Annotated in this window: 44 protein-coding genes and 2 pseudogenes (2 of these 46 cut by a window edge); 30 read left to right on the top strand and 16 right to left on the bottom strand. The window is 69.3% G+C overall.

What is annotated here, in order from left to right; all coding sequences use genetic code 11:
• The 3 genes and pseudogenes from F9C11_RS41845 to F9C11_RS41835 form a co-directional block, all read left to right on the top strand.
• A protein-coding gene (locus F9C11_RS41845) for a type I polyketide synthase (protein ID WP_409187097.1) crosses the window boundary here: on the top strand, nucleotides 1–11,431 show its 3' portion. It extends 3,941 nt beyond the left edge of the window; the window shows 11,431 of its 15,372 coding nt (coding positions 3,942–15,372); its start codon lies beyond the left edge, outside the window; the stop codon is at nucleotides 11,429–11,431.
• A 1-nt stretch (nucleotide 11,432) separates the two neighbouring features.
• Nucleotides 11,433–16,592 (top strand): annotated as a pseudogene (locus F9C11_RS41840) (type I polyketide synthase); the annotation flags it as partial.
• Nucleotides 16,589–18,046 (top strand): FAD-dependent monooxygenase, encoded by a 1,458-nt coding sequence (locus F9C11_RS41835; RefSeq protein ID WP_409182855.1) that lies wholly within the window; start codon nucleotides 16,589–16,591, stop codon nucleotides 18,044–18,046. The pseudogene F9C11_RS41840 and the gene F9C11_RS41835, both read left to right, overlap by 4 nt.
• A 230-nt stretch (nucleotides 18,047–18,276) precedes the next feature.
• On the opposite strand, the gene F9C11_RS41830 is transcribed toward F9C11_RS41835, so the two are convergent.
• Nucleotides 18,277–18,861, bottom strand: coding sequence for a dihydrofolate reductase family protein (locus F9C11_RS41830; RefSeq protein ID WP_409182854.1), 585 nt, complete (start codon nucleotides 18,859–18,861; stop codon nucleotides 18,277–18,279).
• Nucleotides 18,862–18,931: 70 nt separating this feature from the next.
• Here F9C11_RS41830 and F9C11_RS41825 point away from each other — a divergent pair, with 70 nt between their 5' ends.
• The 12 genes and pseudogenes from F9C11_RS41825 (at nucleotide 18,932) to F9C11_RS41770 (ending at nucleotide 27,731) form a co-directional block, all read left to right on the top strand.
• The gene (locus F9C11_RS41825) at nucleotides 18,932–19,501 is read left to right on the top strand and encodes a TetR/AcrR family transcriptional regulator (RefSeq protein ID WP_409182853.1); all 570 of its coding nucleotides are present in this window, start codon (nucleotides 18,932–18,934) and stop codon (nucleotides 19,499–19,501) included.
• 47 nt (nucleotides 19,502–19,548) lie between these two features.
• A complete protein-coding gene (locus F9C11_RS41820) occupies nucleotides 19,549–19,953 on the top strand; it encodes a MerR family transcriptional regulator (RefSeq protein ID WP_409182852.1) in 405 nt (134 codons plus the stop codon).
• Nucleotides 19,954–20,099: 146 nt separating this feature from the next.
• Entirely contained in the window at nucleotides 20,100–20,621 is a 522-nt protein-coding gene (locus F9C11_RS41815; protein ID WP_409182851.1) for a YlcI/YnfO family protein, read from the top strand.
• Nucleotides 20,622–20,697: 76 nt separating this feature from the next.
• The gene (locus F9C11_RS41810; protein ID WP_409182850.1) at nucleotides 20,698–21,543 is read left to right on the top strand and encodes a DUF4097 family beta strand repeat-containing protein; all 846 of its coding nucleotides are present in this window, start codon (nucleotides 20,698–20,700) and stop codon (nucleotides 21,541–21,543) included.
• 20 nt (nucleotides 21,544–21,563) lie between these two features.
• A complete protein-coding gene (locus tag F9C11_RS41805) occupies nucleotides 21,564–22,523 on the top strand; it encodes an ATP-binding cassette domain-containing protein (protein WP_409182849.1) in 960 nt (319 codons plus the stop codon).
• Nucleotides 22,520–23,335: an ABC transporter permease gene (locus F9C11_RS41800; RefSeq protein WP_409182848.1), complete on the top strand. Its 816-nt coding sequence runs from the start codon at nucleotides 22,520–22,522 to the stop codon at nucleotides 23,333–23,335. The genes F9C11_RS41805 and F9C11_RS41800 overlap by 4 nt, the downstream gene beginning before the upstream one ends.
• 14 nt (nucleotides 23,336–23,349) lie before the next feature.
• Nucleotides 23,350–24,540 carry a cytochrome P450 gene (locus F9C11_RS41795; protein ID WP_409182847.1) on the top strand — a complete coding sequence of 397 codons (1,191 nt, stop codon included), beginning with the start codon at nucleotides 23,350–23,352 and terminating at the stop codon, nucleotides 24,538–24,540.
• A 179-nt stretch (nucleotides 24,541–24,719) separates the two neighbouring features.
• Entirely contained in the window at nucleotides 24,720–25,085 is a 366-nt protein-coding gene (locus tag F9C11_RS41790; RefSeq protein WP_409182846.1) for an AAC(3) family N-acetyltransferase, read from the top strand.
• Nucleotides 25,012–25,359: an AAC(3) family N-acetyltransferase gene (locus F9C11_RS41785; protein WP_409182845.1), complete on the top strand. Its 348-nt coding sequence runs from the start codon at nucleotides 25,012–25,014 to the stop codon at nucleotides 25,357–25,359. Before F9C11_RS41790 ends, F9C11_RS41785 begins: the two co-directional genes overlap by 74 nt.
• Nucleotides 25,360–25,383: 24 nt before the next feature.
• Nucleotides 25,384–26,451, top strand: a pseudogene (locus tag F9C11_RS41780) (type III PLP-dependent enzyme); the annotation flags it as partial.
• A 60-nt stretch (nucleotides 26,452–26,511) separates the two neighbouring features.
• Nucleotides 26,512–26,904, top strand: a complete 393-nt coding sequence (gene speD / locus F9C11_RS41775; RefSeq protein ID WP_409187096.1) for an adenosylmethionine decarboxylase — start codon at nucleotides 26,512–26,514, stop codon at nucleotides 26,902–26,904.
• On the top strand, nucleotides 26,901–27,731 hold the full coding sequence (locus tag F9C11_RS41770; RefSeq protein WP_409182844.1) for a spermidine synthase: 831 nt from the start codon (nucleotides 26,901–26,903) through the stop codon (nucleotides 27,729–27,731). Before speD ends, F9C11_RS41770 begins: the two co-directional genes overlap by 4 nt.
• Nucleotides 27,732–27,748: 17 nt before the next feature.
• Here F9C11_RS41770 and F9C11_RS41765 read toward each other — a convergent pair whose 3' ends face one another.
• The gene (locus tag F9C11_RS41765) at nucleotides 27,749–28,219 is read right to left on the bottom strand and encodes a MarR family winged helix-turn-helix transcriptional regulator (protein WP_409182843.1); all 471 of its coding nucleotides are present in this window, start codon (nucleotides 28,217–28,219) and stop codon (nucleotides 27,749–27,751) included.
• Nucleotides 28,220–28,281: 62 nt separating this feature from the next.
• On the opposite strand from F9C11_RS41765, the gene F9C11_RS41760 reads away from it, so the two are divergent.
• The 3 genes from F9C11_RS41760 (at nucleotide 28,282) to F9C11_RS41750 (ending at nucleotide 29,847) form a co-directional block, all read left to right on the top strand.
• On the top strand, nucleotides 28,282–28,677 hold the full coding sequence (locus F9C11_RS41760; protein ID WP_409182842.1) for a cupin domain-containing protein: 396 nt from the start codon (nucleotides 28,282–28,284) through the stop codon (nucleotides 28,675–28,677).
• A gap of 51 nt (nucleotides 28,678–28,728) precedes the next feature.
• On the top strand, nucleotides 28,729–28,854 hold the full coding sequence (locus F9C11_RS41755) for a hypothetical protein (RefSeq protein ID WP_409182841.1): 126 nt from the start codon (nucleotides 28,729–28,731) through the stop codon (nucleotides 28,852–28,854).
• Between the two features lie 117 nt (nucleotides 28,855–28,971).
• A complete protein-coding gene (locus F9C11_RS41750; protein ID WP_409182840.1) occupies nucleotides 28,972–29,847 on the top strand; it encodes a nuclease in 876 nt (291 codons plus the stop codon).
• On the opposite strand, the gene F9C11_RS41745 is transcribed toward F9C11_RS41750, so the two are convergent.
• Genes F9C11_RS41745 through F9C11_RS41735 form a run of 3 tightly spaced genes read right to left on the bottom strand, consistent with a single transcriptional unit; the run spans nucleotide 29,807 to nucleotide 32,314 of the window.
• Complete coding sequence (locus F9C11_RS41745; RefSeq protein WP_409182839.1) at nucleotides 29,807–30,976, bottom strand: GyrI-like domain-containing protein; 1,170 nt, start codon at nucleotides 30,974–30,976, stop codon at nucleotides 29,807–29,809. The two genes, F9C11_RS41750 and F9C11_RS41745, sit on opposite strands and share 41 nt — an antisense overlap.
• Nucleotides 30,977–30,991: 15 nt before the next feature.
• Entirely contained in the window at nucleotides 30,992–31,759 is a 768-nt protein-coding gene (locus F9C11_RS41740; protein ID WP_409182838.1) for a phosphotransferase family protein, read from the bottom strand.
• An 18-nt stretch (nucleotides 31,760–31,777) separates the two neighbouring features.
• The gene (locus tag F9C11_RS41735; protein WP_409182837.1) at nucleotides 31,778–32,314 is read right to left on the bottom strand and encodes a M15 family metallopeptidase; all 537 of its coding nucleotides are present in this window, start codon (nucleotides 32,312–32,314) and stop codon (nucleotides 31,778–31,780) included.
• A gap of 88 nt (nucleotides 32,315–32,402) precedes the next feature.
• Here F9C11_RS41735 and F9C11_RS41730 point away from each other — a divergent pair, with 88 nt between their 5' ends.
• Nucleotides 32,403–33,077 carry a response regulator transcription factor gene (locus F9C11_RS41730; RefSeq protein ID WP_409182836.1) on the top strand — a complete coding sequence of 225 codons (675 nt, stop codon included), beginning with the start codon at nucleotides 32,403–32,405 and terminating at the stop codon, nucleotides 33,075–33,077.
• The gene (locus tag F9C11_RS41725; protein ID WP_409182835.1) at nucleotides 33,074–34,195 is read left to right on the top strand and encodes a sensor histidine kinase; all 1,122 of its coding nucleotides are present in this window, start codon (nucleotides 33,074–33,076) and stop codon (nucleotides 34,193–34,195) included. Before F9C11_RS41730 ends, F9C11_RS41725 begins: the two co-directional genes overlap by 4 nt.
• On the opposite strand, the gene F9C11_RS41720 is transcribed toward F9C11_RS41725, so the two are convergent.
• The 4 genes from F9C11_RS41720 to F9C11_RS41705 are packed head-to-tail and all read right to left on the bottom strand — an operon-like array spanning nucleotide 34,145 to nucleotide 37,897.
• On the bottom strand, nucleotides 34,145–35,242 hold the full coding sequence (locus F9C11_RS41720; RefSeq protein ID WP_409182834.1) for a UDP-N-acetylglucosamine--N-acetylmuramyl-(pentapeptide) pyrophosphoryl-undecaprenol N-acetylglucosamine transferase: 1,098 nt from the start codon (nucleotides 35,240–35,242) through the stop codon (nucleotides 34,145–34,147). The genes F9C11_RS41725 and F9C11_RS41720 overlap by 51 nt on opposite strands.
• Nucleotides 35,243–35,851 (bottom strand): D-Ala-D-Ala dipeptidase VanX, encoded by a 609-nt coding sequence (gene vanX, locus F9C11_RS41715; protein WP_409182833.1) that lies wholly within the window; start codon nucleotides 35,849–35,851, stop codon nucleotides 35,243–35,245.
• Entirely contained in the window at nucleotides 35,848–36,885 is a 1,038-nt protein-coding gene (gene vanA / locus F9C11_RS41710; protein WP_409182832.1) for a D-alanine--(R)-lactate ligase, read from the bottom strand. The genes vanX and vanA overlap by 4 nt, the downstream gene beginning before the upstream one ends.
• Nucleotides 36,878–37,897: a D-isomer specific 2-hydroxyacid dehydrogenase family protein gene (locus tag F9C11_RS41705; RefSeq protein ID WP_409182831.1), complete on the bottom strand. Its 1,020-nt coding sequence runs from the start codon at nucleotides 37,895–37,897 to the stop codon at nucleotides 36,878–36,880. The genes vanA and F9C11_RS41705 overlap by 8 nt, the downstream gene beginning before the upstream one ends.
• A 343-nt stretch (nucleotides 37,898–38,240) precedes the next feature.
• On the opposite strand from F9C11_RS41705, the gene F9C11_RS41700 reads away from it, so the two are divergent.
• Nucleotides 38,241–42,056, top strand: a complete 3,816-nt coding sequence (locus F9C11_RS41700) for a tetratricopeptide repeat protein (RefSeq protein ID WP_409182830.1) — start codon at nucleotides 38,241–38,243, stop codon at nucleotides 42,054–42,056.
• 187 nt (nucleotides 42,057–42,243) lie between these two features.
• The gene (locus F9C11_RS41695; RefSeq protein ID WP_409182829.1) at nucleotides 42,244–43,026 is read left to right on the top strand and encodes a hypothetical protein; all 783 of its coding nucleotides are present in this window, start codon (nucleotides 42,244–42,246) and stop codon (nucleotides 43,024–43,026) included.
• A gap of 89 nt (nucleotides 43,027–43,115) precedes the next feature.
• On the opposite strand, the gene F9C11_RS41690 is transcribed toward F9C11_RS41695, so the two are convergent.
• The 3 genes from F9C11_RS41690 to F9C11_RS41680 are packed head-to-tail and all read right to left on the bottom strand — an operon-like array spanning nucleotide 43,116 to nucleotide 45,528.
• Nucleotides 43,116–43,772: a response regulator gene (locus F9C11_RS41690; RefSeq protein ID WP_409182828.1), complete on the bottom strand. Its 657-nt coding sequence runs from the start codon at nucleotides 43,770–43,772 to the stop codon at nucleotides 43,116–43,118.
• Complete coding sequence (locus F9C11_RS41685) at nucleotides 43,769–44,920, bottom strand: sensor histidine kinase (RefSeq protein ID WP_409182827.1); 1,152 nt, start codon at nucleotides 44,918–44,920, stop codon at nucleotides 43,769–43,771. The genes F9C11_RS41690 and F9C11_RS41685 overlap by 4 nt, the downstream gene beginning before the upstream one ends.
• Nucleotides 44,917–45,528, bottom strand: coding sequence for a DUF1453 domain-containing protein (locus tag F9C11_RS41680; RefSeq protein WP_409182826.1), 612 nt, complete (start codon nucleotides 45,526–45,528; stop codon nucleotides 44,917–44,919). The genes F9C11_RS41685 and F9C11_RS41680 overlap by 4 nt, the downstream gene beginning before the upstream one ends.
• 223 nt (nucleotides 45,529–45,751) lie before the next feature.
• Between F9C11_RS41680 and F9C11_RS41675 the strand changes: the two genes are divergently transcribed.
• Entirely contained in the window at nucleotides 45,752–46,375 is a 624-nt protein-coding gene (locus F9C11_RS41675; RefSeq protein WP_409182825.1) for a VC0807 family protein, read from the top strand.
• On the opposite strand, the gene F9C11_RS41670 is transcribed toward F9C11_RS41675, so the two are convergent.
• The gene (locus tag F9C11_RS41670; protein ID WP_409182824.1) at nucleotides 46,360–46,815 is read right to left on the bottom strand and encodes a MarR family transcriptional regulator; all 456 of its coding nucleotides are present in this window, start codon (nucleotides 46,813–46,815) and stop codon (nucleotides 46,360–46,362) included. The two genes, F9C11_RS41675 and F9C11_RS41670, sit on opposite strands and share 16 nt — an antisense overlap.
• Before the next feature lie 39 nt (nucleotides 46,816–46,854).
• Here F9C11_RS41670 and F9C11_RS41665 point away from each other — a divergent pair, with 39 nt between their 5' ends.
• Nucleotides 46,855–48,099: an FAD-dependent oxidoreductase gene (locus F9C11_RS41665; RefSeq protein ID WP_409182823.1), complete on the top strand. Its 1,245-nt coding sequence runs from the start codon at nucleotides 46,855–46,857 to the stop codon at nucleotides 48,097–48,099.
• Here the strand turns inward: F9C11_RS41665 and F9C11_RS41660 are convergent.
• Entirely contained in the window at nucleotides 48,066–48,674 is a 609-nt protein-coding gene (locus F9C11_RS41660; RefSeq protein ID WP_409182822.1) for a CPBP family intramembrane glutamic endopeptidase, read from the bottom strand. The genes F9C11_RS41665 and F9C11_RS41660 overlap by 34 nt on opposite strands.
• Nucleotides 48,671–49,567, bottom strand: a complete 897-nt coding sequence (locus F9C11_RS41655) for an NAD(P)H-binding protein (RefSeq protein WP_409182821.1) — start codon at nucleotides 49,565–49,567, stop codon at nucleotides 48,671–48,673. Before F9C11_RS41655 ends, F9C11_RS41660 begins: the two co-directional genes overlap by 4 nt.
• Before the next feature lie 226 nt (nucleotides 49,568–49,793).
• Between F9C11_RS41655 and F9C11_RS41650 the strand changes: the two genes are divergently transcribed.
• The 4 genes from F9C11_RS41650 to F9C11_RS41635 are packed head-to-tail and all read left to right on the top strand — an operon-like array spanning nucleotide 49,794 to nucleotide 53,475.
• Nucleotides 49,794–50,708, top strand: coding sequence for a 3-oxoacyl-[acyl-carrier-protein] synthase III C-terminal domain-containing protein (locus F9C11_RS41650; RefSeq protein WP_409182820.1), 915 nt, complete (start codon nucleotides 49,794–49,796; stop codon nucleotides 50,706–50,708).
• A gap of 12 nt (nucleotides 50,709–50,720) precedes the next feature.
• Nucleotides 50,721–52,007, top strand: a complete 1,287-nt coding sequence (locus F9C11_RS41645) for a type III PLP-dependent enzyme (RefSeq protein WP_409182819.1) — start codon at nucleotides 50,721–50,723, stop codon at nucleotides 52,005–52,007.
• The gene (locus tag F9C11_RS41640; RefSeq protein ID WP_409182818.1) at nucleotides 52,007–52,789 is read left to right on the top strand and encodes a hypothetical protein; all 783 of its coding nucleotides are present in this window, start codon (nucleotides 52,007–52,009) and stop codon (nucleotides 52,787–52,789) included. Before F9C11_RS41645 ends, F9C11_RS41640 begins: the two co-directional genes overlap by 1 nt.
• A gap of 41 nt (nucleotides 52,790–52,830) precedes the next feature.
• Nucleotides 52,831–53,475, top strand: coding sequence for a LuxR C-terminal-related transcriptional regulator (locus F9C11_RS41635; protein ID WP_409182817.1), 645 nt, complete (start codon nucleotides 52,831–52,833; stop codon nucleotides 53,473–53,475).
• A gap of 252 nt (nucleotides 53,476–53,727) precedes the next feature.
• Here the strand turns inward: F9C11_RS41635 and F9C11_RS41630 are convergent, their stop codons facing one another.
• Nucleotides 53,728–54,999 carry a sensor histidine kinase gene (locus tag F9C11_RS41630; RefSeq protein ID WP_409182816.1) on the bottom strand — a complete coding sequence of 424 codons (1,272 nt, stop codon included), beginning with the start codon at nucleotides 54,997–54,999 and terminating at the stop codon, nucleotides 53,728–53,730.
• A gap of 138 nt (nucleotides 55,000–55,137) precedes the next feature.
• On the opposite strand from F9C11_RS41630, the gene F9C11_RS41625 reads away from it, so the two are divergent.
• Together F9C11_RS41625 and F9C11_RS41620 are read left to right on the top strand one after the other, a co-directional pair.
• Nucleotides 55,138–55,935, top strand: a complete 798-nt coding sequence (locus tag F9C11_RS41625) for an ABC transporter ATP-binding protein (RefSeq protein WP_409182815.1) — start codon at nucleotides 55,138–55,140, stop codon at nucleotides 55,933–55,935.
• Nucleotides 55,935–57,671 carry the 5' portion of an ABC transporter permease gene (locus F9C11_RS41620; protein ID WP_409182814.1) on the top strand. Its footprint extends 837 nt past the window's final position, so the window shows 1,737 of its 2,574 coding nt (coding positions 1–1,737); it begins with the start codon at nucleotides 55,935–55,937; its stop codon lies beyond the right edge, outside the window. Before F9C11_RS41625 ends, F9C11_RS41620 begins: the two co-directional genes overlap by 1 nt.

The raw sequence follows: 57,671 nt of genomic DNA, 5'->3' as shown, positions 1-57,671 counted from the left end.
CCGGGGCACGCTCGACAATCTCGCGTTCGTCCCCTGCCCGGAGGCCGGCGAACCACTCGCCGAGGGGCAGGTCCGGATCGCCGTCCGCGCCGCTGGCGTGAACTTCCGCGACGTCCTGCTCGCCCTCGGCATGTACCCGGACGAGGTCGCGCTCGGCGGGGAGGGCGCGGGGGTGATCACCGAGGTCGGGCCGGGGGTGCCGGACCTGGCCGTCGGCGACCGCGTGACCGGGATGTTCGGCGGCTCCTTCGGCCCGGTCGCCATCGCCGACCACCGGCTGGTCGCGGCCATTCCGGACAGTTGGTCCTTCGAGGAAGCGGCCGCCGTCCCGATCGCGTACCTCACCGCGTACCTCGGGCTGGTCAAACTGGGCGGTCTCACCGCCGGCGAATCGGTGCTGATCCACTCCGCGGCCGGTGGCGTCGGCGTCGCGGCCGTGCAGCTGGCCCGGCACCTCGGCGCGGAGGTGTTCGGCACCGCCAGTCCCGGCAAATGGGACACGCTGCGCGAACTCGGCCTCGACGACGAGCGGATTGCCTCGTCCCGCACGCTCGAGTTCGCGGACAAGTTCAGCCAGGTCGACGTCGTCCTCAACTCCCTGACCGGCGAGTTCGCCGACGCCTCGCTGGGCCTGCTGCGCCCGGGCGGACGGTTCCTGGAGATGGGCAAGACCGACCTGCGCGACCCGGCGGCCTATCCCGACCTGAGATATCAACCGTTCGATCTGATGCGCGTCCCGCCGGACGACATCCGGGCACTGCTCGCCGACGTGCTCGCGCTGTTCGAGCAAGGCGCGCTGCGGCTCCCGCCGGTCACCAGCTGGCCGGTCGCCGGCGCGCGCGACGCGTTCCGGTTCCTCAGTCAGGCGAAACACACCGGCAAGGTCGTGCTCACCCTGCCCCGGCGGCTCGACCCGGACGGCACCGTCCTGATCACCGGCGGCACCGGCACGCTCGGCCGCCTGGTCGCGCGGCACCTCGTCGCCGAACACGGTGTCCGGCATCTGCTGCTGGTCAGCCGGCGCGGTACCGCCGACGATCTGTCCGATCTGGACGCGACGGTCACGGTCGCCGCCTGCGACGTCACCGACCCAAGTGCACTGTCCACAGTGCTCAGCGAGATCCCGGCGGCGCACCCGCTCACCGCGGTCTTCCACGCGGCCGGAATCACCGATGACGGAACGGTCGAATCGCTCACTCCGGAACGCATCGACGCGGTGCTGCGGCCGAAGATCGACGCGGCGTGGCAGCTGCACACCGCGACCCAACACCTGGATCTCGCCGCATTTGTCCTGTTCTCTTCGGCTACCGGGGTCCTGGGTGGACCGGGACAGGCGAATTACGCGGCGGCGAATGCCGCCCTGGACGCGCTCGCGCGGCATCGGCGCGCAGCCGGTCTGCCCGCGCAATCCCTGGCCTGGGGATTGTGGGCGCCGAGCAGCACGCTCACCGGCGAATTGACCGACGCCGACTTGGCCCGCATCGCCCGTTCCGGAGTAGGCGCGTTGTCGGCGGAGGAAGGCTTGGCCCTCCTCGACGCCGCGATGGCGGTCGACGAGCCGGTGCTGGTACCGCTGAAACTCCGCCCGGAACGCGCGGAAACGGTGCCGTGGCCGTTGCGCGGCTTGATCAAAGCCCCGATCCGTCGTGCCGCGGCCAAAACCGCGGAGCCGGCACCGCAGCAGGTGGACAACTTCGAGGAACTCGTGTGCGCGGAGGTCGCCGCCGTCCTCGGCTATCCTGGAGCCTCGGCGATCGACCCGCAGCGCGCGTTCACCGACCTTGGGTTCGACTCGCTGTCCGCAGTGGAATTGCGCAACCGGCTCGCTGCCGCGACCGCGACCGCATTGCCCGCGACCCTCGTGTTCGACTACCCGACCCCGGCCGCGCTCGCGGCGCACCTCGGCCGTTCCGCGGAACCGGAACCCGTGGTGCCGGTCCAGCAGGCGGTCGCCGACGACGAGCCGATCGCGATTATCGGCATGGCCTGCCGGTTCCCCGGCGACACGCGTACCCCGGAACAGTTCTGGCAGTTCCTCCTGCGGGACGGCGACGGCGTCACCGAATTCCCCCGCGACCGCGGCTGGAATCTGGACACCCTGTTCGACGACGACCCCGACCGGTCCGGGACCAGTTACGTCACCCAGGGCGGATTCCTGGCCTCAGCTGCGGAATTCGACGCGGACTTTTTCGGAATCAGTCCACGCGAAGCCCGCGCGATGGACCCGCAGCAACGACTGTTGCTGGAAACCTCGTGGGAAGCGCTCGAACGCGCCGGCATCGACCCGGCGGCGGTGCGCGGAAGCCAAACCGGGGTTTTCGTCGGCGCGATGCGCCAGGACTACGGCCCGATGCTGCACCAACCCGTTCCCGGCGGCGAGGGCCACCGGCTGACCGGCAGCGCGGCAAGCGTCGCGTCCGGCCGCATTTCCTACACGTTCGGCTTCGAGGGCCCGGCGATGACCGTCGACACGGCGTGCTCGTCGTCGCTCGTCGCGATGCACCTCGCCGGGCACGCACTTCGCCGCGGCGAATGCGATCTCGCCCTGGCCGGCGGGGCGACCGTGATGGCCACGCCCGGTTTGTTCACCGAGTTCAGCCGCCAGCGCGGGCTGGCTCCGGACGGCCGGTGCAAGGCCTTCGCCGGAGCCGCCGACGGCACGGCCTGGGCCGAGGGCGCGGGAATGTTGCTGCTGGAGCGGCTTTCCGACGCCGAACGCAATGGGCATCGCGTTCTGGCGGTGGTGCGTGGCTCGGCGGTGAACCAGGACGGCGCGTCCAACGGTCTGACCGCGCCGAACGGCCCCTCGCAGGAGCGAGTGATCCGGGCCGCGCTGGCTTCCGCTGGTCTGTCCACAACGGACATCGATGCGGTGGAAGGACACGGCACCGGAACGTCGCTGGGCGATCCGATCGAGGCTGGCGCGCTGCTCGCCACCTACGGCCGGGACCGGGGCCGTCCACTGTGGCTCGGTTCGGTGAAGTCCAACATCGGACATACACAGGCCGCCTCCGGGGTAGCGGGCGTGATCAAGATGGTGCTGGCCATGCGAGACGGCCTGCTGCCGCGCACGTTGCACGTCGATGAACCGTCGCCGCACGTCGACTGGCATTCCGGTGCCGTGCGGCTGCTGACCGATCCGACGGAGTGGCCGGAAACTGATCGGCCACGCCGGTCTGCGGTCTCGTCGTTTGGTGTGAGCGGCACCAACGCGCACATCATCCTTGAACAGGCCCCGGTTGCCGAGGCTCCTTCCGGGAAGCCGCTCGACGCGCCCTTGGTGCTGTCCGCTCGGTCACCGAAAGCACTCGCCGATCAAGCCGCCCGTCTTCTGTCCATGGTGGACGAACCGGACCTCGCACGGGCACTCGCCACGACGCGGACCGCGCACCCTTATCGCGCGGCCGTGCTCAGCGATTTCCGTGCCGGTCTCGCCGCGCTCTCCGAGGGCGTCGACGCGCCCAACGTGGCCAAAGGGCGGGCGGAGGCAGGCAAACTCGCCTTCACCTTTTCCGGGCAAGGATCGCAACGGCTCGGCGCGGGACGGGAACTCAGTGCCGAATTCCCGGTCTTCGCGGCGGCTTTCACCGAGGCTTGCGAGGCGCTCGACCCGCACCTTCCGCGTGGAATTCGCGACATTGTTTTCGCCGACGAAGGCTCTCCCGAAGCCGCATTGCTGGAACGGACCGGCTACACGCAGGCCGCGCTGTTCGCCACCGAAGTCGCGTTGTACCGGCTGCTCGAACACTGGGGTTTGCGTCCGGATTACCTGGCCGGGCATTCGGCCGGTGAGCTGGCGTGCGCGCACGTCTCCGGAGTGCTGACGCTGGCCGACGCCGCCGCAGTGGTCGGCGCGCGGGCTCGGCTGATGGACCGGACTTCCGGCACCGGCGCGATGTTCGCGATCGAGGCCACCGAGGACGAAATGGCCCCGACGCTCGCCGGCCGCGACCACGAGGTTGGCATCGCCGCGGTCAACGGACCCACGTCGCTCGTGCTGTCCGGAGACGATGCCGTTGTCGCCGAGATCGCTGCGCAGTGGCGTGAACGGGGCCGCCGAACGCGTCGGCTCGAAGTAAGCGTTGCGGCGCATTCCCCGCAGATGGACGAAATCCTCGGGGAATTCCGGGAGGCCGTCGCCGCGGTGACGTTCGGCGAACCGACCCTGCCGATCGTGTCGACGGTGACTGGACAGCTCGTCTCCTCGGAAGAAATGCGTACCCCGGACTACTGGGTGCGGCATTTGCGACAGGGCGTCCGATTCTTCCCGGCCGTACGCACTCTGGCGGAGTTGGGGGCATCAGCCTTTGTGGAGGTTGGCCCGGCCAGTGTGCTGACCGCGACCACTGCGGATTGCCTGCCGGAAACGGCGGACGCGTTGCTGGTGCCTTCGCTGCGCAAGGATCGCCCGGAAGTCGCCTCGTTGCTGGAGACGGTGGCTCGGCTCCACGTGCACGGCTTCAGTCCGGAGTGGACTGCGGTGTTCGCCGGGCGCGAGACCGCGGAGGTGGACCTGCCGACGTATGCGTTCCAGCACCGGCACTTCTGGCTCGCCACTCCGGAACGCGACGCCGCCGCAGCTGGACTCGCGGCGATCGAGCACCCGCTGCTCGGCGCGAGCGTCGCGCTGGCGGATGGCGACCGCGCGGTGTTCACCGGCCGGCTTTCCGTTTCCGCGCAGCCTTGGCTGGCCGATCACGTGGTGTCCGGACAGGTCGTGGTGTCCGGGACTTCGTTGCTGGAACTGGCTCTCCGGGCCGGAGCCGAGCTGGGTTGCGGAACCCTCGCCGAGCTGATCATGGACACCCCGTTGGTGCTTCCGGCGGACGGGAGCGCGACTGTCCAGCTTGTCGTGGGGGAACCAGACGAATCCGGCCGCCGTGAACTGGAGTGCTATTCGCGGCCGGACCCGGCGCTGCCGTGGACGCGGCACGCGCGTGGGGTCTTGGCACCGACCGAGCCGGTCGAGGCGGAATGGCCGACGCTGCCGGACGGTGAGTCCGAAGTAGCCGTAGACGAGCTGTACGCGACGATGGCGGATCGTGGCCTCGACTACGGTCCGGTATTCCGCGGCCTGCGCAAGGTATGGCTTCCGGACGGTGGCCTGCTCGCCTTGGTCGCGCTCCCGGACGAGATCGAGCCGGAAGCCTTCGGCCTGCACCCGGCGCTGCTGGACGCGGCCTTGCATGCCTTGGCTGCTATCGACGAAACCGGCACCGCGTCGCTCCCGTTCTCCTGGAGCGGCGTCACGCTGCACGCGACCGGCGCTCGTGCGCTGAAGGTACGGTTGACTCCGGTTCCTGGCGGATACACGGTGACCGCAGCGGATCAGCACGGTCGGCCGGTTCTTTCGGTGGAATCGCTGGCACTGCGGCCGGTTTCGCTGAATCAGCAGGTGGACGACGCGCTGTTCACAGTGGACTGGCAGCCGATCGAGCTTCCCGCCGCGGACGTGCGGTATTCCATGTTGGACGACGAACTCAGCGAGGCAGCGGAGTTCGTGGTGCTGCGCAGTTCCGCAGAGGACGCACTGGCTGAACTGCATCGCGTATTGCCGATCCTCCAGAAGTGGCTGGAAGACGAACGGTTCGCTCAAGCCAAGCTGGTCGTGCTCACCGGCGCGAATCCGGCTGGTGCGGCCGTCCGCGGGTTGGTCCGTTCGGCCCAGGCGGAGAACCCGGGCCGGTTCGTCCTGATAGAAGCCGACACCGACGCCCCGGACCTCAGCGGTGCATTGGCGTCGGGCGAGCCGCAGCTCTCTTTGCGGGACGGCAAAGCGTTTGTCCCGCGCCTGGTCCGCACGCAGTCCACTGTGGATGATGAATGGTCCGGCACCGTGCTGATCACCGGTGGCACCGGCGGTCTCGGCTCATTGCTAGCCCGGCACCTGGTCGCTGAACGCGGTGTGCGAGAACTGGTCCTCGTCAGCCGCCGAGGCCGTGCCGCGACCGGGGCAGCGGACCTCGAACACGAATTGTCGGAACTCGGCGCGACCGTCCGGATTGAGGCCTGCGACGTCGCCGACCGCGCCGCGACGGCAGCCTTGCTCGCCTCGATCGACAATCTCGGCGCCGTCGTGCACGCGGCGGGCGTGCTGGACGACGGTGTCGTGGAATCCCTGACGCCAGAACGTATCGATCAGGTCTTCCACGCCAAGGCAACCGCGGCCTGGAACCTTCACGAGCTGACCCCGGACGTTCCGCGTTTCGTGCTGTTCTCCTCCGCGGCGGGCATCCTGGGCAGTCCCGGCCAGGGCAACTATGCCGCGGCCAACGCCTATCTCGACGCCATTGCCCGCCAGCGGGTGGCCGACGGGCTTTCCGCGGTGTCGCTGGCCTGGGGCCCGTGGGCGTCTGGCATGGCGGGCGCATTGGACGAGGCTTCCCGCCGCCGCATCGAACGCCTTGGCCTCACTCCGCTCACCCCGGAAGAAGGCCTGCGACTGTTCGACGCGGCAGTTGCCGGACCGCCGCTGTCGGTGCCTCTCCGGTTGAATCTTCCCGCGCTCCGCGAACGCGCGAAGACGGGGGAGAATCCAGTACTCCTGCGCGGCCTGATTCGTGTCCCGGCGAAGTCCACTGTGGCCAGTACGTCAAGCTTGGGCGGAGAACTGGCCGCTTTGGACGAAGCAGGCCGCCGGCGCTTGCTGCTGGACACCGTGCGGTCGGCGGTAGCCGCGACTCTCGGGCACGAGGAGCCCGTCGACGAGCACCGCGCGTTCAACGACCTTGGGTTCGATTCGCTGACCTCAGTCGAACTGCGCAACCGACTGTCCACAGTGAGCGGATTGCGCCTGCCGACCACGTTGGTGTTCGACCATCCGACGACCGAGTCCGTGGTGGACTACCTGCTGTCGAGGCTCACCGAGCAGACAACGACCCAACGCGCCGTGGTGACCGCGCCGTCGGACGAGCCGATCGCGATCGTCGGCATGGCCTGCCGGTACCCCGGCGGTGTCGAGACGCCGGAAGACCTGTGGAACCTGGTCCTCGGAGACGGAAGCGGCATTTCGCCGTTCCCCGCCGACCGGGGCTGGGACCTCGACCGGCTCTACCACCCCGACCCCGACCACCCCGGCACCAGCTACGTCACCGAAGGCGGATTCCTCGCCGACGCGGCGGAGTTCGACGCGGAGTTCTTCGGGATCAGCCCCCGCGAGGCCGTCGCGATGGACCCGCAGCAGCGGTTGCTGCTCGAGGTCTCGTGGGAGGCGTTCGAGCGCGCCGGGATCGACCCGACCTCCGTCCGCGGCAGCCGCACCGGGGTGTTCGCCGGGGTCATGCACCACGACTACGCCAGCCGGATGCCGGTCCTGCCGGAGGAAGCCGAGGGCTACCTCGGGGCCGGAACCGCCGGAAGCGTGGCCTCGGGCCGGGTTTCGTACTCGTTCGGTCTCGAAGGCCCAGCGGTCACGGTGGACACTGCGTGCTCGTCCTCGTTGGTGGCAATGCATTTGGCCGCGCAGTCGCTGCGGGCCGGGGAGTGCACCCTCGCGTTGGCCGGTGGTGTGACCGTGCTCGCCACGCCTGGCTTGTTCACCGAGTTCAGCCGCCAGCGCGGTCTCGCGCCGGACGGCCGGTGCAAGGCGTTTTCGGCGAATGCCGACGGCACGGTCTGGGGCGAAGGCGCGGGCATCCTGCTGCTGGAACGGCTGTCGGACGCCAAGCGCAACGGCCGCCGGATCCTGGCTGTCCTGCGCGGCTCGGCCGTAAACCAGGACGGAGCCTCCAACGGCTTGACCGCGCCGAACGGCCCGTCACAGGAACGCGTGATCCGCACTGCCCTGCAGTCGGCGGGTCTGTCCACTCAGGACATCGACGCGGTGGAAGCACACGGCACCGGCACCGCGCTCGGCGACCCGATCGAAGCGCAGGCCTTGCTCGCGACCTACGGGCAGGAGCGGGACCGTCCACTGTGGCTGGGGTCGATCAAGTCGAACATCGGCCACACCCAAGCCGCGGCCGGGGTCGCGGGCGTGATCAAAATGGTGCAGGCCATGCGAGACGGCCTCCTGCCGCGCACGCTGCACGTGGACGCGCCGACGCCGCACGTGGATTGGGAAAGCGGAGCGGTCCAGCTGCTTACCGAGCCGGTGGAGTGGCCGGAGGGCGACCGTCCGCGCCGGGCCGCGGTGTCGTCGTTCGGCATCAGCGGCACGAACGCACACGTGATCGTGGAACAGCCGCCGGCCGCCGAACCGGCGTCGCAAGTGGACATTTCGGTACCGGTGGTGTTGTCCGGCCGAGGAGAACCCGCACTGCGTGCGCAAGCGGCGCGGCTGCGGGCTTGGCTCGACGACGAAGCCGACTGGGCCGGTGCCGCCTACACGCTCGCGACAGCACGGACGGCTTTCGAGAACCGCGCCGTCCTGCTCGCGGCTGACCGGGCCGCGCTTGCCGCTGGCCTCGATGCGCTGAGCAGCGGAAACCCGGCAGCGGGCGTGGTCGAGGGGACGACCCGCGCCGCCGGACAAGTGGCGTTCGTGTTCCCCGGCCAGGGTTCGCAGTGGGTCGGGATGGCGCGCGAGCTGGCGGCGAGCTCGGAGGTGTTCGCGGCCCGGCTGGGGGAGTGCGCGGCCGCGCTCCGCGAGTTCGTGGACTGGTCCCTGGAAGACGCGCTGACCGATGCCTCGCTGCTGGAACGGGTCGACGTCGTGCAGCCGGTGTCGTGGGCCGTGATGGTCTCGCTGGCCGAGTTGTGGCGTTCCTACGGCGTGGAGCCGGCCGCGGTGATCGGACACAGCCAGGGCGAGATCGCCGCCGCCTGCGTCGCTGGAGCACTGTCCTTAACAGACGGTGCACGGGTTGTTGCTTTACGGAGTCAGCTGATTGGGAAGGTGCTGGCCGGGCAAGGTGGGATGGTCTCGGTCGCTCTGCCGGTCGAGGACCTGACCGACCTGCTTGTCGACCTGGAGGTAGCGGCGGTCAACGGCCCGTCGTCCACAGTGGTCTCCGGCAGCCTGGCGGCCGTCGACAAGCTGCTGGAGGTGTGCGAATCCCGCGACATCCGGGCCCGGCGGATCGCGGTGGACTACGCGTCGCATTCCAGCCAGGTCGAGGCCATTCAGGACCAGCTCGCCGCGCAACTCGCCGGGAGCATCGCCGGACCGGCCGCGGTCCCGTTCTATTCGACGGTCACCGGCGACTGGCTCGACACCGACGGCCTCGACGCCGGGTACTGGTACCGGAACCTCCGCCAGACCGTCCACTTCGATCAGTCGGTGCGCGCGCTTTACGCGGCCGGGTACCGCACGTTCCTCGAGGTAAGCCCGCATCCGGTGCTCGTTCCGACGATCGCGGAGAGCGTGCCGGACGCGGTGACGGTCGGCTCGCTCCGGCGCGACGACGGCGGCCTCGACCGTTTCCAGCAGTCCGTCGCCGAGGCCTACGTGCAGGGCGTGAAGGTCGAGTGGGCGGCGGCGTTCCCCGCCGGGATCCGGCCGGCCGAGCCGCCGACGTATGCCTTCCAGCGCCAGCGGTACTGGCTTGACGCACCCGCGACCAGCGGCGATGCAGAAGACGCCAGCTTCTGGGCTGCCGTCGAGAGCGATTCGCTGGCGACGTTGCTCGGAGTGGACGAGGGCGCGCTCGCCCCGGTGCTTCCCGCGCTGTCGGAGTGGCGCAAGAAGAGCCAGCAGCGCACCGAGGTGGATTCCTGGCGGTACCGGACAGTGTGGCGCCCACAGCCGGTCGCCGAGGCTCGACTGACTGGCCGGTGGGTGCTGGTGTCGAAGGAGGAAAATCCGGCCTATACCCAGGCACTGGAGGCAGCCGGTGCCTCGGTGGTTACCGTTTCGCCGGGCTCGCCGATCGGCGAGGCGGACGGCATCGTCTCGCTGCTTGCCCTCGCCGAGGACGGCCTCGAATCCACTCTGGACTTGATCAAGTCCGTTGGCGACACTCCACTGTGGCTGGTCACCTCCGGTGCGATCGCTGCCGCTCCGGAGGACGAGGTCAATGCACCTCGGCAAGCCATGGCGTGGGGATTGGCCCGAACGGCCGCCCTCGAATACCCGCGCCGCCGCGGTGGCGTCGTCGACCTCGACGATCCCGCGCTGCTTCCCGCCGTGCTGGCCGGGGACGAGGACCAAGTGGCGATCCGCGAGTCCACAGTGTTCGTCCGCCGTCTTGCGCCCGCTCCACTGCGGACCGACGCCCGCTGGCAACCGCGCGGCACGGTGCTGCTCACCGAAGGCCCCAGCCAGTCGAGCGAGGCCACCGTCCGGTGGCTGGCCGAAAACGGCGCGGAACGAGTGGTGGTGCTGAGCGACGGCACGAGCGAACCTCTTCCGGACGACGTCGGGGTTCCGGTCGTTCGCGAGGTGTGCGACGTCGCCGACCGGGACGCACTGGCCCAGGTGCTGGCCGCGATCCCCGGTGAGCTGACCGCCGTCATCCACGGAGCGGGTGAGGTTACTTCCGGCGCGCTGGCCGACCTCACCGCAGATGCCCTGACCGCGGCGGTGCGGACAAAGGTGCTCGGTGCGGTCAACCTCCACGAGCTGGTGTCCGATGTGGACGCTTTCGTGCTCTTCTCGTCGGTCTCCGGTGTCTGGGGCGCGGCCGAGCAAGGTGCGTTCGGGGCTGCCAATGCCTTCCTGGACGCACTGGCCGAACACCGGCGGCAGAAGGGATTGCCCGCCACCTCGGTCGCTTGGGGGCCGTGGGCGGGCGCGGGATTAGGCGCGGCCGACGCCGAGACCGAGCGCGACCGCCGCGAACAACTCCGCCGCCGCGGAGTCTTCGCGCTGGCCGCCGAGCGTGCCCTCCCCGCCTTGGCCGACGCAGTGGCGAATGGCGATCCGACTGTCGTTCTCGCGGATATCGACTGGACTCGGTTCCTGCCCGCGTTCACCGCGGTACGCCCGAGTGCGCTGTTCGAGGAATTGTCGACTGCGCCGGAGAACGACAGCGCGGCAGAGCCATCGCTGGTGGCCAAGCTGATCGGACTGTCCGAAGAGGACCAGCTGCGCGAGCTGACCGAACTGGTCCGCGACGCGGTCGCGGCCGTACTGTCCCATCCGGACCCGGCGACGTTGCCGGCCGGACGCGCCTTCCGCGAACTGGGCTTCGATTCGCTCGCCGCGGTCGACCTCCGGAACCGGCTCGGTGCCGCCACCGGCGTGCAGCTGGCGGCCACCGTCGTCTTCGATTACCCGACTCCCGTCGACCTCGCGCGGCATCTCCGCGCCCAGCTCGTGGCGGCGCAATCACCCGGTGCGCCAGCGGGTTCCGTGGACGAGGAACTCGACCGGCTGCACGGGATGCTGACCGCGGAGTCCGATGCGGACACTCGCCGCCGCGTCCGGGAACGGCTGTCCGCACTCGTCGCGGAGCTGACGCCGGAAGCCGAGGACGAAACGGTCGCGGACCGGCTCGGGGCGGCGTCCGACGAGGAGATCTTCCGGTTCATCGACACGGAGCTGAACTGACATGAGTGACGCCGAGCGGCTTCGCGAATACCTGCGCAAGGTCACCGTCGATCTGCACGACACCCGGAAACGGCTGAAGGAAATCCAGGACCGGGCGACGGAACCCATTGCCGTCGTGTCGATGGCCTGCCGCTATCCCGGCCGCGTGCGGTCTCCGGAAGACTTGTGGCAGCTGGTCGACGAGGGCCGCGACGCGATCTCCGGCTTCCCCGCCGACCGCGGCTGGGACCTGGACGAACTGTTCCATCCGGACCCGGACCACGTCGGCACCACCTACGTCCGCGAGGGCGGATTCCTTTCGGAAGTAGGCGGTTTCGATGCCGGGTTCTTCGGAATCTCCCCGCGCGAGGCGCTGGCGATGGATCCGCAACAACGTCTCCTGCTGGAAGTTTCCTGGGAGGCGCTCGAACGCACTGGCTTCGATCTGGCCGCATTGCGGGGAAGCGCGACCGGAGTGTTCGTCGGCAGCGGGGCGCCGGACTACAGCATGGTCGTCTCGCAAGCGACCGAAGACCTCGGCGGTTACCTGATGACCGGCAACGCGGGGAGCGTGCTGTCCGGTCGGCTTTCTTACACTTACGGCTTTGAAGGCCCGTCGCTCACGGTGGACACTGCGTGTTCCTCGTCGCTGGTCGCGCTCCACCTGGCCTGCCGCGCGCTGCGGCGCGACGAATGCTCACTCGCGTTGGCTGGCGGGGTTTCCGTGCTCAGCACTCCTGCCGGTTACGTCGAGATGAGCCGTCAGCGCGGGATGGCTCCAGACGGTCGAGTCAAGGCCTTTGCTGCCGCCGCCGACGGCACCGCTTGGTCGGAAGGTGCTGGAATCCTTGTCCTGGAACGGCTTTCCGAGGCGGAACGGCACGGACACCCCGTGCTGGCCGTGGTGCGTGGCAGCGCGATCAACTCCGACGGGGCGAGCAACGGCCTCACCGCACCGAACGGGCCTTCGCAGGAGCGCGTGATCCGTCAAGCACTCGCCGATGCAGGCGTCCCGGCGTCCGACGTCGACGCGGTCGAGGCACACGGCACCGGTACCGAACTCGGCGATCCCATTGAAGCCAACGCCTTGCTCGCCACCTACGGCCGGAATCGGCCGGCCGACCGTCCACTGTGGTTGGGTTCGCTCAAGTCGAACCTTGGCCATGCCGGTGCGGCCGCGGGAGTCGCGGGCGTGATCAAAATGGTCATGGCGCTCCGGGCCGGAACTCTGCCCAAGACGTTGCACGTGGACGAGCCGTCTCCGAAAATCGACTTCGCGCGAGGCGGCGTCGAACTGCTCACGGAACCGCGACTGTGGCCCGATTCGGACCGGCCGCGCCGAGCTGGGGTATCGGCGTTCGGCATCAGCGGCACCAACGCGCACGTAATCCTGGAATATCAACCCGAGTCAGTTGCAATCTCACCCGAGTTTGCCGCAGCTGTCCCGTTGCTGGTTTCCGGCCGCACCGAGGCCGCAGTACGAGCGCAGGCCGAGCGTTTGCTGCCCTTCGTTGAGGGGCCGGAACGACTCGCCGACCTGGGCTGGTCACTGCTGCGCTCGCCGGACTTCGAACATCGAGCAGCAGTCGTGGCCGACGACCGGGCTACCGCCAGCCGCGCCCTGCGGGCGTTGGCATCTGGGGAAGAAGACCCAGCGTTGGTGCGCGGTGTTGCGCAGGCAGTGGAGCAAGCGGTGTTCGTCTTCCCCGGACAAGGGTCCGAATGGGTGGGAATGGCGGTTGGTCTGCTGGACTCCGCGCCCGCATTCGCGCGTTCGATGGCGGAGTGCGAGAAGGTCCTTTCCGGACTGGTGGACTGGTCGCTGCGGGAAGCGATCCGCGACGCAACGTTGTTGAAGCGGATCGATGTCGTGCAGCCGGTGCTGTTCTCGGTGATGGTCTCGCTGGCGGAACTGTGGAAGTCCTATGGCGTTGCCCCGGCCGCTGTTGTCGGAAGCAGTCAGGGCGAAGTCGCCGCGGCTTGCGTCGCTGGTGCACTGTCCCTTGCGGACGCGGCGAAGATCGTCGTTCTGCGCAGCCGGTTGTTCGCCGAGGAATTGGAGGGTCGCGGTGCCGTGGTAGCTGTCGGGGCACCGGCCGCACAAGTGGAACAACGCCTCGCCGCCTTCACCGGACAGCTGACCATCGGCGGCATCAACAGTCCGAGCGCGGTTACGGTGGTTGGAGAACTCGCACCGTTGGAGGAGTTCGTGGCTGGCTGCACCGCGGACGGAATCCGAACCCGTGCAGTGTCCACAGTGGCCTCGCACTCTCCGAAACTCGAACCGTTGCGAGAACGGTTCCTGAAGATGGTCGCCGACATCACCCCGCGACCGGGCGGACTCCCGTTCTGTTCCACAGTAACCGGCGAGTTTGTGCCGACCGAATCACTCACCGCCGAATACTGGTACGACAACGTCCGCGAGATGGTCGACTTCGACGGTGGTATCCGCGCCCTCATCGCAGCCGGACATCGGTTCTTCCTCGAGGCCAGCCCGCATCCGGTGCTCACGTCGTCGATCACGGAAACCGGCGAGGACGCTGGCGTCGAGGTCGTGACGGTCGGCTCGCTCCGCCGCGACGAGGGCGGCTTGCCGCGCTTCCTCCTTTCCGCCGCTGACGCACAAGTGCACGGCCTGCCGGTGGATTTCGCCCCGGCTTTCGAAGGCGCGGAACCACAGCGCGTCACCCTGCCCACCTACGCCTTCCAGCACGAAACGTACTGGCCGGAAGTTCGCCCGGCGACTTCGGCGGATCCGGTCGAGGCTGGTTTCTGGGACGCCGTCGAACGAGCCGACGCAGGCGAGTTGTCGCGAGCGCTGAACGTCGGCGAGGAATCGCTTTCCGAAGTGCTGCCCGCGCTCAACGCGTGGCACCGCCGCCGACAGGAGAAGTCCATTGAGGATTCCTGGCGCTACCGGATCACCTGGCGGCCAATGCCGGAGCCGACGACCACAACGCTTTCCGGCCACTGGCTCGCCGTGGCACCAGATGGCAATGCCTGGGCCGACCACTGCCTGGACGCTCTCGCCCGCCGGGGCGCGAAGCTGACCCGGACCTCGCAGCTCGACCGAGACCTCCTGAACCAGCCCGATATCCGGGGAATCGTCTCCCTGCTCGATTTCACAGACACGCTCGCGCTAGTCCGCGCACTCGACACCGACGTCCCGCTGTGGCTGACGACCTCCGGCGCAGTCTCCGCCGACGGCACGACGCCAGACCCTGGCCAGGCGGCGATCTGGGGTCTCGCCGCAGCCATCGCGGCGGAGCGCCCGAGCCTGTGGGGCGGAGTCATCGACCTCCCGGAATCGCTCGGCGAACCGACCGCCGCGCTGTGGTCAGCCGCACTGTCCGGCGACACCGGCGAAGACCAAATCGCGGTACGAAACGCAGGCTTGTTCGCGCGCCGCCTAGTCCGCGCAACACCGAGCGCCGGAACCTGGTCGTGGCAAGGAACCGTCCTCGTCACCGGTGCCGATACGCCGATGGGCGCTCACGTCGCCCGATGGCTCGCTGACAACACTTCCGCGGAACTGATCCAGACTGTCCAACCAGGACACGCTGGTTCGATCAACGGGCCGGTAGTCGAATGTGACCTCACCGATCGCGCTGCAGTCGCCGACCTTCTTGCTGGACAAGAACTTTCCGCAATCGTGCACACCGAAGTCCCGCTAGAAGAAGGCGCACTGGAGAACCTGACGCCGGAAATGTTCGAGTCCGGAATAGCCGGTGCTCGAAACCTCCACGAACTGGCCAATGCCCCGCTGATCCTGTTCTCCTCGATCTCCGGCACGTTCGGCGGTGTCGGCCAAGGCGTCTACGCCGCCGTCACGGCCACTTTGGACGCACTAGCCGAACAAGACGGAACGTTCTCCATCGCCTGGGGCCCGTGGGCAACCGGCGAGAAAGCCGACACCGTACGCCGCGAACGCCTGGGCAGCAGGGGAATCCGCTTGCTTGACCCGGCGCGGGCAATGTCCGCGCTCTCCCTCAGCGAGTCCCACGTCATGCTGGCCGACCTGGACTGGCCAACCTTCGCCGACGCCTACCGCACCAACGGCGACCGTCCGCTGATCGCCGACCTAGCCCCTCGCGTTGTCCCGGCGGCCACCGAATTCGGCCTAGCCGACCACCTCGCCGCACTGCCCGCCGAGGAACGCCACGAGGCCCTCCTCGACCTGATCCGCAACCAAGCCGCCGCCGTACTGGGCCATTCCTCGGCAGCCTCAGTAGACCCAGATCGCCGCTTCCTGGAACACGGCTTCGACTCACTGACCACAGTGGACCTCCGTAATCGCCTCAACGCCGCGACCGGCTTGCGGGTGCCAGTATCCGCGTTCCTCGAACACCCCACCCCGGCTGCGTTAGCCCATCGACTTAATGGTGAATTCGGCGGACCGCAGGTTGTCTACAGTCCGCTGGCTACTCTCCTGAAACAAGCCCAGGAGTCCGACAAACTTCCCGAGTTCGTGGATGTCCTCACCGCCGCGGCCAAACTCCGTCCCACGGCCAAACCGCACGGAGGAGCACCCACTACCGTCCCGCTCACGACGTCCGGAACGGCGCCAAAACTGGTCTGCCTCCCGTCCGTGCTGGCCACCTCGGGACCACACCAGTTCGCCCGCTTCGCCGCAGCTATGCGGGACGAAAGACCAGTGTCCGCACTCTCGCTGCCGGGTTTCCAAGCCGGGGAGGCGCTTCCGGACAGTCTCGAAACCCTGGTCGAAACGCTGGCCGCAGAGGTGGAGAAGACCGAAGGACCATTCGTTCTGGTCGGCTACTCGTCCGGCGGCCTCCTCGCCAACGCCGTAGCCGCCGCACTGGAGCGAACTCCGCTCGCGGTGGTCTTGCTCGACACCTTCGTCCTGGGCCCGGACCCGGCCGCGTGGTCCGCCGTCCTGGACGGGATGGCGACCCGCCTGGCCGAAACCGACCTGGCCGACGACACCCGACTCACCGCGATGGGCGCGTACCTCGACCTGGTGCGGACGTACTCCCCGGCGGAGATCGACGCCCCGGTCCTCCTGGCCCGGGCCACGACGGGCCCCCGCGCGGAATGGCCCGGCCCGCACCAGACGACGGACCTGGCCGGGGATCACTTCACGATTCTCGAAGACGCGGCCGACGACGCCGCGAAGGCGGTACACGAATGGTTGGAGAAGCTGGCGGTGGAAAAGTCATGACTGAGCGAACGACAGTCCTGGTCATCGGAGCCGGGCCGTGCGGGCTCGCGGTCGCGGCGGAGTTGGCGCGGCTCGACGTGCCGGTGACCGTCGTGGACGCCGCGCCCGAACCGGGTGCCGGGTCCCGCGCGATCCTGTTGTGGCCGCCAGTGCTGGAGGTGCTGACCGAACTCGGCGTCGCCGATCGCGCGCGCGAGCAGGGGCTCGGTCCGGCGGCGTTGCACTACCACCTGCCGTCCGGAGTGGGCGCGCGCGTCGCGCTCAACGACGACAACCGGCCGCTCGTGCTTCCGCAGGAGAAGACGACCGCGTTGCTGGAACAGGCGGTGCACGACTTCGGCGGCACCGTCGAACGAGGCGTGCGCGTGACGAAAGTCGTGCCCGGGACGGAATCGGTGCTCGTCGCGGCCACCGCCGACGACGGCACCGCCCGCGAATTCGAGGCCGGCTGGGTGATCGGCGCCGACGGTCACCGCAGCGAAGTGCGCAACCAACTCGACATCGCCTTCGACGGCGAGCACATCCCGGTCTCCTTCCTGCTGGCCGAAGGAACCCTCGAAGGCGACCTCCGCCGCGACGAGGTCCACTACTTCCTCAGCGACGCCGGCGTCCTGCTGCTGGCACCTCTGCCCGGTGGCGAATTCCGGATCTCGGGCGCCCTTCCGCCCGGCGCGAAGCCGGACGAACCGCAGGTACAACGCCTCCTCGATGAACGCGGCCCGGGCGGCCTGAAAGTCGCGTCGCTGCGCACCATCACGACTTTCTCCAGCGACGAACGCATCGCCGCCAACCTCCGCGCGGACCGCGTTTTCCTGGTCGGCGACGCCGCGCACGTGCACAGCCCGATCGGCGGGCAAGGCCTGAACCTGGGCATCCCCGACGGCCGCAACCTGGCGTGGAAACTGGCCGGCGTACACCACGGCCGCCTCGCCCCGGCGATCCTCGACACCTACGACCCGGAACGCCGCTCCGCGATCCAGCAAACCCTCCGCGCGACCGGCATGATGGCGAGGCAATCGGTGGCCGGCCCGGTCGCGCGCAAGGTGCGCAACCTGGCCTGGCGACTGGCGCAGTCGAGCGGGGTGCTGGAACGGAAATTCGCCCCCACCCTGGCCGGATGGCGTTCGGAATGCCCGAACCCGTTGCCCGGCAGCGGAAAACTCGCCGCCGCGCGCTCCTGGCCGCGCCCCGGAACCCGCGACCCGCGCTGGCAGCCGAAACCGGACCGGGACCTGGCCGGACAGTTCCAGCTCGTGACGTTCGGCCCGCCGAACAGCGAACTCGCCACCCGAGCCGCAGCCTTGGCGACCCGGATGCCGGGCACGGTGACCCACTTCAGCCTGGGCGGTTCGCGGGAGGGATTCGTGCTGCTGCGCCCAGACGCCTACGTCGCGGCGGCTGGCCCGGCGGAACTGTTCCCGGAGGTGGCTCGGTTGGTGCGGGATTTGGCTTAGCTTCAACCCGATTGAGCCCGCTTACCCTGGACGCCCGGGCGCGGTGGGTGTTCGCCGGATTTGTTCCCGGAGGCGGCGCGCGGCGGTGCGGGATTCCGCTCAACCCGGCTCCGGTTCAGCCCGGACGTCCGGGCGGCTGGCGCTGGTTCGGTGAAGCCGTTTCCGCGTGGCGGGGGGCGCGGTTCTAGCCGAATGGCCTTCCTGTGCCTGGCCCCCGACGCGGCACCCGGCTACCTCCGCACCAGCCGGGTAGCCGTCACCCCATTGGGAAAGGCCGTTCGTTCCGTCACCGAGAACACCGTCGGATCGAACCCGCCCTCCACCATCGGGATTCCCGCGCCCGCCACGACCGGGTAGCTCTTCAGCACGATCTCGTCGATTTCCGGCAGCAGCGCCCCGGCCAGTTTGCCGCCGCCGCACAGCCAGATGTCTTTGCCGGTTTCCTCCTTCTTCAGGTCTCTCACCAGGCCGACCGGGTCGCCGGGGACGACGGTCACCGCTGGGTCGAGGTCCGGTTTCAGGGTGCTCGACACGACGTACTGCCGCAGCTGGGCGTACGGACTCGGGACGGCCGGGTCGAGCTGGTGGGTCGCGCGGCCCATCAGGACGGTGTCGAACCGGCGGTTCGGGACGTCCGCGACACCGAAAGCCGCGCGGAAGGCCGTCGGGACGGTTTCCGGGTACAGCGTGTTCATGAATCCCATATAAGCGGCGGTCTGTTCGGCGTCGCCCTGCGGGAAGAAGTCGAACTCGCCCGCCGGGCCGGCGATGCGGCCGTCGAGGGTGACCGCGACGTAGTACACGAGCTTGCGCATCTGTTAACTCCATCTGTAGTACTATGGTTGAAGTGGTTTGAACCATACAACTACAACTGGAGTGGTGTCAATGGTGCGGAGGAACGACCAGCGGCGGGCGGCGCTCGTCGACGCGGCGATCGAGGTTCTGGCGCGCGAGGGGGCACGCGGCCTGACGTTCCGCGCGGTCGACGGGGAGGCCGGCGTGCCCGCGGGCACCGCGTCGAACTACTTCGCCAATCGGGACGAGCTTTTCACGCAGGCCGGCGCTCGGGTGTACGAGCGGCTGCAGCCTGACGACGACTCGATCCCGCCGGCGGGCGGGGACCGGGAGTCGTACGCCCAGTTGATGCGCGAGCTGGTCGGCCGGGTCGCGGCGTTTCGCACGGGGTATCTCGCGTTGCTGGAACTCCGGCTCGAGGCCACTCGGCGGCCGGAGTTGCGCAAGGTGCTGACGGAGCGGGTCCGCGCGGATGTCGACGCGAATGTCGCGTACCACGAAGCCTCCGGGCTGCCCGGCGACGCCACGGCGGTCAAGCTGCTGATCCTCGCGTTGAACTGGTTGATCGTCGAACAGCTGACGCTGCCGGATGTTTTCTCCGAGGCGGAACGGGAGCAATTGATCACCGCGGCGGTCGAACGCATCGTCGCCGTTGAATAGGTTAGCCTAGCCTTGCTTCCGGTGGTCGAGGTGCGGTGCAATGAGGTATGGACCTGTACTCGATCGGCGAGGTGTCGGCGCGCTTCGACGTCCCGGTGTCGACGCTGCACTACTGGGAGAGCTGCGGCCTGATCGAGCCGCACCGCCGCTCCGGCTGGCGGTTCTACGACCAGGACCAGCTCTACCGGATCGCGCTGATCCGCGTCTGGCGCGAAACCGGCCACCTGAGTCTCGACGACATCGCGGTCCTGCTCAACGCACCCGGTCAGACCGGCGACTGGCGGAGCACGGTCAACGCCCGGATCGAGGCGATCCAGGAGCAGGTGACGCGGCTGCTCGACGCGCAGTCGTACCTGCAGCACCTGGTGCGGTGCCAGCACGACGGGCCGCTGGACGAGTGCCCGCATTTTCGGGCCGGAATCGACCTGCCGGTCGCGAAGGCGGTCAAGTAGACCGGCAGTGGTGCCGCCTCGTGGCACCGGATTTCCTCCGTGGCACCACGCTCTGACCTGGTCTTTTGTGGTAGACGGTGCCGAAGTGGTGCCAAACTGAGCCACCATGGCTTGTGATGGTGCCAAGCGTGTGCCATAGTGGTGCCATGGACTTGACCACGTACGTAAGCAACCTCGGGCGGGAATTCGCGACGCTGGCCGAGGCCGGCGGCGAAGAGGGACGCGCGCTGGTCGAGCGGCTCACCGGATCGCTCGAATCGGCGATCCGGATGACCCTCCTGGACACCCTGTCCGGCGCCGTCGACGAGATCACCCGGGACCTCGCGCCCGGCTCGGTCGAACTGCGCCTGCGCGGCCGCGACCCGAACTTCGTCGTGACCGCGCCGCCCGCCGAACCCGCTCAGCCCGCCGCGCCCGCGGCCGAACCGGCGGCGGAGGCCGAACCGCTGTTCTCCGAGGACGGCCCGTCCGCGCGGATCAACGTGCGGCTGCCCGAACAGCTCAAGGCCGCGGTCGAGGAGGCCGCCGCCAAGGAGGGCCGTTCGGTCAACGCCTGGCTCGTCCGGGCGGCCACCGCGGCGCTGCAGCAGCGGCCCGAACGCGAACAGCGGTTCGAGCCCTCCGGCGGCACGTTTTCCAAGCAGAGCTTTACCGGCTGGGTCCGGTAGCCCCGTTTTCCGCTAATTCCTTCACCCGTCTCTGACCTGCGGAGACGGCACACCTAATACCGATGTGGGGACAACCATGCCTGAATTCGCTACGCCCGACCCGATTTCCGTCACGCTCGAGCTCGGCGTCGGCCAGGTCCGGTTCGCCGCGAGCGACCGCGCCGACACGGTCGTCGACGTCCGCCCGACCGACGAGACGGACTCCTCCGACGTGAAGACCGCCAAGCAGGTCCGCGTCGACTACAGCAACGGCACGCTGCACATCACCGGCCCGAAGATGCGGGCGTTCGACTTCTCCCGCAAGACCCGCTCGGTCGACGTGACGGTCGAACTGCCCACCGGGTCGCGGATTTCCGCCGAGGTGCAGGCGGGGGCGTTCCAGAGCACCGGACAGCTCGGGCAGTCCCGGTTCAAGACCGCCGCCGGGAACGTCAGCCTCGACCGCACCGGCCCGTTGCGCGTCGACACCTCGGTCGGCCACGTCACGGTCGAGGGCGTCGCGGGCGACGCCGAGGTCGCCACCTCGTCCGGCAAGGTCCGGCTCGGCCCGGTCGACGGGACCGCCGTGGTCAAGAACTCCAACGGGGACACCACGATCGAGTCCGCGGCCGGCGACGTCCGGGTGCGCGCGGCCAACGGCGACATCACCGTCGACCACGCCGGCGCCGGGGTCGACGCGAAAACGTCCAACGGCGCCATCCGGCTCGGCGAGGTCGTCCGCGGTTCGGTCCTGCTCGAGAGCGCGATCGGCGACCTGCGGATCGGGATCGCCGAGGGCACCGCGGCCTGGCTCGACGTGAAGACCAACTTCGGCCACGTGCGCAACCAGCTCGAGACCTCGGCCAGCCCGGGCGAGTCCAAGGAGACCGTCGAGGTCCGCGGGCACACCGCGTTCGGCGAGATCGTCATCCACCGCTCCTGATCCCAGTTTTGGAGAAAATCATGTCCAGCAACCATTCCCGGCCTGCCATCGCCGCGACCGGACTCCGCAAATCCTTCGGGGACCACGTCGTGCTCGACGGCATCGACCTCACCGTCGCCCGCGGCACGGTCTTCTCGCTGCTCGGCGCGAATGGCGCGGGCAAGACCACCACGGTGAAGATTCTGTCCACATTGATCAATGCCGACGCCGGCGCGGCGCAGGTCGCCGGATACGACCTGGCCGCGGAGGCGGACGGGGTGCGCGCCTCGATCGGCGTCACCGGGCAGTTCTCCGCCGTCGACAATCTGCTGACCGGCGAGGAAAACCTGCTCCTGATGGCCGATCTGCACCACCTCGACCGGACCGCCCGGCGGCAGCGCACGGCCGAACTGCTCGAACAGTTCGATCTCGTCGAAGCGGCCAAGAAACCGGTGTCGACCTACTCCGGCGGCATGCGGCGTCGTCTCGACCTCGCGCTGACGCTGGTCGGCAGCCCGCGGGTGATTTTCCTCGACGAGCCGACCACCGGCCTCGACCCGCGCAGCCGCCGGGCGATGTGGGAGATCGTGCGCAAGCTGGTGGCCGGCGGGGTCACGATTTTCCTTACTACGCAATACCTCGAAGAGGCCGACGAACTGGCCGACCGGATCGCGGTGCTCGACCACGGGCGGATTGTCGCCGAAGGCACCGCGGAAGAACTGAAGCGGCAAATTCCGGGCGGGCACGTTCAATTGCGTTTCGAAGAAGAGGCCGACCTCGTGGACGCCCAGCGTGCGCTGAGCGAGTCGTCGCGGCAGAACGACGCGCTGGTGCTGCGTGTGCCGAGCGACGGCAGTCTGCAGTCGCTCAAGGCGTTGATCGACCAGCTTGACGCGTTGTCGGTGAAGGTCGGCGAACTGTCCGTGCACACTCCCGATCTCGACGACGTTTTCCTTGCCCTCACTGGCAACTCGACTGACGAAAAGGTGACTTCCCGATGACTGCCCCCGCTCTCGCCCGACCGGACCTGCGCTTCCACCCGGTGCGCGATTCGCTGACGATGCTGCGCCGGAACCTCAAGCACATGCTCCGGTATCCGTCGCTGACGATCATGCTCGTCGGAATGCCGGTGGTGTTCCTGCTGCTGTTCGTTTACGTTTTCGGCGGCACCCTAGGTGCCGGACTAGGCGGGGCAGGCGGCGGCAGAGCCGAATACGCCAACTTCGTCGCGCCGACGATTCTGCTGATGACCATTACCGCCACCGTGCAGGGCACGGCGATTTCGGTGGCGATGGACTTGACCGAAGGGGTCATCGCCCGGTTCCGGACCATGCACATCGCGCGGGTTTCGGTGCTGACCGGGCACGTGCTCGGCAGTGTGCTGCAAGCGTTGTTCGGGCTCGTGGTGGTCACCGGGGTCGCGTTGCTGGTCGGGTTCCGGCCCGCCGCCGGGGTCGGTGCGTGGTTCGCCGCGGTCGGGTTCCTCGTGGTGGTGGCGCTCGCGCTGGTGTGGCTGTGCGTCGCGCTCGGACAGGTGAGCAAGAGCGTCGAATCGGCCAGCAACACGCCGATGCCGTTGCTGCTCCTGCCTTTCCTCGGCAGCGGATTCGTGCCGGCCGATTCGATGCCGGGCGCGCTGCGGTGGTTCGCCGAATACCAGCCGTTCACGCCGATCATCGAAACCCTGCGCGCGCTGCTGCTCGACCGGCCGCTCGGCAATCACCTGTGGTTCGCGCTCGGCTGGTGCGCCGTCATGGGCATCGGCGGCTATCTCTGGTCCAAGAAGCTTTTCAATCGCGAATACGCGCGCTGAAAGGGGTATGGGGGATGATGGACGAGGAGATCGTGCAAGGGGTTCCGACGGGGCGGGCGCCGGGTTGCCCGTTCGATCCGCCGCCTTCGCTGACCGCGGTGCGGGAGCAGGCCCCGCTGACGCGGATGGCGTTCCCGGACGGCCACGTCGGCTGGCTGGCCACCGGGCACGCGGAAGTCCGGTCGATTCTGGGGGACCAGCGGTTCAGCAACCGGTACGAATTGTGGCACTATCCGTTTCCCGGAATGGAAGAATACCCGGAACTGCCGCCGGCTCCGGTCGGGGACATGACGGGGATCGACGCGCCGGAGCACACGCGGTTCCGGAAGCTGCTGACGGGGAAGTTCACGGTCCGGCGGATGCGGTTGCTCAGCGATCGCGTGGCCGAGGTCGCGGAAGAGTACCTGGACGCGATGGAGAAAGCCGGTCCCGGGGTCGATCTGCTCGAGGCCTATGCGTATCCGGTGCCCGCGGTGATGATTTGCGAATTGCTCGGGGTGCCTTATTCGGATCGGGCTTCTTTTCTCGGCGACGCGGCGGCGATCGGCGATGTTGATCTTTCCGAAGAGGAGAGGATGACTGCTTATGGACAGCTGCAGGAGTATGTGGCTTCGCTGGTGCCGGCTAAGCGGGCCGCGCCCACGGACGACCTCTTCAGCGACCTGACCAGCAGCGATCTGACCGACGAGGAACTGGCCGGGCTGGGGACGTTCCTGCTGGCGGCCGGGCTCGACACGACGGCGAACATGCTGGCGCTGGGGACTTATGCGCTGTTGTGCCATCCCGAGCAGTGGGCGGTGGTCCGGGACGAACCGGCGGCCGCCGGCGGGGCGGTCGAGGAGCTGATGCGGTACCTGTCCGTCGCGCATACCGGAGTGCGGGCCGCGCTGGAGGACGTCGAGGTCGGCGGGCAGGTGATCCGGGCCGGGGAGACGGTGGTGCTGTCGGTGCAGGCGGCCAACCGGGATCCGCGGAAGTTCGAACGGCCGGATGAGCTGGACGTGCGGAGGTCGGCGGTGGGGCATGTCGGGTTTGGGCATGGGATTCATCAGTGTCTGGGGCAGCAGTTGGCGCGGGTGGAGATGACGGTGGCGTTGCCTGCGTTGGTGCGGAGGTTTCCCCGGTTGCGGGTGGACGGGGAGGTGCGTTTGCGGCCTGAGTTGCAGAATATTTACGGGGTGCAGAAGTTGCCGGTTGCGTGGTGATTGCGGGTTGCGTTGTGGGTTGCTTGTGGTTCAGGGGACTCCCTCGCTTTTGATTGTTTAGCACTGGCTCGGCGCTATCAAGGGCGCCTTCGGCGTCGCTGCGCGATGGCCGCTGGCGCGTCCACCCTTGACAGCGCCGAGCCAGTGCTAACTGCGGCGGGGGCGAGGGGCGGGGTGGAGTGGTCGTTTGTGGTGCGTTGGGTGGGAGGGTGGCGGTCGTGGGTGTGGGTGTGGTGGATGCGGATGTGGTGGGTGCGGGGGTTCGGGAGCTGGGGGTTTCTGGTGGGGTGGTGATTGTGCATTCGTCGTTGTCTGCGTTGGGGAGAGTGGAGGGTGGCGCGGATGCGGTGGTTCGGGGGTTGCTGAAGGCTGCGGGGACCGTCGTGGTGCCTGCGTTTACGCCGCAGGTGGCGGATCCGTTTCCGGACTACGTGGGGGCGGGGGACGCGTCGGCAGCCGCTGGCGTATGCGGTGGGGCCCGGGTCTCCGTTCGAGTGGCTGTATCGGGAGGAGGCGCGGATCGTGCTGCTCGGGGTCGGGCATGACCGGAACTCGTTCCTGCACTACGCCGAATCGCTCGTGCCGCGTCATCGGCGGAAGGTCCGGCGGTTTCCGTACCTGGTGGACGGCGAGCGGGTCTGGGTGCGGACCGACGACGTGGGGGACGACAACGGGCGCTTCTTTCCTCAGGTCGGGGCGGAATTCGAGGAGACGGGCGGGGTGCGGCGCGGGAAGATCGGCGGCGCGGACTGTCAGGTAATGGACTGTGTACCGTTCGTAGGGTTCGCGCGGCGGAGGCTGGCAGAGCTGCTGCGGTGAAACCGGCACCTATACTCGGGCGTTGTGACTGAAGGGTTCTCGCAGGTGCTAGGGCGCTGCCAGGCGTTCCTGGAGGAACGGCAGCCGCCGACGCCGTGTCTGGTCGTGCACCTCGACGTCGTGCGCGGGAATTGCGAGCGGCTCCGGCGGGTGCTGCCGGAAGCGCGGATGTACTACGCGGTCAAGGCCAATCCGGCGCCGGAGGTGGTGCGGGTCCTTCGGCAGGCCGGGGCGGGGTTCGATGTCGCGGGGCGCGAGGAGATCGAATTGTGTCTCGCGCAAGGGGTGCGGCCGGAGTTGCTGTCCTATGGCAACACGGTGAAGAAGGCGCGGGACATCGAATTCGCCCACCGGGCCGGGGTTCGGCGGTTTGCCTTTGACAGCTTGGCGGAGCTGGAGAAGATCGCGGAGTTCGCTCCGGGGGCGACTGTTTCGTGCCGGATCCTCGTGGACAGTCCTGGGGCGCAGACCCCGTTCGGGCGCAAGTTCGGATGCGACCCCGCGATGGCGGTCGAGTTGCTCGTGCGGGCCGCGGAGCTGGGGCTGGATCCGGAGGGGGTCGCGTTTCATGTGGGGTCGCAGCATGTCGACCCGCGGGCTTGGGAAGTCGGGATCGCGGCCGCGGGTGAGGTGACGCGTGCGGTGGCGGAGCGCGGGGTTTCCTTGCGGGGGCTGAATATCGGCGGCGGGTTTCCGGTGGGCTATCAAACCGAGCCGCCGCCGTTGGCGGAGTATGCGACGGTTATTCGCGAATCGGTGGGGCGGCATTTCGCGGTGGCGCCCGAGTTGTCGTTCGAGCCGGGGCGGGCGGTGGTGGCCTCGGCGGGGGTGATTCGCAGCGAGGTGGTGCTGGTTTCGCGCAAGGCCGAGGCGGACGAGAAACGCTGGGTGTACCTCGACATCGGCCGGTACGGCGGGCTGGCCGAGACAGAAAACGAGGCGATCGCGTACCGGCTGGTCACCGCGCATGACGGCGGTCCGGACGGGCCGGTCGTGGTCGCGGGGCCGACCTGCGACGGGGACGACGTGCTTTATCAGCGCACGCCGTATCGGTTGCCGTTGGCGTTGCGGGCCGGGGATTACGTCGACATTCCGGACACCGGCGCGTATACCCAAAGTTATTCTTCGGTGTCGTTCAACGGGTTTCCGCCGTTGCGGTCGTACTTCGTCGGCGGAGAGGCCGGCGGGGTCGGGGAATTCGCCGGCCGGCACGTGCTGGCCGAGTTTTCCGGGATGTCCGCGGAGTTGCTCGACGATCCGGCGGTGTTGTGCGAGAGCCTGGAACGTGCGCTGGACAAGGCCGGCGCGACAGTGTGCGAAGTGACGTACAAGCAGTTCGAACCGCACGGGGTGACGGCGATGGCGTTGCTGTCGGAGTCGCACGCTTCGATTCACACGTATCCGGAACGCGGGGCGGCGTTCGTGGACGTGTTCACCTGCGGGCGCAAGGCGGACCCGGAGCTGGCGGTTCAGATGCTGCGGGATTTGCTCGGCGCGAGCGTTTCCCGGGTCACCACTATCCACAGAGGACAGGAAGACAGTTGAACATCGAGGAACCGGTCGGCGCGGGGCTGCTGCGGCAGTGGCACGTTTCGGACGTGCTGGTCGACACGCGGACCGCCTACCAGCACCTGGTGATCGGCAAAACGGCGCAGGGGATTTCGCTGTTCTGCGACGACGAGCGGCAAAGCACCGAGCTCAGCCAGTTGGTCTATCACGAGGCGTTGCTGGTCCCGGCACTGCTGCTGGCGTCCACTGTGGACCGCGTGCTGGTGGTCGGGTCCAGCGAAGGCGTGGTATGTCAGATCGCGGCCGAGGCGGGGGCTTCGGTCGACCACGTGGATATCGACGCCGAGGCGGTTCGGCTTTGCGCGGAACATCTTCCGTACGGGTACACGCCAGCTGAGCTGGCCCGGGCGGAGCGCGGCGAGGGGCCGATCCGGGTGCACTATGCCGATGGGTGGGAGTACGTCCACGCTTGCGCCGAGAAGTACGACGTGGTGCTGGTGGATCTGCCGGACGAGCAGGACGACGTTGACGCGCAGCACAATCGGTTGTACGGCAAGGAATTCCTGGCGCGGTGCTGGTCGTTGCTGACGCCCGGGGGAGTAGTGGCGTACCAGGGCGGATGCCCGACGTTGTGGCGGAACTCCACGCTGGTGAAGTGCTGGCGGCGGTTCGAGGAAGTCTTCCCGGCACCGGTCTACTTCGGGTCGCCGGAGCATGAGTGGGCGTTCTTCTTCGGCACGAACGGGGAAGCGTCGGTGGAGACGATGGTGGAGCGGCTGCCGAGGTTGGCATATCAACCAGTGTCGATTGACGCACTAACCCTGCGTGGGGCGACGGTGCCGCCGATCAGTCTTCGCCGATGAGGGCGCACCGCGGATGATCAGTGGCCGGAGAACCACCCCGGCAGGTCCAGGCGCGCGGACTCCGGGGAGGTGACCTTTCGCAGGTCGTCCTCCAGCGCGCGAAGCCGTCCGGTGCCCAGCGTTTCCGCCCATTCGGCCCGCAGCCGGTCGAAGATCCGGGCCGAGGCGGCCAGGCAGTCGAGACCCCGGTCGGTCAGCCGCACCAGCATGCGGCGGCCGTCGCCGGGGTCGCGTTCCCGGTGGACGTACCCGAGCCGTTCCAAGGTGTCGATCGTCTTGCCCGCGGCTTGTTTCGTGACCCCGAGCGTGCGGCCCAGTTCCACGGCGGTCGTGCCCGACGGGCCGATCGCCTGGAAGACGAAGCCGTGCATCGGACGCACGTCGGGGTGACCCTGCTTCGCCAGTTCGGCGTGCAGGCTGTCGATCAGGCTGCGGAAGCCGAACAGCAGGCGCAGCGGCAGCTCGTATCCGGGCGGATCGCTTGACATGGATAGACAACCTCGTTGACTATATGGACAACCTGATTGTCTATCTTAACGGGGAGCGCAGCATGCCGGTAATCCGGGAGAGCCGTCGGACGGAGACGCCCAACGCGGTGATGACGACGCTGGCGTCGCCGACGCAGGGCGGCAGCCAGCAGGCGGTCTGGAGAGTGGAGATGGCGCCCGGCGCGGTCGGGCCGGTGCACGCGTTCGACACCGAGCAGGTGTGGACGATTCTCGACGGCGGTGCGGAGGTCACGGTGAGCGGCGTTGTCGAGACTGTGGAGAAGGGGGAGACGGTGGTGCTGCCCGCCGACGCGGAGCGGCAGGTACGGGCGGACGCGCGCAGCGGCATGGTGGCGATCGTGTGCGCGCCGGGGAGCACGCGGGTGTATCGCACGGGCGTGGTGCCTGCCTGCGCGACCGCCGACGGGGACAAGATTCTTCCGGACTGGGTGGCCTGAGCTGTGGCGGGCGTCACGGAATGTTCCGCGATCTTGAGCGCTACAACGGATATGTCTGCTCCCACCACGCCAGAAGAGTCCGCCTCGGTCGTTCCCGTTCTGGACGACTTCGACTTCCCGCTCGTCGACGGCGCCGCCTGCCGGATCGACGACCCGGACTGCGAAGCCTGCCAGTAACCGCGCACGCACGGAGGAATCCGGTGCGTGACAAGTGGTAACAACACGAGTGACCGGTCGGTGACGGCTCGGGAAACACGGTAACCGCCGGCCGGTCCGGCGGTTACCGTCGTTCTCGTGCCGTTGACATTGATCAAAGGTCAATTCCGGGTCGTCGGGGCCTCGCCGGACGGGGATTCGGTGCGGTTCTATCCCGATCGCGCCGACGCGTTTTCCGCCGCGCACCTGAGGGTGCGGACGAATTCCCGCGGCGGGGTGCAGTTGCGCCTCGACGGGATCGACGCGCTCGAAACGCATTACCGGCCGCGGGTCGCCGGGGCCGAGTTGTGGCGGCAGCCCCGGGAGCTGGCCGACGCCGCCGGGGCGGAACTGTTGCGGTACCTCGGTTTCACGAAGGTCGAGCGCGACGAAGGCGGCCGCGTTTCCACCAGCACGCCGGGGGAGACGAGCGGGCACATCCTGACCCGGTTCGCCGACAAGTACGGCCGCGCGGTCGCGTTCGCGTTTCCCGGGCAGCGCGCGGGGCGTTCCACGGACGGCGGATCCGTGCATCTTGATCCGAAAGCGCTGAAGGCGTCGGCGAATTTCCGTCTGCTCGAAACCGGGCTGGCATATCCGACGTTCTACTCCAAGCTGTACCCGGATCTCCGGCAGGCGATGGCCGACGCGGCGGTCGCGGCGCGCACCGCGGGCAAGGGCGTGTGGGAGCACGACGTGACCACCAGCGGGTTCCGGCTGACCAGCCGCGCTCAATTGCGCGACCAGGTGGTGCTGTTGCCGAAACTGTTCCGCCGGCTGGCCGATTACCTGAGCCTGGACGAGACCGGCGGGGTTTCGCTCGCCGGGTTCGCGGACTACGTCGACACCCGCGACGACCGGCTTTTCACCATTCCCGACGGGCACGCCACGGAACTCAGCACGCTCCTGTCGGTCCGGCGGCAGACCTTGAAGCTCACGATTCCGCCGGAGCAGATCGTGTTCCAAGAGGCTTGACCGGCTGCCGCAGGACGGTCTTCAGCTTGTCCGGCGCGGTGCGGCGCGGGTCGCTCAAATAGATCTCGTGGTGGTCGCCGTTGAAGGTCAGGCCGTGCTCGGGAAGATATTCGTCGTGGAGCCGGTGCAGCGTCGGCGTTTCGTCGTCGTATGAGCCGAGGTGCAGGATCTGGACGCTGGTGCCTTCGGTCAACGTGCGCAGCCGGACTTCGGCGAGCGCCGGATTGTCCTTCTTCTTCGCGACGCTTTCGGCGGCTTCCCGGACCATCTCCTCGGTGACCCAGTCCGGCTGATTGATCAGCATCGTCCAGTCCCACTTCGCTTTGTCCCGGGCAACGAAGACGGCCGGGTCGTCGGCTCGCCACAGCCCTTCGAGAGGTCCGACGACGAAGTCCCGGCCGAGGTTTTTCTTGCTGGCGAACTTGATCGAGTACGCGATTCCGTACAGCGCTTCGACGGCGTTCTGGTACTCCGGCGCGGTGTTCGGGTCTCCGTGCCCGTCGACAGCGAGGTACTGCAGCGCGGGGACGTCCACGACGGTGAAGTCTTTCGACGACGGCGAGTACAGCGCGCGGTGGGCCTTCTTGACGTCGTACTTCTCCATCGCGGTCTCCTTGGCGAGGACGGTTTCGGTCCAGGTGAGGTCGGCCGTGAGCAGCGCTTCGCTGTAGTCGAAGATCGCTGCTGCGGTGTCGGGGAGGGGTTCTTGGCGGGCGCGCGTCGCCTGGACTTCGGCGAGTTGTTCGCGGACCGCGGCTAGTCGCGCGGTCAATCCGGAACGCACTTCCGCGTCCGGCAGGACCGGGCTGTTGGCCATGGCGATGAGGACGCGCGCGTGGACCGGCGTGAGAGCCGCGAGTGCTTCGCGGGTGGCGTCCGCGCAGAGTTCGACGCCGGCCGGGGTGGCTTGGAAGGTCGCCCGCGATTTTCCGGAGCGGGGAGCGCCGGTGGTTTCGATCAGGCCGCGCTTGGCCAGTTTGTCGAGGACGTAATAGATCGAGGAGAAGCCGAGCGCGGTCCACGCGCGGATGCCGCGCTCTTCGATCACCCGCTCCAGCTCGTAGCCGTGCCGGGGCTGCTCGACAAGCAGGCCGAGGACGGTCAGTTCGGCGTCGGTGAGGGCGGGCACCTCGCTATTCTAGTACTAGAATAGTTGGGCCTCCAAGACCGCGACCTCCGGCGCCGGGTCGAAGCCGTGTCCGACCAGCCAGTGGACGACCCGCAGGCTGCGCAGCGACCACCAGGCCCGGAGGACGTCGAGGTCGACGTCGGCGCCGTAGCCGGCCAGGACGTCGGGGAGGTGTTCCTGGTGGGCGAGCGTCAGGGCGGCGAGGTCGAACAGCGCGTCGCCCTGGGCGGCTTCGGACCAGTCGAGGACGCCGGTCACCTCGTCGTCCTCGACGAAGATGTGCGCGACCTGAAAGTCGCCGTGGGTGAACGCCGGGGTCCACGGGCGCAGCGCGGCCTTGGCGATCTCGTGGTTGCGGGTGACCAGGTCGGCGGGGAGGACGTCGTTCGCGATCAGCCACGCGCATTCGCGGCCGACGTTCTCGGCGAGTTCGTCGGGGTCCCAGCCAGGCGACGGCGGCAGCGGCGCCTCGTGCAGTTTCCGGGCGGCGGCGCCCGCGGCGGCCCAGGCCTCCGGCGACGCGGTCGACGGCTTGCCGGGGCGGCCGAGTTCGCGTCCGGGCAGGGCGGCGAGCGCGAGCACGGGCGGGTTGCGCCAGAGGATTTCCGGAGTCGGCACCGGGGCCAGCGCCATCGCCGCGACCTCGGCGTCGGCGCGCGCCTGATCGGTGTCGACCTTCAGGAACACGTCGCCGACGCGCAGGGTCGCGCGCTCGTGGTGGGCGACGATGATCTCGATCTCCTCCATGGCCGCGATTGTCACGAAGACGATCACGGAAGTCACCGGGTTTTCCGGCCCGGCTCACCCCCGCAGCCTCGGATCGTGCGAAGGGTCCGCGTACATCGGCGGACAGCCCTGGAGAACGGCTTCCGGACGCAGTTCGTAATGCCACGGTTCGTTCCGGTAGATCTGGCACAGTCCATACGCGGCACCGTGTTCGGCAAGCCAGGCCGTGGCTTCGGAGGGGCCGAGGTCGATCGCGTTCCCCAAGACGTGCGCGGACCGGTCCGCGGTCGCTACCCAGCGAGCGGCTTCCCGCTCCGAGCCGTACTTGGCGATCGCTTTGCGGCGAAGCTGGTTCTGATACTCCGGGGAACGCCAGCCGCTGTTGACGCGGAACTCGATGCCGTCCTCGGCGGCGTCCTTCGCCGCTCGGCGCAGCGCCTCCAGGAACACCGGGTCGAGATTGGCCACGGCTGGAATCTCGGCGAACACCGTCGTGCCGTGGGGGACGGCACCGTCCGCTTCGCTCAGTGCGCCACGACGGCGAAGCACCTGGCGGACGGTTCGCCGGAAGCCGGCGAGAGCCGGACGTCGTGCTGATTCGCTGCGGGTCATGGCGTTCAGCCAAGGCGAACCGGTGTTGCCAGCACGTACGCGGTTTCGGATATGCCAGCGATACGCGCCTGCTCGTAGCATCGAGCCCATGCGGGTGCTGATCGTCGAGGACGAGCCCTACCTGGCCGAGGCCATCCGGGACGGGTTGCGGCTGGAAGCGATCGCGGCCGACCTCGCCGGGGACGGCGACACCGCGCTGGAAATGCTGAGCGTCAACGCGTACGACATGGCGGTGCTCGACCGGGACATCCCTGGTCCGTCGGGCGACGAGATCGCGAAACGCGTCGTCGCGTCCGGCAGCGGCATGCCGATCCTGATGCTGACCGCCGCCGACCGGCTCGACGACAAGGTCTCCGGGTTCGAACTCGGGGCCGACGACTACCTCACCAAACCGTTCGAGATGCGGGAACTGGTGCTCCGGCTGCGTGCGCTCGACCGCAGACGCGCGTACAACCGGCCGCCGGTGCGGGAAATCGCGGGGCTGAAGCTGGACCCGTTCCGCCGCGAGGTCTACCGGGACGGCCGGTACGTCGCGCTGACCCGCAAGCAGTTCGCCGTGCTGGAGGTGCTCGTCGCGGCCGAGGGCGGGGTGGTCAGCGCCGAGGAACTGCTCGAGCGGGCCTGGGACGAGAACGCGGACCCGTTCACCAACGCCGTCCGCATCACGGTCTCGGCGCTGCGCAAACGGCTCGGCGAACCGTGGCTGGTCGCGACCGTGCCGGGGGTCGGCTACCGCATCGACGACGGATCGGACGGCGGATGATCCGCGAGCCCGGGATGAGCGTCCGGCTCAAACTGACCCTCAGCTACGCCGGATTCCTCCTGTTCGCCGGGACGCTGCTGCTCGGCGCGGTGGCCGTGTTCCTGCTGGACTACCAGAACCGGGCACTGGAAGTGATGCCGGTGGTGATGGCGCCGTCCGGCCGCGACCTGATCAAGGACTTCGCGCCGGACGCGGCCGTCGTGATGCTGTTCCTGCTGGTGTTCGGCCTGCTGGGCGGCTGGGTCCTCGCCGGGCGCATGCTCGCCCCGCTGAACCGGATCACCGCCGCGACCCGGCGGGCCGCGACCGGGTCGCTGGCGCACCGGATCGAACTGGAAGGCCGCGACGACGAGTTCCGCGAACTCGCCGACAGCTTCGACGCCATGCTCGCCCGCCTCGACGCGCACGTCGCCGAACAGCGGAGATTCGCCGCCAACGCCTCCCACGAACTGCGCACCCCGCTGGCGATCACGCAGAGCCTGCTCGAAGTCGCCCGCGACGATCCGGACCGCGACGTCGGCGAACTCCACGAGCGGCTTCGCGTCGTGAACGCCCGGGCGATCGAACTCACCGAAGCGTTGCTGCTGCTCAGCCGCGCGGATCAGCGGTCGTTCACCCGGGAGCCGGTCGACCTGTCGCTGCTGGCGGAAGAAGCCGCCGAGACGCTGTTGCCGCTGGCCGAGAAGCACGGCGTGACCATCGAGACCTCGGGCGACATCACCGCCGTGCGCGGGTCTCGGGCGCTGCTGCTGCAGCTGACCACGAACCTGCTGCACAACGCCATCGTGCACAACCTGCCGGAAGGCGGGACCGTGCGGGTCCGCACCACTGCCAGCGCGACGTCGAGCACGCTCGTCGTGGAAAACACCGGCGAGGAAGTCAGCCCGGAGCGGATCTGGACGTTCACCGAGCCGTTCCAGCGCGGCACCGAGCGGGTCCGCCGGGACCACTCTGACCACGCGGGGGTCGGGCTCGGGCTGGCGATCGTGAAGAGCATCGCGCAGGCGCACGACGGGACGCTTTCGCTGGCGCCGGGCGCGGCTGGCGGGCTTCGGGTGACGGTGCGGCTACCTGGCGGGTCGATGTCGTTCGGCGATGGACAGGACGTGGCGCGCTAGGACGGATCCCGCGTTGGGTGCTCCGGTCGCGGAGGCGCGGGCGGACATCGCCGCGATGCGGGCCGGGTCGGCGAGGATCGGGAGGAGGGCGGATTCGATCCAGGCCGGGGTGAGGTCGGCGTCGTGGACCAGCAGCGCGCCGCCGGCCGCGACGACCGGGCCAGCGTTCAGGCGTTGTTCGCCGCCGCGGTCGGGCAGCGGGACGAACGCGGCGGGGAGCCCGACGGCGGCCAGCTCGGCGCAGGTCATCGCGCCGGAACGGCAGAGCGCGAAATCGGCCGCGGCGTAGGCGTACTGCATTTCGTCGACGAACGGCAGGACCGCATACGACGGGTCGTCCGCTTCGACGGTGTGCTGCGGGCCGGTGACGTGCAGGACTTGCACCCCGGCCGCCAGCAGCGCGGCAGCCGCGCCGGACGCGGCGGCGTTGATCGATTTGGCGCCTTGCGAACCGCCGGTGACCAGCAGCACCGGACCGTCGGGGCGGAGGCCGAACCGGCGGCGGGCTGCTTCGCGGGCTGCGGGACGGTCGAGTCCGGTGATCGCCGGACGCAGCGGGATCCCGATCGCGGTGCGGTGCTTCAACCGGACGGCCGGGGAGGCGGTGTACACGTGCGGGGTCAAAAGCGCGGCCAGGCGATTGGCCGCGCCGGGCCGGACGTTCGCCTCGTGGACGACGATCGGTAGCCGGCGTTGGCGGGCCGCCAGGTAGGCCGGGGCGGCGACGTAGCCGCCGAAGCCCACTACGACGTCCGCGCGGACCCGGTCGAGCACCGTCCCGGCGGCCCGGATCGCCTGGCGCAGCCGGGACGGGGTGTGCAGCAGGGCCCGGGTTGCCTTGCGCGGCAACGGGACCGGCGGGATGAGTTCGAGCGGGTAGCCGCGGGCCGGGATCAGCGTCGTGTCCAGGCCGCGGACGGTGCCGAGCGCGGTGATCTCGGCGGCTGGAGCCAGCTGTCGTAGTGCGTCGGCGAAGTTCAGCGCGGGTTCGATGTGCCCTGCCGAATGGCCTCCGGCGACGACGACGCGTGGTGGTTGAGCGTCCATTTAGGCGACGGGGAAATCGAAGTAGGTGTCTGGGTAGGGCTCGTCCTTCAGCGTGTAGTGCCACCACTCGGCTTCGTAGGCGGCGAAACCGCAGTCCTCCATGACGGAACGGAGATGCTGCCGGTTCGCTGCCTCGGCCGCGGGGAGGCCGGGCGCGCCGTGGTGGGAGACGACGTCCATCAGGTCGAAGCCGCCGCCCATGGGAACGAGTTCGCCGGTGTCCAGGTAGTACAGCGTCAAATCCACTGTGCTGCCGCGGGTGTGCCCGGATTTGGCTGCTACGTAACCGTTTTCGAACATCTCCGTGCGATTGAGGTTCGGGTAGTGCTGATGCTTTGTCCGGCCGTCCTCCGGTTGTTTCGCCCAGCGGAGGAAGCAGTCCACGGCGCGCTGCGGCCGGTAGCCGTCCCAGATCAGCAGGCCGAAGCCCAGCGTCGCGGCCTTGTCCTGCGCGCTTTGCAGTGCGGCGCACAAGGCTTCGGTGCCGATGATCCGGTTCGCCAGGTAGCCGTCGACCGGTTTGCCGGTGAAGTTGTCCCAGGTGGCGTACTTGGCGTCCCAGCGGATCCCGGGCGCGGCCTCGTCGAGGTAGGCGAACCCGGGCTTCATCGGGGCGTCCCGGCCAACGCGAGCGACACCATCCGGTCGAGCAGTTCGGGGAACGACAGCCCAGCCGCCGCCATCATCCGCGGATAGCGGCTGTAGGAGGTCAGCCCGGGGAAGGTGTTGACCTCGTTGAGCATGGCGGTGCCGTCTTCCAGCAGGAACAGGTCGACGCGGGCGAGCCCTCGGCAGCCCAGCGCGCGGTAGATGGTCCGCGCGGTCGCCTGGACCCGGGCGCGGGCCTCGGCCGAGATGTCCGCGGGGACGAGGATGGTCGAGTTCTCGGAGCCGCTTTCCGGGTGGTCCTCCTGGTGGATCTTGAAGAACCCGTGCGACAGCCGGATCTGGTCCGGTTCGCCGACGATCAGGTCCGCGCCGTTGCCCAAGACCGCGCAGCCCACCTCGCTGCCTTCGACCGCTTCCTCGATCAGCACCTTGGAGTCGAACCGCGCCGCGTCCGCGATCGCGGACGGCAGGTCCTCCTCGCGCGAGACCTTGGTGACGCCGAACGACGAACCGGACCGGGCCGGTTTCACGAAGACGGGGTAGGCGAACTTGCCCGCGTCGAGGTCCTCGTCCGCCCGGCCGGCCCAGAAGTTCGGCGTGGCGATGCCCGCGCTGTCGACCACCAGGTAGGCGAGGGATTTGTCCATGCACAGCGCGGAACTCTGCACGTCGCAGCCCGCGTACGGGATTCCGGACAGTTCCAGCAGGCCCTGCATCGCGCCGTCCTCGCCGAGTTTGCCGTGCAGCACAGGCAGCACCACGTCCAGCCGGACCGGTTCGTACCCGCCCCGGCCCTCGACCAGCAGCCCGTGGACGCTCCGGTCCGGCGACAGCATCGCCGGGCGGCCGCCGGCCTCCCACGCTTCGCCGGGGCCGTCGCACAGCTTCCAGGAACCGTCCTTGGCGATCCCGATCCAGTACGGCTCGTACTTTTCCGGATCGAGGTGCTTCGCGACCTCGCGCGCGGATTTGACCGAGACGGGGTGTTCCTCGGAAATTCCGCCGAAGACGACGCCGACCTTGAGCTTAACCATGGTTTGTCCAGCTTTCGAAATTCAGGCAGTTGAGGAGACTGTTTTCGACCGCGTCGCGCAGTGCGTGGTCGGTGTAGTACGCGGTGTGCGGGCTGATCAGCACGTTCGGCATTTTCTGCAGCCGCGCCAGTGCGGTGTTTTCGATCGGTTTCCGGCGGCAGTCGGAGTAGAACATCCCTTCCTCGCCTTCGAGGACGTCCAAGGCCGCGCCGCCCAGCCTGCCGCTTTCCAGCGCGGACACCAGCGCTTCGGTGTCGATCAATCCGCCGCGCCCGGTGTTGACGACGATCGCCCCGGGTTTCATCTGCTCGATCCGCCGCCGGTCCAGGAGATGCCGGGTTTCCGGGGTGAGCGGCGGGTGCAGGGTGACAATGTCGCTCTGCCGCAGCAAATCGTCGAGGGAAACGTAATCTGCCGACGTACGGGGGCGAAGGTCGTAAGCCAGCTTCTGCCCGCCGAAACCCCGCAGCCGGTCGATGACCGCCGCGCCGATCCGGCCGGTTCCGATGACGCCCACGGTGAGGTCTCGCAGTTCTTTTCCGGGACGATCGCTCAACCGGTAATCGTGGGCGTCGGTCCGCCGGATGAGGGATTTAGCGTCGCGGATCGCCATCAGCATCAGCATGAGCGTGAAGTCGGCGACGCTGTCCGGCGAGTACGCGACGTTTTCCACCGAGATCCCGATTTCCTCGGCGTATCCGACGTCGAGATGATTGCATCCGATGCTGCGCGTGGAGAGATACTCGACGCCGATCTCGCCGAGCGCGCGCAGGGTGGCGTTGGTGATCCGGGTTTTGTGGCTGACGCTGACGCACCGGCTCCCGGCGGCGAGTTCGACGGTGTCCTCGGACAGGGCCGCCGCGGTGACAGTCGGTGTCACCCCCAGGCGGGACACCGCCTCGCGGACCAGGGCGGCTTCGTCGGGCCCGCAGCCGTAGACGGTGATCCCGGGCGCCGGAACCAGCGAGCGGACCCGAAGGCCGGTGGTGCGTGCCGGTTCGCGGTAGGTCATGTCCGCCAGTCAAGGCCGCGGGATGTTGCCAGCACGTATGCGGTTTCCGATACACGGACGATATCTCCGCCCGCGGGAACGCGGAAAACCGCAGCGGCGGCGGCACTTCTCGGCGCGATAGCGACAAATCCGCGAGAACCACGGCTGTTTTCGCAGCTTGGCCCCGGTCGGCCCGGCTCAGCCCGGCCCGATCGCGGTACCGGGCGGCTCTTGTCCATCGACAACGCGCCGTGCGACCGTTGAACCGACGGAGCGGCCTGCCCGGATTCTGCCGGTCGCTCGCGAAGGCGGGCCGGTGGCGGCTATGGGGGCGTGAAGGGCGGACGCGCAGGGGAGATCGGCAGTGACGGCGGTCGTGGCAGTGCATGTCCCGCGTCCGGCGGTTCTGGACGTCGTATTCGTCCACGGGCTGGACGGCGATGCCCGCGCGTCGTGGCGCCGCGGCGGCGACGGGACGTTCTGGCCCAGGTGGCTGGCCGCCGACCTCGCCGGGGTCGCGGTGTGGACCGTGGGGTACGACGCCTGGTCGAGCGGATGGCGCGGGCGGTCGATGCCGGTGCCGGACCGGGCGGTCAACCTGATGGCGCAGCTGCAGAACGCCGGTCTTGGCGAGCGTCCGCTGTGCTTCGTCACGCACAGCATGGGCGGCCTGCTGGTGAAGGAGATCCTGCTGCACGCCGCCGAGAGCCGGACCGATTTCGCGTGCTTCGCGAAGGCGGCGAAGGGCGTCGTGTTCCTGGGCACGCCGCACACCGGTTCCGGGCTGACCAGGGCGGTGGACGCGCTGGGCGTGCTGTACCGGGGCACGCCCGCGGTCGACGACCTGCGCCGCAACAGCGCGTACCTGCGGCAGCTCAACGACCGGTACCGGGATTGGGCCGACGAGACCGGGATCGCCAACCTGGTGTTCTTCGAAACGCGGCTGACCCGCCGGGTCCGGGTGGTGGACGAGGCGTCGGCCAATCCGGGCCTGCCGAGGGTCCGGCCGATTCCGGTCGACGCGGACCACGTGGGCATCTGCAAGCCCGCGGACCGCGATTCGCTCGTCTACGGGCAGGTCAAGCGGTTCGTCCTCGGCCTGCTGCCCGGACACGGGAACGGCCAGTCCCGCGCCGCGGCGGTGCACCGGACGATCCTCGTCGCCGACGTCGAAGGGTTCAGCGACCGGAGCCGGACGAACGGGAACCAGCTTTCCGTCCGCGACACGATGTACCAGACGCTGCGCCGGGCGTTCCGGCAAGCGGGCATCCCCTGGGAGGCGTGCTACCACGAGGACCGCGGCGACGGGGTGCTCGTGCTCGCTCCGCCGGAGGTACCGAAAGCGGTCTTCACGGAAACGCTTCCCGGCGCGATCGTCGAGACGCTGGAGGTGCACAACCGGGTCGCCGACGCGGCAGAACAGCTCCGGCTGCGGCTCGCTGTGCACGGCGGCGAGGTGCACTACGACCAGCACGGCGTCACGTCGAACGCGGTCGTCCTCGCGTTTCGGCTGGTCGACTCGACCGCGTTGAAGTCCGCGCTGGCCGGGTCTTCGAGCGTTCTCGCGATGATGGTTTCGGAGTGGTTCTTCGACGAGGTGGTGCGGCACAGCCACGACAGCCGCGCGGAGACGTGGCGGCCCCTTCCGGTGTCGCTCAAGGGAAGCGAGACGACCGGCTGGGCGAGCCTGCCCGGCGACCCCTTCGGCGAACCGCCGTCCGTGGTCCCTCCGCCCGCCGACCCGCCGGTCCCGGCGCCGCGGCGCGAGCGGGAGAGCGCGAACGGCCGGCTGGCGAAACGCACGCTTCCCCGGGACGCGCCCGCGTTCACCGGCCGGACCGCGGAACTGAAGAAGGTGCTCAAGGAGATCGCCGACACGGTGCACACCGGCCGGATGGTCGCGATCCACGCGATCGACGGCATGGCCGGAGTCGGGAAAACCGCGCTCGCCGTGCACGCCGGGCACCTTCTCGCGGACCGGTTCCCGGACGGTCAGCTGTTCCTGCGGCTGCACGGGCACACCCCGGGGGAACGGCCGGTGGAAGCGGCGGACGCGCTCGCGTCGCTGCTGACCATGATCGGGGTGACCGCGCGGCAGATGCCGACCGGGCTCGACGCCAGGGCGGCGCTGTGGCGCGACCGGCTGGCGGACAAGCGGGTGCTGCTGATCCTGGACGACGCGCTGAGCCACCAGCAGGTCGAACCGCTGCTTCCGGCGGCGAGCGGCTCGCTGGTGATCACCACCAGCCGCCGCCGGCTCACCGCGCTCGACGGGGCGGTTTCGGTGGCGCTGGACGTGCTGCCCGCCGAGGAGGCGTCCGCGTTGTTCGTGCGGTTGTCCGGCCGCGCGATCCGGCCCGAGGAGAGCGAAGCGGTCGAGCGCGTGGTGCGGTTGTGCGGATGGCTGCCGCTGGCGGTGACCCTGCTGGCCGGAAGGCTCCGCAGCCGTCCACAGTGGACTGTCAAGGACCTGGCGGACGAACTGGATTCGACGCACGACCGGCTCGGCCGGCTGCGGGCGGAGGACATCGAGGTGGCCGCCGCCTTCGACCTGTCCTACCGCGAACTCGGCCCCGGCCAGCAGCAGTTCTTCCGGCGCATCGGCCTGCACCCCGGCCCGGAACTGGACGCGCACGCGACCGCGGCGATGGCGGACCTTCCGGTGGCCGAGGCCGGCGCGCACCTCGGCGCCCTCTACGACGACCACATGCTCGAGGAGCCCGCTTTCGACCGCTACCGGCTGCACGACCTGATCCGCGAGTACTCCCGGAACCTCAGCGACGCCGACGACCCGCAGGAGAACGAGCGAGCCGTCAGCAGGCTTTTCGACTACTACTGCGACACCGCCGCCGACGCGGCCGTGCACATCGCCAAGGACGTGACCACCGACGGACTCCGCGAAAGCCGCCCGCCCCGGCGCCGCGGCGCACGCGGCACCCGGATGGGCAGCAGCGTCGAGGCGTGGCGGTGGATGCGGGTCGAGGCCGTCAACCTGCTCGCCTGCGCGGACCACGCCATCCGGCACGGCTGGCAGCACCAGGTCGTCGATCTGTCGGCGTGTCTGGCCAAGTTTCTTTACGTCGCCGGGCCTTGGGACCGGGCGTTGCGGCTGCATGATTCCGCGGTGCGCGCGGCGGAGCACCTCGGCGACGAGGCGGCGCGGGCGCATGCCCTGAACCACCTGGGAAGCGTGCAACGGCGGATCGGCGACTACCCGGCCGCCGCGGTCTCGCACGCCTCCGCGCTGGAGAGCTACACCAGGCTGCGGGACGAGGCAGGGCAGGCCTCCGCGCTCAGCCAGCTCGGCGCGGTGCGGCGCTGTCTCGACAACTATCCCGGCGCGATCGAAATTTTCCAGCGGGTGCTCGAGATGGCGATCAAACTCGGCGACCGCAGCGGGGAAGCGCACGCCCGCAACGAACTCGGCATCCTGTACCTGGTCGGCGGCGATTACCGGGCCGCGGTCGGCTCGCACGAGCACGCGCTGAGCATTTACGAGGAGCTGGGCGATCTCCTGGGACAGGCGGACGCCTGGAACGAACTGGGAGTCGCGCGGCGGGCACTCGGCGATTTCCCCGGCGCGGTCGAGGCGAACACCCGCGCCGTAAGCGGTTTCCGCAGGCTCGGCGACGGCTTCCACGAATCGTTCGCGCTGAACAGCCTGGCGGTGGCCTGGCGGATGATCGGCGAACCGGGGAAGGCGGTCGAGGCGCATCACGAGGCGCTGGCGATTTCCCGCGCGCTCGGCGACCGGCTGGGCGAAGGATTCGGGCTGAACGAACTCGGTGCGGCACAACGTCTTCTCGGACAGGTCGAGGCCGCGGAGAAGTGCCACGCCGAGGCGTTGGCCATCTTCACCGAACTGGGCAACCAGCTGGGCAAGGCCGAGACGCTCAACCACATGGGCGCGCTGCTGCTGGCGACCGGACAGGTGGAGGAGGCGGGCGCGCGGTACCGGAGGGCGTTGCCGCTGGCCCGAGAGGTGAACAGCCCCCTGGAGCAGGCCCAGGCATTGGCCGGGCTCGGCAGGTACGCGGTTTCGCGAGGCGATCGGGACGCGGCGCGGGAGCATTTGACCGCGGCGCTGGAGATCTTCGACCGCATCGGCTCGTCGGAAGCGGAGTCGGTTCGCGAATATTTGCGGTCGGCGGTGGATCGCCTTGACCTCAACCCGAGTTGAGTTGCCGGGGTGGTATCCGTGACCGCGCGGGGCTGGCGGGGAAATGCGGTGGAGCCAGCGGAGGTCGGTGTGGTCGGATATCTCGATGGGGGAGCGTAGGGATGCGGCGCGCCGGGCGGAAGTTTTGGCTCTGCCGACGGTTCCCGCTTGGCATCACACGCGGGTCGTACCGCCGCGGCAGGGGGACGTGCGGATCTCGGAGTCCATCGGCCCGCTGGGCGAGTTGATGGCCGTGTGGTCGGACCGCGCGGCGGCGGTTCCGGGCGTGCGGGTGACGGTGCACGTTCCGGAGATGGCGGTCGCCGCGCGGATTCCGGATCTTCGGCTGGCACATCCGACGGTGCAACCGCTGCCGGGCGGTCGCGTCTTGGTTGCCGGGGCTCGGTGCGATTGGCGGCCGGAGCGCAACGCGATTGTCTACGACGCCGAGGGCGAAGCGGTGGCCGAGCAGACTTTCGGCGACGGAATCGGCCACGTGCAATCCACCGGCAGCGGCGAGATCTGGGTCGGCTGCTTCGAGCGGAGCGGGCCGGTCCGGGTCTCGGCCGACTTGACTGAGGAATGGCGCTACCCCTGGTCTGCACAGATGGCGTGGGGCCATGTTTTGGACTGCTACACGCTCAACGTCGACGGCGACACCGCGTGGGCGTGCTTCTACCCCGATTGGCCGATCGTCCGGATCCGTGCCGGTGGCGTGACCGGGTGGCACAACGAAATCCGCAGCGCCACTGCTTTGGCAATACGGGGCTCCCGGATCGCGTTGTACGGCGGTTACGGGCCGGATCGGGATCGGCTGGTCGCCGGGGTCCTGGACGGCGACCGGCTCCGGGCGACCGGCGAGTACCGGCTCGTCCTTCCCGACGGGCAGGAAGTGCCGCGCGAGGCCCGGGTTTTCGGGCGGGGCGCGGATTTGCACGTCGTGACCCGGGACGACTGGTTCCGGCTCAGCCTCGAAGACCTGCCCGGGTAAGAAAATCCCGCCACCGCCGGAATTCCACCGACCCAGCACCAGCCAGTGGTCGATCGGGCTGGCTGTGGTCCGGGTGCTCGCGGCTTCGGTTAACGCGAGCGCAAGCCGTCCTGATGGTTCAACGCATAACGCACAGCGTCGGCACGGGAGTGGAACCCAGCCTTGGCGAAGAGATTGTTGATATGGGTCTTCACCGTAGCCTCGCTGATGACCAACCTCGCGGCGATTTCCGGATTCCGCAGTCCGTCGCCAATCAGGCCCAGGATTTCCCGTTCGCGGGCGGTCAGCCCGAGATCCGGTTCGGCGGGGCGGGCCGGTTTCGCGGCCAGCGCGAGCAGTCGTCGCTGCACCTCGGGCGAGAGCACGGTCTGGCCCTGTGCCGCGGTGCGCACCGCGTGCAGGATCGTGGTGCGGTCCGCTTCCTTGGTCAGATACCCGCTCGCGCCCGCCTGCAGGGCGGCCAGGATCGATTCGTCGTCGTCGAACGTGGTGAGCACGAGAACCGTGGTGTCCGGCTGGTTTTCGCGGATTCGCCCGGTCGCGCCGACCCCGTCCAGCACCGGCATGTTGAGGTCCATCAGCACCACGTCCGGGCTGTGCTCCCGCGCCGCCTGGACGGCTTCCGCGCCGTTGGTCGCGGTCGCGACGACGTCGACGTCCTCGGCGAGGTCGAGCATGACCGCGAGCGCTTCGCGGACAGTCGCCTGGTCGTCGACGACAACGAGGGTGATCGGGCGGTCGGTCATCGGGGCAGCTCCAGTTCCACGGTCCAGCCGTCGCCGGCCGGGCCTGCTCGCAGGGTGCCGCCGAGCAGGGCGGCGCGTTCGCGCATGCCGACGAGCCCGACGCCGGAGCCGCCGGCCAGTTCGGCGCGGAGGGGTTCGGTCGCGGGCCCGTTGCGCACGGTCAGCTTTACCCGATCGGCGGTGAAGGCCAGCCGGAGGCTCCGGGACGCGCCCGGCGCGTGCTTCGCCGCGTTGGTCATCGCCTCCTGTGCCGCCCGGACCACGGTGTGCGTGGTTTCCGGGCCGACCTCGCCGGCCTCGCCTTCGATCGAGAACTCGGCTGAGGCGTGTTCGGCCAGCTGGCGCAACGTCTCGGGCAACGGCAAGGTGTCCTCGCGCAGCGCCTGCACCGCACGGCGGGTCTCGCTGATCGAGTCGACGGCGATGGCGCGTGCCTTGCGGACCGCGGCGGCTGCTTCCTCGTCGCGGCCGCTGTCGCGCAGGGCGTCGGCCAGGTCCAGCTGCAACGCGATCCCGGAAAGCGAATGGCCGAGGACGTCGTGGATCTCGCGCGCGATCCGGCCTCGTTCGACGAGCGCTGCCTCGCGGGCTTCGGACTCGCGGGCGCGCTGGGCCGATTCGGCGGCGCGCTGTGCGCTGCGGATGGCGTCGGCGCGGTCGCGGTGCGAGATGCCGAAGGCGACCGGGAGGGCCACGGTCAGCGTCAGCCACACCGGCCACTGCACGAAGTCCGGCGAAAGCTGCCCGACCACCCAGGTCGTCCCGGCCGCGACGACGGCTCCGCAGGACGCGATGGTCACCGCGGCCCGGCGGGACGCCAGCTTGATCCCCGCGGCGGACGCGGCGACGAACGGGAACATCGCCGCGAACGTCGGATGCACCAGCGGCATGAGCAGCGAGCTGAACAGCAGGTACAGGCTCATCAGGGCGATCTGCAGGTTCCCGGCCAGCCGGGACCAGGGCAGCAGCGAGCCGAGCGCGGCGAGCGAGGTGAGAACGAACAGCGGCAAGGCCAATGGCCGGTACGCGATGGACGCGTCCGGCCACTGAACCGCGGTGCAGGCGATCGCGGTGAGGACGAGGACGGGCTGGATCAGCTCGTCCCGGTACTGCCCGAGAAGCGCGGGCGTCCGCTCCAGCGTCCTCATGGGACCAGGTTCCTCCTCGTCGGCCGGGCGTCGTCGGCGGCGGACTGAGTGTTCCATCCGGCCGGACGGCCGGTGAGGTTGCGCTGGAGGTTGTCCAGCAGCGGCGAGGTCTGCGCGGGCGCGCCGTCGCTGCCCTGGGCCCACATGACCTGGTGTCCGGCGCGCAGCGCGCGGTAGAGCACGACCAGCCCTTCGGCGAGGATGCCGACGCCCAGGGTGAGCAGCAGGCTGTTGGAGACACCGCCGGCGTCCTGCGGGTCGAACGCGTCGAGCGCGAGGTTCACGCCGACCTTGACCACGATGTTCGCCACCCACAGCCCGACGGTCACCGCGGTGTAGCGGACGAACGCGACCCCGTCGCGCTGAGAAATCCGCACCGTCGCTCCGCGCAGCGCGCCGAGGACGACGCTGATCGCCGCGGTCCCGACGAGGAACACCAGCGAGGCCGCGGTTTTCACCTCGCCGGACAGCGTGCTGAGCCCGACGATCGTCAGCACCGCGGGCAGGATGAGCATCTGCTTGGCCTGCGCGGGTTCGCCGATCACCCGCCGCACCATCAGGTAGCCGATCGCCGCCGCGATCAGGACGATTTCCACGGGTCCGCTCATGGGTTGTTCCTGCCTTTCGCTTTTGCTCCGATGCCGAGAAAACTACGGAGGAACGGCCTCGAAGTCGTGCGGTGCGCGGCGTATCCCCGGGTGGAGAAATCCCTCCACCCGAGCCCGGATTTCTCCACCCGGGATACGCCCGCGGCGGCAAGACGCCCGGCGAGGGCGACCGTAGCGTTTCTTCCCGAATCCCAGCAGCCGAGCCAAAATCGGGGAGTACGGCATGACCACGCACGCCCGCACGATGATCACCACGCTGTTCCTGGACGTCGGCCTCTCCGTCGTCGCCTACTACGCGGCCAACCTGCTCGGCGCGAGCGCCTACGTGTCCCTGCTGATCGGCACGATCGTCGCCGGAGCGCGGACGGTCTGGGTCGCGGTGGCGCAGCGGCGGCTCGATCTGTTCTCGTCGTTCCTCATGTTGCTTTTCGGTCTGGGGCTCGGGTTGAGCTTCCTCACCGGCGACCCGCGCCTGTTGCTGGCGAAGGAATCGGTGACCACTTTCTGCGCTGGCGTGGCGCTGGTTGGCAGCTGCGTGCTCAACCGTCCGCTCGCGTACTACGCGGCGCGGCGCTTCGCGCATTCGGCGGGCGACGAGCAACAGCGGGAATTCGAGGCCACCGCACATGATGCGACGTTGCGGCGGCGCTGGTACCAGCTCTCGCTGGTGTGGGGTCTCGGGCTGACCGCCGATTCCGTGCTTCGGATCGTGGGCGTGTACACGCTGCCGTTCGATACCGCGGCGGCTTGTTCGCAGGCGTTGCTGGTCGTCGCGTTCGCGGGGCTGATCGGGTGGACGCTGTTGACCCGGAAGCGGGGCGTGCAGCCGGTTCAGCGCCGGTCGTAGGCGCGCATCGCGGCCGCGACGTCGTCCAGGAAGGACAGGACGACCGGCACGTGCTCGGGCTCCAGCCGCTCGGTGATGGCTTCGATGTCGGCGAGCAGCGGGCCCAGCGCGGTCCGGACGTCCTCGCGGGCGTGGCCGGTGGCCTCGAGGTGGACGCGCCGCCGGTCGGCCGGGTCGGCGCGGCGGGCCAGGTGCCCGGCGGCGGCGAGCCGGTCGACCAGCACGGTCGCCGACGCCGAGGTGATGCCGAGCCGGGCGCCCAGTTCGCCCGGCCCGATCGGCTCCGGGCTGGACACGACCTGGTCGAGCGCCTGCACGTCGGTGACCCGCAGGGACAGCCTGCGCGCCAGCGCCGCCTGCATGCCGCGGCCCGCTTGCAGCAGCCGCCGCACCGCCAGGGAGATCTCCCGCGCCGCCTGCTTGTCCGCCACGGGGCGCATAGTAGCTAGAAATTCTAACGGTGGGCTACACTGGGGCATATGGCTAGAAAATCTAGCGAACTCGCCCAGGGCAGTCCCGCTGGCGGAAGGACGGCCGGGGCGCCCGTGGTCGTCGTCGGCGGCGGTCCGGGCGGAATGGTGCTCGCCTACCTGCTCGGGCGGGCCGGAATCCCGGTCACGCTGCTGGAGGCGCACCAGGACTTCGACCGAGACTTCCGCGGTGATTCGCTGCACCCCTACACCCTCGAACTGCTCGACCGGCTCGGCCTCGCCGACCGGCTGCTCGCGCTGCCGCACCACAAAGCCCGCTTCTTCCGGTTCCACACCCCGGCCGGGTCGATCACCACCGCCGACTACGGCAAACTCTCCACTCCGTACAACTACGTCGCCCTCATGCCGCAGGCGCGTTTCCTCGATTTCCTCGCGACCGAAACCGCTGCGCTGCCCGCTGCGCACGTGCGCACCGGAGCCAAAGTCGTCGACCTGATCCGCGACGGCGACGGTCGCGTCACCGGCGTCCGCTACCGCGACGACACCGGAACCCACGACCAGCCCGCGACGCTCGTGGTGGGCGCGGACGGCCGGTTTTCCCGCATCCGCCGTCTCGCGGACGCTCCGGCCCGCTCGCTCGGCGCCACCACCGACCTGCTGTGGTTCCGGCTGCCGCACCGTCCCGAAGACCCGCCGGACGCCGACGTGGACCTTTTCTTCGGACGGGACCACTACGTCGGCCTGCTCGCCGGGACCAGCGGCTGGCAGGTCGGCTACAGCCTGCCCAAGGGCGGCTACGCCGAAGCCCGGGAGCAGGGCGTCGGTCCGATGAGGACATTCCTCGCCGAGCACGTGCCGTGGCTGGCCGACCGCGCCGATCTGCTGACCGACTTCGGCCAGACGACCCTGCTGTCGGTCGACATTTCCCGGGTGGAGCGCTGGTGGCGGCCGGGGCTGCTGCTGATCGGCGACGCCGCGCACGTCATCTCGCCGGTCGGCGGCAACGGGATCCTCATGGCGGTCCAGGACGCCGTCGCCGCGGCCAACCATCTCGGGCGGGAGTTGTCCGACGCCGCGCTCGCGCGGATCCAGGCCGAACGCGAACCCGCGATCCGGCAGGTGCAGGCCCAGCAGGTCCGGCTCGAACAGCGGGCCGCCCGGGCGAGGGAACGCGGTCGTCCCGCCGCCCCGCCGTATCGGCTGCTGCGCCTGCTCACCGGCATCCCGGGGGCCCGCGCCCGGGCCGCCCGCGCCAATGCTTACGGACCGACTCCGCCGCTGCTGGAATCCTGAGGCGGGAACAGCCGCGGCAGGAAGCCGATCATCAAGGCGGACCAGGTCACGTGCGTCAGCATCGGCGCTCGCACTCCGCCGCCCCAACGGCGTTGCAGCGTGAAGAGCGTTCCCATGGTCGCGGACGCCAGCACCAAAGCCGGATTCCGCGTCGCCGTCGTGGACAGCACGTACAGCACGATCGAGTCTCGCGCGCCGAACTCGTCGTAAAGCGCGCCGCGGAAGAAGACCTCTTCCGCGACACCGGTTACGAGCGCCGTCGTCACCACGGTAGGCGTCGAGCCGTGGTGGGCATGGCCGAGCACGCCGGTGATTGCCCGGCGCAGCACCGGAATCCGGCGGGCGACCAGCGCACAGCCGTAAAACACCCCGAACGCGCCCGCGCCCACGAGCACTGGCTGCACGACGTCCGGCCGACCTCGGGACACCGGTCCGGCAGTGCGTGCTCCGGCGAACCAGGTCGCCGCCACCGAAGCGGTCAATGCGTGAAACCGGCGGGAACCCGGTTTGCTGGCCAAAGACGCGCCCAGCAGCCCGGACCCCGCCGCGGTCACCGCCGTCAGGAACGCTTTCACCTGGCCCGCCGCTGTCTCGCTCGTTCGCCGAGCGCCTGCAGCACGGCGTCGTCGTAGCCCATCGGCTCGAATTCGACGATCCGGCGGATCGCGTCGTCGCGGACGACGACCTCGTTGCCCATCGAATCGATCAGCGCGCGCCCGGTCGTGGCGTCGATGTCGGCGACCAGCGAAAGCCAGTAGGACGACAGCCGGGGCGTGAGCAGCGGGACCGGCACGATCGCCAGCATCCTGCCCTCCATGACCGCGACGCGCTGCAGCATGTCCCGGTAGGTCAGCACTTCCGGGCCGCCGATGTCGAACGTCGCGCCCGCGGTCTCCGGATGCTCCAGCACGCCGGTCAGGTAGCGGACGACGTCGGCGAGCGCGATCGGCTGGGTGCGCGTGCCGACCCAGCGCGGGGTGATCATCACCGGCAGGCGCTCGACGAGCTGGCGGGTGAGTTCCCACGACGTGCCGCCGTGCCCGATGACGATCCCCGCGCGCAGCACGGTCACCGGCACGCCGGTCTCGGCCAGCAGCCGTTCGACCTCGCGCCTGCTGGCCAGGTGCTCCGACAGCGAGTCGCCGTCGTCGCCGAGCCCGCCGAGGTAGACGATCCGCCGCACACCCGCGTCCGCCGAGGCCCGCGCGAAGGCCCGGGCGGCGTCGGCGTCGCGCTGTTGGAAATCGGTGCTGTCCAGGGAATGCACGAGGTAGTAGGCGACGTCGACGTTCTTGAGCGCGTCCCGCAGCGAACCGATGTCGGCGACGTCGCCGTAGACCGGCTCGCCCGCGCCGCGATAGTGGTCGGGGCGGCGGGTCATGGCGAGCACGTCGTGCCCGGCGTCTTTCAGCGCCGGGCACAACCGTCTGCCGACGAACCCGGAAGCTCCGGCGACGAGTACGCGCATGCTTTCGACGGTAGCCGGACGAGCGGAATCCCGCTGATCACCGCGGTCCGGGACGCTGCCGCTTGCCCCTCAGCCGGGTGAGCGACTGGCCCGGCTCGCCGCCGAGCCGGGCGTCCATTTCGGCGTCTACGGCCGCCGCGGTCGTGCGGTGGTGCGCGACCGGGTGAAAGCCGCGCGTCAGCGGCGCGTCAGTGCCGGTTGGGACGCTGTCGGGGTGACGTGCCTGATGTCTGTGTCCAGTTACCTGCCCGCCGCGGTGCCGATCGCGGCGCTGCAGGGCGCGCTTGGCCTCACCGACGCCCAGTTGCGCAGGCTGCATCGGATTTACGGGTTGTCCGAGGTCTGCCGGTCGCCCGAGTCCGAGGCCGAGATGCTGCTCGGCGCGGTCGCGAAGCTCGACGGGTTCGCCGGGGTCGAGGAGCGCGTCCGGTACGTGCTGCGGCCGAAGACCGTGCCCGCGGCGTCGCCGTATCCGTTCGATCCGCTGGCCGAGGTGCAGCAGCGGCTGGGATTGCGGCACGCGCTCGCCTTCACCGTCACCGACCACGCGTGCGCGTCCGGGTTGCTGGCGCTCGACCTCGCCGGCGCGCTGCTCGAACAGGACGGCGACCCGGACGCGCTGGCGCTGATTCTCGCCGGGGAGAAGGCTTTCACCCCGGCCGCGCAGATCATCCCGGACGTCGCGATCATGGGCGAGGGGACCGCCGCGGTGCTGGTCGCCCCTGGCGGGCAACGGGATCGGCTGCTCGGGTACGCCACGACGACGCTCGGCGGTCCCGGCGGCGAGGTGATCACGAACGAAGAGCAGAACAAGGTCTTCCGGCAGATCTATCCGGACGCGCTGGGCGACGTCACCCGCGCCGCGCTCGAGGCCGCCGGGTGCGCGGCGGGCGAGCTCGCGCTCGTGCTTCCGCACAACGTCAACAAGGTTTCGTGGATCCGCGCGGCGGAGGCGATGGCCGTGCCGCGCAAACGGATCTTCCTCGGCAACGTCCCGCGCACCGGCCATTGCTTCTGCGCGGACCCGTTTCTCAACTACCACACCGCGATCCGGCTCGGGCTGCTGAACCCGGGCGAGCGCTACCTGATGGTTTCGGTCGGCCTCGGCTCGACGTTTTCCGCGATGGTCTTCGAACACTAGGAGCAGAACCTGATGAGTACGGAACTGGAGATCGAGGGCGTCGGGATCACCGAACTGGCGGACCGCTACGGCACTCCGCTGTTCGTCTACGACGGCGGCGAGCTGTCCGGCCGGATGGCCCGGCTGCGGCGCGAACTGCACGACCGGATGGAGGTCTTCTTCTCGCTCAAGTCGAACCCGAACGTGTCGATTCTGGCTGTGCTGCACGACAACGGGGCCCGCGCCGAGGTGTCGAGCCTCGCCGAACTGCGCACCGCGCGCCGGGCCGGGGTCGAGCCGGGCGACATCATTTTCCTCGGTCCCGGCAAGAGCCAAGCGGAACTCGAAGCCTGTCTGGACGAGGACATCGCGGCGATCGTCTGCGAATCCTTCGGGGAACTGGCGTTGATCGACCGGCTCGCCGCGGCGCGCGGAGTGCGGGCGCGGGTGGCGTTGCGGGTCAATCCGAGCTTCGCGGTCAAGGGCTCCGGACTGACCATGGGCGGAAAACCGCGCCAGTTCGGCATCGACGAGGAACAGCTGTTCGCCGCCGAAGACCTGGTTTCCCGGCACGCGCACGTGCGGATCATGGGTGTGCAGGTGTACATGGGGACGCGCATTCTCAGCGAGGAATCGGTGGTGGAGAACACCACTCGCATCTTCGCGCTCGCCGAGCAGCTGTCCGCGCGGCTGGGCTTCGGGCTCGACCTGGTCGACGTCGGCGGCGGGCTCGGCGTGGCGTATTTCGACGGCGAACGCGACCTCGACCTCGAGCTGCTGACCTCGCGGCTCAACCCGGTGATCGACGAGTTCGCCACCCGGCATCCCGGCACCCGGCTGGTGATGGAGCTGGGCCGCTATCTCACCGCGATGAGCGGCACGTACGTCGTGCGGGTCCGTTATGTCAAAACCTCGCTGGGGCAGAACTTCGCGGTCGCCGACGGCGGCACCAACCACCACATGGCGGCGGTCGGCGTCGGCTCCTACGTCAAACGCGATTTCCCGATGCGGCTGCTCAACCGGATCGACGAACCGGTCACCGAAACCTGGCAGATCACCGGACCGCTGTGCACCCCGAACGACGTGCTGGGCAAGAAAATCCCGCTGCCGCCGGTGCGGCCCGGCGACCTGATCGGCGTGGAACGTTCCGGTGCCTACGGCCCGAGCGCCTCGCCGGTGCTGTTCCTCAGCCACGGCTATCCCGCCGAGGTGCTGGTCCATGATGGACAGTCCTATGTGATCAGTGAGCGGGATCAGCCGGAGGACCTGTTGCGCCGCCAGCAGCTGCACCGATTGCCGGTTCCCGCGGTGGAGGGCTGATGTTCAGTGCCGGCGCTCCCGTCGCGGCCACGCGCACCTCCCCGTTCGCCGTGCTGCCGATGGGGCTGAAAACCGCGCTGCACCGGCGATTCGAGTCCGGTGCCGATCGGCTCGACGGTCCGATCATGACGCGGTACTTCACCGATCTGGCCGCCGGACACGACGTCGGCTACTCGCCGGACCTGGTCGCCACCGCACGTGGCAACACGTTCCTCACCCTGGCCGGGGAATTGCTGCACGGGCAGGTGAACGAGCCGATCGACCTGGTCGTCGTCGCCCACGACGGACCCGATTTCGACCCGCGCCTGTCCGCTCCGGTCAACCTGACCGCGGTGCTGCCGGGCGGCCCGATGACGTACTCGGTTTCCGGGCAAGGCCCGCTCGCCGGTTTTCTCGCTCTTCGGGTCGCGGCCGGATACGTGCGCCGAAAGCCGATGCGGCGCGTGCTGATCCTCATCATGGAGCAGCGCGGAATGCCGTACGCCGGAGTGCGGCCGCCAGCCGACGCGGCGGCCGCGCTGCTGTTCGAGACCGGAGCGGGCAGCACCCGGGTCGCGCTGCTGCCCGGAATCGACCCAGCCGACGCGCGGAGCGAGGCTGATCGGCTCGCCCCAGCGGACCGTTATGGACCCGGCCTGACCGGCGGACCGGTCGCGGAAGGACGTTCCGTCACCGCGCTGTGGGCCGCCCCTCCCGCGGTGCTCGCCGATTACGACCCGATGCGCGGAACTTTGGGAATGTGCGCCTTCGCCGGAGAAAACGAGCCGTCCGCGCCCCTATAATCGGGAGCGGAACTGCCGCGGCGAAGAAAAGGTGAAGCTCTGTGCGCGTGGTCATCGGCGAAGACCAGTTCCTGCTCCGCGACGGGCTGGTCCGGTTGCTCGAAGCGCACGGGATGACGATCGTCGCGGCGCTCGACAACGGCCCGGATCTGCTCGCCGCGCTGGTCACGGAGAAGCCGGACGTCGGCGTGGTCGACATCCGGCTCCCGCCGTCGTTCACCGACGAAGGCCTGCGCGCGGCGATCGAGGCGCGCCGCCAGGTGCCCGGGCTTCCGGTGCTGGTGCTGTCGCAGTACGTCGAACGCTTGTACGTCAACGAATTGCTGGCCGACGGCGCGGGCGCGGTCGGCTACCAGCTCAAGGACCGGGTGCTCGACGGCGACCACTTCGTCGACGTGCTGCGCGGGGTCGCCGCGGGCAACACGATGATGGACCCCGAGGTGGTGTCGCGGCTGTTCACGCACAACACGCGCGACCAGGCGCTGGAAAGCCTCACCCCGAGGGAGAACGAGGTGCTCCGGCTGATCGCCGAGGGCCGGTCCAACAGCAACATCGCCGCCGAGCTGTACGTCACCGAAAAGGCGGTGTCCAAGCACATCAACAACATCCTGGCGAAACTGCAGCTGCCGGTGTCCGAGGACAGCAACCGCCGGGTGCAGGCGGTGCTCGCGTACCTGCGCCGCTGAGGCTCCAGCGCCCATCGCCATGGTCCGTGGGGCGACGGGCGGGACCCGCAGCTGCTGCTGGGCGTGGCCGGTGCAGGACCGGCCCGGAGCCCGCCGCATCCTGGGGCGGGATCCGGGCACGGTTTCCCTTGCTGGGGCTGGTGAACCCCACGGCCCATCGAAACCGAAGCCGCCCGCCGCCTAGCCCAAGACACCGACGAAACCACCCAGGTTCCACCACACCTTGTCCGAGTTCCCTTGCAAGCCCGGCGGTCAGCCGACCGGCAGGCAGGGGATTTCGATGACCACCGAGGTCGGTCCGCCGAGCGGGCTGAGCACGGTGAGGAATCCGTCCAGCGGCGCGAGCCTGCGTTCGAGTTCCCGCAGGCCGGTGCCCTTCGCCGGGTCCGCGCCGCCCTTGCCGTAGTCGGTGACCGTGATGGACAGCCGTCCGGCGGAATGGTGCACGTCGATTTTCCCGGAATCCGCGCCGGAATGCTTCATCGCGTTGTTGAGCACCTCGGAAACGGTGAAATACGCGGCCGTCTCGACGGCGGGCGCGAACCGGCCGGGGAGGTCGACGGTGGTCTCCATCTCGAGCGTCGCTTCCATCCCGAGTTCGCGGACCGCGTCGGCGAGCCCGCGGTCGACCAGCACCGGCGGCTGGATCCCGCGCACCAGGGCGCGCAGTTCCTGCAGGGCTTTCACCGAACTCGCCTTGGCCTCTTCCAGCAGGCTCTTCGCCGCTTCCGGCTGCCGTTCGGCGAGTTTCGCCGCCGCGTCGAGCGTCATGCCCATCGCGACCAGCCGGGCTTGCGCGCCGTCGTGCAGATTGCGTTCGATCCGGCGCAGTTCCAGCGCCTGGTGACCGACCGCGTCGTCCCGGGTGGTGGTGAGGTGCTGCACGCGCTGGGCGAGGACGGTGCTTTCGGACGGGGAAAGGAATTTGGCCGCCAGCGCCGCGTGCAGCTTCACCAGATGCGGGGCGGCCCAGAGCGCGAGCGGGAAATGCAGCAGGCCCAGCACGACGGCGATCCAGGCGACCGCCGGATTGTCCACGGGCAGCGCGACATACCAATCGCCGAGCCACAGATCGTCCAGAACCGGGTAGAGCAGCGGCATCAGCAGCCCGCGCACGCCGTCGACGACGAGGGCGAGCGGGGCCAGCGTGAGCAGGCAGCCGATCGTGCAGTCGACCAGCAGCCAGGCGGTGTCCCGCCAGGTGGCGCGGTCGGCCAGCAACCGCGCGAACACCTGAAAGAACCGGGTGCCCTCGGGCAGCGGGAGATACGGTTCCGGCACCTCCCGTCCGGTCCAGGAACCGTGCAGTTTCCGCTGCAGATTGGCGACCGCGCGGACGGCGTAGACCACCGGGGGAATCAGGAACACCCCGACTCCCAGGCCCAGCAGCGAAGCAGCGCAGGCCAGGAGTGCGAAAAGCGCCACTTCGACCGGTGCGAGCAGGCCCAGCGCGGTGCTGTGCAGGACCGCGAGGCCGCCCCTCGCGAACCAGGGCGCCGGCTCGCGGGCATCGGTGGTGGGCATATCCCGATTATGTGCTGTTCCGGGCTTTCCCGGCAGGGGTGCTAGGACCCGTCCGGATCGAAGAGCTAGCACTATCGGAATCGGCCCCCGGCGCTCGTAGCTTTCTTCCATAGCCCGACGCTCCTGGGAGAGTGACCGATGTACCAGTCCGGACAGCCAAGCACGGATGCGGTGACGCTCCGCTCCGTCACCAAGTTCTACGGAGGGAACCGGGCCCGCGTCGTCGCACTCGACGGGATTTCCGTTTCGTTCTCCCGCGGCAGTTTCACCGCGGTGATGGGGCCGTCCGGTTCGGGCAAGAGCACGCTGCTGCACTGCGCGGCGGGTCTCGACCAGCCCGATTCCGGCACGGTCGTGCTGGCCGGCCAAGACCTCGGACGGCTCGACGAGGCGCAGCTGACCCGGATGCGCCGCGACCACATCGGGTTCATTTTCCAGCAGTTCAACCTGCTGCCGTCGCTCGACGTGATCGACAACGTCACCCTTCCGCTGCGGCTGGCGGGCAAACGGGCGGATCCGGCGCTGGTGAACCGGATCGTCGAGCAGGTCGGGCTCGGCGGACGGCGCGGGCACCGCCCCGGTGAGTTGTCCGGCGGCCAACAACAGCGCGTGGCGATCGCCCGCGCGCTGGTCAGCCGACCGCACGTGACGTTCGCCGACGAGCCGACCGGCGCGCTGGACACGACGTCGGCGAGCGAGATCCTGGACCTGCTGCGCACCGCGGTGCGGGCCGAGGGGCAGACCATCGTGATGGTGACGCACGATCCGGTCGCCGCCTCCTACGCCGACCGGGTGCTGTTCCTCGCCGACGGGCAGTTCGCCGGCGAGTTGCACGAACCGACCGTGGACGAGGTCGCGCGCGGGCTGACCGCGTTGAGCGCGCGCACGACGCGGCTCGGCCGCGACGGCCGGAACACTGTCGGGACGGTGCGCTGATGCTGCGCCTGGCCCTGAGCACGCTCCGGTTCCGCAAGGCCGGATTCACCGCGACGTTCGTCGCGCTGCTCGTCGGCACCGCGATCGTGATGGCGTGCGGCGGGCTCATGCAGACCGGGATCTCGCCGCGGGTGCCGCCGCAGCGGCTGGCCGAGGCCCCGGTGGTCGTCGCGGGCGACCAGCACTACAACCTGCCGCCGACGAATCCGGGCACCGAGGACGAGGACCACGAATCCGCGACGCTGCCCGAACGGGTGCGCCTGGACGCGTCGCTCGGGGCTGCGATCGCGGCTGTGCCGGGCGTCGCGAAGGTCATTCCCGACGTGTCGATTCCGGCGACGCTGCCCGCCGATCCGGACGTGAAGCTGGTGCGCGGCACCGCGTTGGGGCACGATTGGGCGACCGCTGAGCTGGCCCCGTATTCGCTGACCGGCGGCCGGGCTCCGCAGCGCGGCGGCGAAGTCGCGCTCGACCAGTCGACGGCCGCGGCCACCGGGGTCGCGCCGGGCGGTTCGGTGCAGATTGCCGTGCGCGGCGGCGTCCGGTCCTTCCAGGTCGTCGGAATCGCGGTGGCGAGCGGGAAAATGGCTTCCGACGCGGTGTTCTTCTCCCACGAAGACGCGCTCGCGCTGACGCCCGCGACCGGTCAGGTCGACGCGTTCGCCGTGCTTCCGACGGCGGGCACCGACCCGGCCGCGCTGAGCACCCAGATCGCGAACGCGGTGCGAGACCAGCACGCGGTCGCGCTGACCGGAGTGGCGCGGGGGACGGCCGAGTTCGCCCAGGCGAGCGACGGCGGGGAAATCCTGGTGATCCTGGCCGGGGTGTTCGGCGGGCTGGCCGTGCAGGTCGCGTTGTTCGTGGTGGCCAGCACGCTGGGCCTGTCGGTGCAGCAGCGGCGGCGCGAGGTCGCGCTGCTGCGTGCGGTGGGCGCGACGCCTCAGCAGGTCAGCCGCATGATCACCGCGGAATCCATGGTGATCGGGGTGCTTGCGACGGTTTTGGCGGCCTTCCCGGGGGAATTGCTGGGGAATTGGCTGTTCGACCGGCTGTCCGGGTTCGGCGTCTTCGAACCGGTGCTGGCGTATCACCAGGACTGGATTCCGACCGCGGCGGGCGTGCTCGTCGGCCTGCTGTCCGCGTGGGGCGCGGGGTTCGTCGCGGCGCGGTACGCCGGGCGGACGCGTCCGGTGGAGGCGATGCAGGAAGCGGTCTCGCCGAAGCGCTGGCTGACGTCGTTCCGGCTCTGGTGGGGCATCGGCAGCCTGGTCGGCGGGGTGGCGCTGGCGTATCTGACGATCACCGTGATGGACGGGCCGCTCGCGGCCAGCACGGCCGGGCCGGCGGTCACGCTCGTCGCGGCGGCGGTCGCGCTGTTCGCGCCGGGGATCACCCGGGCGATGGTCGCGGTGCTGCGGGTTCCGGTGCGCGCGGTGAGCGGGCTGTCCGGCTATCTCGCGATGGCCAACGCCCGGGTGCGCTGGCTGCCGATGTCCGGTGCGGTCGTGCCGGTCATGCTCGCCACGACGCTGGCCGTGTTCATGCTCTACTTCCAGACCACGCAGGTGGAATCGGCGAAGCAGAAGTACGCGTCGAACCTGTCGGCAGACGCGGTGGTCACCTCGTCGACCGGCGACGTCAGCGCGGGGTTGCTCGACAAGGTCCGCTCGCTGCCCGGGGTCGGCACCGCTTCGGCGTACGTGACCAGCAAGGGCTACAACGAGAAACCGTCCGAC

This window comes from Amycolatopsis sp. VS8301801F10 (assembly GCF_046195355.1).
GTDB lineage: Bacteria > Actinomycetota > Actinomycetes > Mycobacteriales > Pseudonocardiaceae > Amycolatopsis.
This window is presented reverse-complemented; position numbering and strand designations above follow the sequence as displayed.

What these genes read in the sequence shown, in the direction of transcription:
- F9C11_RS41835 (WP_409182855.1), top strand. Translation starts at nt 16,589, where the DNA reads ATGACTGAGCGAACGACAGTCCTGGTCATCGGAGCCGGGCCGTGCGGG.
- F9C11_RS41830 (WP_409182854.1), bottom strand. Translation starts at nt 18,861, where the DNA reads ATGCGCAAGCTCGTGTACTACGTCGCGGTCACCCTCGACGGCCGCATC.
- F9C11_RS41825 (WP_409182853.1), top strand. Translation starts at nt 18,932, where the DNA reads ATGGTGCGGAGGAACGACCAGCGGCGGGCGGCGCTCGTCGACGCGGCG.
- F9C11_RS41820 (WP_409182852.1), top strand. Translation starts at nt 19,549, where the DNA reads ATGGACCTGTACTCGATCGGCGAGGTGTCGGCGCGCTTCGACGTCCCG.
- F9C11_RS41815 (WP_409182851.1), top strand. Translation starts at nt 20,100, where the DNA reads ATGGACTTGACCACGTACGTAAGCAACCTCGGGCGGGAATTCGCGACG.
- F9C11_RS41810 (WP_409182850.1), top strand. Translation starts at nt 20,698, where the DNA reads ATGCCTGAATTCGCTACGCCCGACCCGATTTCCGTCACGCTCGAGCTC.
- F9C11_RS41805 (WP_409182849.1), top strand. Translation starts at nt 21,564, where the DNA reads ATGTCCAGCAACCATTCCCGGCCTGCCATCGCCGCGACCGGACTCCGC.
- F9C11_RS41800 (WP_409182848.1), top strand. Translation starts at nt 22,520, where the DNA reads ATGACTGCCCCCGCTCTCGCCCGACCGGACCTGCGCTTCCACCCGGTG.
- F9C11_RS41795 (WP_409182847.1), top strand. Translation starts at nt 23,350, where the DNA reads ATGATGGACGAGGAGATCGTGCAAGGGGTTCCGACGGGGCGGGCGCCG.
- F9C11_RS41765 (WP_409182843.1), bottom strand. Translation starts at nt 28,219, where the DNA reads ATGTCAAGCGATCCGCCCGGATACGAGCTGCCGCTGCGCCTGCTGTTC.
- F9C11_RS41760 (WP_409182842.1), top strand. Translation starts at nt 28,282, where the DNA reads ATGCCGGTAATCCGGGAGAGCCGTCGGACGGAGACGCCCAACGCGGTG.
- F9C11_RS41755 (WP_409182841.1), top strand. Translation starts at nt 28,729, where the DNA reads ATGTCTGCTCCCACCACGCCAGAAGAGTCCGCCTCGGTCGTTCCCGTT.
- F9C11_RS41735 (WP_409182837.1), bottom strand. Translation starts at nt 32,314, where the DNA reads ATGACCCGCAGCGAATCAGCACGACGTCCGGCTCTCGCCGGCTTCCGG.
- F9C11_RS41730 (WP_409182836.1), top strand. Translation starts at nt 32,403, where the DNA reads ATGCGGGTGCTGATCGTCGAGGACGAGCCCTACCTGGCCGAGGCCATC.
- F9C11_RS41725 (WP_409182835.1), top strand. Translation starts at nt 33,074, where the DNA reads ATGATCCGCGAGCCCGGGATGAGCGTCCGGCTCAAACTGACCCTCAGC.
- F9C11_RS41720 (WP_409182834.1), bottom strand. Translation starts at nt 35,242, where the DNA reads ATGGACGCTCAACCACCACGCGTCGTCGTCGCCGGAGGCCATTCGGCA.
- vanX (WP_409182833.1), bottom strand. Translation starts at nt 35,851, where the DNA reads ATGAAGCCCGGGTTCGCCTACCTCGACGAGGCCGCGCCCGGGATCCGC.
- vanA (WP_409182832.1), bottom strand. Translation starts at nt 36,885, where the DNA reads ATGGTTAAGCTCAAGGTCGGCGTCGTCTTCGGCGGAATTTCCGAGGAA.
- F9C11_RS41705 (WP_409182831.1), bottom strand. Translation starts at nt 37,897, where the DNA reads ATGACCTACCGCGAACCGGCACGCACCACCGGCCTTCGGGTCCGCTCG.
- F9C11_RS41690 (WP_409182828.1), bottom strand. Translation starts at nt 43,772, where the DNA reads ATGACCGACCGCCCGATCACCCTCGTTGTCGTCGACGACCAGGCGACT.
- F9C11_RS41685 (WP_409182827.1), bottom strand. Translation starts at nt 44,920, where the DNA reads ATGAGGACGCTGGAGCGGACGCCCGCGCTTCTCGGGCAGTACCGGGAC.
- F9C11_RS41680 (WP_409182826.1), bottom strand. Translation starts at nt 45,528, where the DNA reads ATGAGCGGACCCGTGGAAATCGTCCTGATCGCGGCGGCGATCGGCTAC.
- F9C11_RS41675 (WP_409182825.1), top strand. Translation starts at nt 45,752, where the DNA reads ATGACCACGCACGCCCGCACGATGATCACCACGCTGTTCCTGGACGTC.
- F9C11_RS41670 (WP_409182824.1), bottom strand. Translation starts at nt 46,815, where the DNA reads ATGCGCCCCGTGGCGGACAAGCAGGCGGCGCGGGAGATCTCCCTGGCG.
- F9C11_RS41665 (WP_409182823.1), top strand. Translation starts at nt 46,855, where the DNA reads ATGGCTAGAAAATCTAGCGAACTCGCCCAGGGCAGTCCCGCTGGCGGA.
- F9C11_RS41655 (WP_409182821.1), bottom strand. Translation starts at nt 49,567, where the DNA reads ATGCGCGTACTCGTCGCCGGAGCTTCCGGGTTCGTCGGCAGACGGTTG.
- F9C11_RS41650 (WP_409182820.1), top strand. Translation starts at nt 49,794, where the DNA reads ATGTCTGTGTCCAGTTACCTGCCCGCCGCGGTGCCGATCGCGGCGCTG.
- F9C11_RS41645 (WP_409182819.1), top strand. Translation starts at nt 50,721, where the DNA reads ATGAGTACGGAACTGGAGATCGAGGGCGTCGGGATCACCGAACTGGCG.
- F9C11_RS41640 (WP_409182818.1), top strand. Translation starts at nt 52,007, where the DNA reads ATGTTCAGTGCCGGCGCTCCCGTCGCGGCCACGCGCACCTCCCCGTTC.
- F9C11_RS41630 (WP_409182816.1), bottom strand. Translation starts at nt 54,999, where the DNA reads ATGCCCACCACCGATGCCCGCGAGCCGGCGCCCTGGTTCGCGAGGGGC.
- F9C11_RS41625 (WP_409182815.1), top strand. Translation starts at nt 55,138, where the DNA reads ATGTACCAGTCCGGACAGCCAAGCACGGATGCGGTGACGCTCCGCTCC.